Genomic DNA, 56523 nt, shown 5'->3' on the forward strand with positions numbered 1-56523 from the left:
ACGACCGCGACCACCACGATCTGCGCCACGTTTCCACGGAAACGCGCGTCGTTCCAGATGGACGAGGTCGACTGCGGACGGGCCGCCGGGGCCGGGCCATCATGCGTAATCGCCATCACACGCTCCAACTTCACGGCAGGTTCGACGCCCTACCAGACGTGAGCCCCGCCCCGCCCGGGCGAGCCGGGCGAGGCGGAAGCGCGACGCAACCGTCGGCTCAGCGGATCGGCGGGCCGTACTGAAGGCCGCCCTTGCTCCACAGCGCGTTCTTGCCGCGCTCGATCTGGAGGGGCGAGCCCTTCCCGACGCTGCGATCGAAGGCCTCGCCGTAGTTGCCGACCTTGGTCACGATCCGCGCCAGCCAGTCCTTGGTGAGGCCGATCTGCTCGCCGAAATTGCCCTCGGCGCCGAGCATGCGCTTGATGTCGGGGTTCGGCGAATTCAGCATGTCCTTGACGTTCTGGGAGGTGATGCCCGCCTCTTCGGCGTTCAGCATGCCGTAGTGGACCCACTTCACGATGTCGAACCACTGGTCGTCGCCCTGCCGGACGGCGGTGGCGAGCGGCTCCTTGGAGATCAGCTCCGGCAGAATGACGTGCTCGTCCTTGTCGGCGAGCTTCAGGCGCAGGGCGTAGAGCTGGGACTGATCCGAGGTGAAGACCTCGCAGCGGCCGGACTCATAGGCCTTCAGCGTCTCTTCCTGGCCCTGGAAGGCGACGACTTCGTACTGGAGATTGTTGGACCGGAAGAAGTCCGCGACGTTGAGCTCGGTCGTGGTGCCGGACTGGGTGCAGACCGACGCGCCGTTCAGCTCCATGGCCGACTTCACGCCGAGCGACTTGCGCACCAGGAAGCCCTGGCCGTCGTAGTAGTTGGTCGCGGTGAAGTTGAGGCCCTGGGTCGCGTCGCGCGACAGCGTCCAGGTGGAGTTGCGCGACAGGATGTCGACTTCGCCGGATTGAAGCGCGGTGAAGCGGTCCTTGGCGGTCAGCGGCGAAAACCGCACCTTGCTCGGGTCGTCGAAGATCGCGGCGGCGACGGCGCGGCAGAGATCGACGTCGAGGCCGGTCCACTCTCCCTTGGAGTCGGGGTTCGAGAAGCCAGGCAGTCCAGTGCTGACGCCGCACTGGAGAAAGCCCTTCTGCTTGACCTGGTCCAGGGTCGCCGCATCGGCGGCGCCGGACGCGAAGACCGCAGAAGCGCCGAGCGCCAGAGCGGTAAGGATCTTTTTCATTGGGGGGACTCGCCTCTCTCGCAAGGGACGCCGGGCCCGGCCTCGGGCGGCGGCGCGGCTTGCGCCTGCTCCCATGACCGTCAGCTCCGGCCTTCTGGTCGAACGGGTCGCCGGGGGTGCGGCGCCGCTCAGGCGCCATCTTCGCGCGATAATTCAGCCGCCGCGAGATGATTTTCGCGCCACTCGCTAAAAATGACCAAGGCTTGACGGGATCTTAGCAAGCGCCTGACAACCTGCTGGCTTCCACCTGGGATTTCGAGGGCCGACTGCCATGGGACGTGATGGGGAACGCGCGTTCGGGCCGCTGACGGACCTCGTCCTCGGCGGCCGCGCCGTCGTGGAGCAGCATGGCTTCGTCAATCCGCCGATCGTCCGCGGCTCCACCGTGCTGTCGCCGACCGTCGCCGACCTCGAGGGGCGGACCGGCCGCTACGCCTATGGCCGGCGCGGCACGCCGACCTCCGACGCGCTGGTCGACGCCCTGAAAACCCTGGAGGGCGGCGCGCATGTCGCGCTCACGCCGTCGGGGTTGAACGCGGTCGCGACCGCCCTGCTCGCGGTGCTCGGCGCGGGCGACCACCTGCTGATGGTCGACACGGTCTACCAGCCGACCCGCCACCTCTGCGACCTGACGCTGAAGCGGATGGGCATCGAGACGACCTACTACGAGCCGCAGATCGGCGCGCAGATCGCGGACCTCATCCGGCCCGAAACCAAGGCCGTCTTCGTCGAGAGCCCGGGCTCCCTCACCTTCGAGATCCAGGACATCCCGGCCATCACAGGCGCGGCGCATGCGCGCGGCGCCGCGGTGGTGATGGACAATACATGGGCGACGCCGCTGTTTTTTAAGGCGCACGACCAGGGTGTGGACCTCTCCGTCACGGCGGGCACGAAGTACCTCGGCGGCCACGCCGACCTGCTGCTCGGGACGATCTCGGCGAACGAGGCCTACGCGCCCGCGCTGATCGCGACCCACGGCGCGCTGGGCCTCTGCGTCGGGCCGGACGACATGTTTCTCGCGCTGCGCGGCCTGCGGACGCTCGGGGTGCGGCTCGCCCACCAGCAGGACGCGGGCCTGCGGGTCGCGCGCTGGCTCGAATCGCGCTCCGAGGTCGCCCGCGTGCTGCATCCGGCGCTGGAGAACGACCCCGGCCACGCGCTTTGGCGGCGCGACTTCACCGGCGCCTCCAGCCTGTTCGCGATCGAGCTGAAGCCGGGGCCGAAGGCGGCGGTCGCGGCCTTCCTGGACGGGCTTCGCCTGTTCGGCCTCGGCTACTCCTGGGGCGGGTTCGAGAGCCTCGCGATCCCCTACGACGCGCGGCCGATCCGGACGGCGAGCCGCTGGGCGCCAGCCGGGCCGACCGTGCGCATCCATGTCGGGCTGGAGGAGGTCGAGGACCTGATCGCGGACCTCGACGCCGGGCTCGCCCGCTACGCCGCGGCGCTCTGAGCCGGCGTCAGGGCGTCAGCCACCGCATGCCGCCGGCGCGCTCGAACAGCGCGCGGCGGTGGCCACCGCGGCCGAGATGAAGCCATTCCAGCGTCGCGACCGCGAGTTCGACCACCGCGAAATGGCCGAAGCCGCCGTCGCCGCCGGGAGCGGGCGCATAGGCGCCGCCCTCCTCGATCGCGTCGCCCGGCGACGGCTCGACCGCGTAGAGGCTGCGCGCCTCGTCGGGAACGGCGACCCAGGCGATCCGGGCGATGTCGTCGCCGACATGCACGCGGCTGAGGCCCTCGAGCCGGATCTGCGCGCGCTCGTCGCGGTCCCAGGCGCAGAGCGCGGTCCTCGGGTCCGCCGCGATTTCGGCGATCTTGTCGGAGCGGGTGTCGGCGTGAAACCGCACGCGCCAGGCGGTGGAGTCGGCCTTCCGCAGCACCACGGTGCGGGCTCTGGGGCGCGCGTCGAGGCCGACCGTCGCCAGGGTGAGCCGCCGCATGGGCGCGAGCGGATCGGTGGCGGCCTCGCCTAACAGCCGCCAGGCCTCCGCGCGGGAGGCGGCGAGGTCGTCGTAGTAAGAGGGGCGGCCCGGAGTGGTCACGGCCCGTCGAGACTAGACCAGCGTGGCGCGCCGGAAAATATCCCTCGCACGGCGCCGCAGCAAAAAAGTTGCGGTCTGTCTGGCAGCCGTTTTAGAGATCGCCAAAGAAAAACCCCGCGCAGCCAAGCTGCGCGGGGTCGAAACTTTACGAACGGGCCGAAGCCCAGTCGTTTCAGAGCTCAGCCGGGCTGTACGAGGTGACCTCGAGGCCAACCGGGGTCTCGGAAACGATCGGAGCGGTCCAAACAGCCATTGTAGCCTCCTAAAAGCTTGCGCGATGCGCCGCACCGCGCGGCGATCAGAACGCCGTCTGCGTTCGATGGAGCCACTATCGAGCGAACAAGCGCTGATCGCCAGTTAATTTCCTGTCATGTTTCGACAGGGCGTCCGGGGCGGTCAGTTCCGGGTGTTGGTCGCAGGCACCGGCTTCTTGTCGCCGCTCTTGTTCTCCGTCTGCTCCTTCGTTGTCGTCGGCGAGACCGACTGTTGCTTGCGCGTCGTGTCCATCTCGCTGCGCTCCTTGGCGTTCTCGCGGTCGCCGGTGGACTGGGCCGTGCCGCTGGTCTGGGCGAAGGCCGCGACCGGGGCCACAAGCATCGCAGCGGCGAGCGCGCCGGAGGCGAGCGTCTTCATCGAAGATTTCATGACTTTTGCTTTCCTTGGTGCGTTTCGCGACAGAAACGGCGCGTCACGCCCGATAGTTCCGTGCGTCCGTCGTCTTGCGCGCCACTTGGGCGTGTGGACGGATCTGATCGGGGATGATCAGAGCGGCAACGGCGCCGCCGGATGGACGAGCCAGGCCTCCCTCAGCTCCCGCCAGAAATCGGCCGGGATCGTCTCGTTCAGCGCGGCCGTGTCTTCGGCGATGCGTTGCGGCCGGCTGGCGCCTGGGATGACCGCCGCGACCGCCGGGTTGGCCAGCGAGAATTGCAAGCCGGCGGCTTTCATGCTGACGCCGTAGCGGTCGGCGATCGCCTTGATCGCCGCAACCTTCGCCAGGATTTCCGGGGTGGCGGGGGCGTATTCGAAGTTCGGGCCGCCGACGAGCGCGCCCGAGCTGTAGGGGCCGCCGACGACGATGCCGAGGCCGCGCTCGGCGACCTTGGGCATCAGCCGCTCGAGCGCTCGGTCGTGGTCGAGCAGCGTGTAGCGTCCCGCGAGCAAGGAGCCGTCGGGCCGCGGTTCGTCTAGGTCGAGCAGCAGCTCCACCGCCTCGACCCGGTTCACGCCCAGACCCCACGCCTTGATGACGCCCTCGTCGCGCAGCCGGTCGAGCGCTTTGAACGCGCCGGTGCGGGCCTCCTCGAACTTGGCCAGCCATTCGTCGCCATAGAAATCCTGCGCCACGTCGTGGACCCAGACGATGTCGATATGGTCGGTCTGCAGGCGCTTCAGGCTGTCCTCGAGCGAGCGCAGCGTCGCGTCGTGCGAATAGTCGTTGACCACCTTGTTCGGGCGCCCATGGGCGAAGACCTCGCCCTTCTCGCCATTGTCGCGGGGCGTGTGCTCGATCTCGTCGAGCACGATGCGGCCCACCTTGGTGCTGATGACATAGGCGTCGCGCGGCTTGCCCTTGAGCGCTTCGCCCATGCGGATCTCGGCGAGCCCTGCGCCGTAGGAGGGCGCATTGTCGAAGTAGCGGATGCCGTCGTTCCACGCGGCCTCGACGGTCGCCAGCGCTTCCGCCTCCGGGATCGCGCGGAACATGTTGCCGAGCGGCGCGGCGCCGAAGCCGAGCCGAGATGGAAGAATGTCCTTGAGCGCCATGATGTTGGTCCTCGTCTCTGGAAGGGTCTAGGCGACCGCCAGCGGATCGAGCGCGAACGCGCTCCGCTCGGCGAGGTCGTTGACGGACGCCAGATAGGCCTGGAAGTGGGAGCTCGCCCGATGGGCGGCGACGGCCTCGGCGTTTTCGTAGAGTTCGTCGAGCACGTAGCGGCCGGGCTGCGCCTGATCCGCCCAGAGGTCGTAGCGCAGATTGCCGGGCTCGGCGCGCGAGGGCGCGATCATCCCGTCGAGCAGGCTGCGCAGCGCTTCGGCTTTGCCCTGGCGCGCCGTCAGCACCGCGACGATCTTGATGTGGCTGGTCACAATGGTGGTCCCTGCGTGAGCTGAATAGATGTGAAGGGCGGAGCGCCTCCGCAGCGCTCCGCCGTTGCGTCTCGTTCTCATGCAGCCCGACGGGCTTCGAGCGCGTCGATCAAGGCCTTGGCGATGGGATGATCCGAGCGCGGGTTCTGGCCGGTGATCAGCTCCCGGTCGACGACGACGTTCGGCTCGAAATCGACGGAGGTCGTCTCGACCTCGCCGCCCGCCGCGGTCAGGGCGTGGGGCATGTCGAAGTACATCTTCGCATGGAGGATGTGGTCTTCGACCACCTTCTCCTCGGTCGCTGAGAAGATCGTCATCCGGTACCCCGCATAGGGCCAGCTCTTCGCCCATTCGCGCGCCTTGTCGTCTGCGCCGGCGATCAGCGCGGCGCGGAAAGCCCGGGGATCGTCCATCGCAGCGGTCAGCGCGATCGGACCATGGCAGAGCAGCGCGGTCGGCTTGGCCGCCTCGTGGAAGTGACGAAGGATCTCACCGACCTCCGGGTCCTGCATCAGGTCGACCACCGGCGCCTGACCGCCGGGGAAGAAGACGCCGGCATATTGGTCCAGCCCGCCGTCGATCACCGCGCGCAGCGTGCGCGGCGCGTTCATCGCCGGGCTGTTGTCGTAGTAGTCGCGGGCGGCGCGGTAAGCGGCTTCGTCATTCTCGAAATGCGCAGGCGCGTCCGACGCGGCGTCGATGGTCGGCTTGCCCCCTTTTGGGGTAGCGAGCACGACGTCATAGCCAGCCGCTTCGAGCGCCATCGCCGGAACGACCGTCTCGTTCAGATACTGGCCGGTTGCGCCCCACTTGTTGCCCCGCACCTCGATGCGGGTCGCGTTGGAGCCGATCAGCAGAACCTTGCCCTTGCTCATGGAAACTTCCTGTCTCTCGATCTCGTCCGCATTCCGGACGAGCAGACGATGCGGTCTCCCCTGTCATTCTAGAACTTTATTTCTTGGATTTGAGATATACGCATGAGAGCATAACTTATGCGCTATGACCTCAATCTGCTGCCGATCTTCGTCGCCCTCATGGAGGAGCGCAGCGTCACGCGCGCGGCCGAGCGGCTGGGGATGACCCAGCCGGCGCTCTCCAATGCGCTCACGCGATTGCGGCTGATGCTGAAGGATCAGCTGTTCGTCCGCGAGCGCTACGGCATCCAGCCGACTCCGATCGCGCTCGAACTCGCCCCGCACATCGCCGACGCGCTCGCCAGCCTCGACGACGCGGTGCTGGGGCAGCAGGATTTCGATCCCGCCACCGCCGAACGCCTCTTCACGATCGCGCCCAATGGCTACGTGGAGTTCGTCATCGTTCCGGCGCTGGTGGCGCGGCTCGCCCAAGTCGCGCCCGGCGTCAAGCTCAGGTTGACGCCTTACGGCAACGACTTGACTGAGACGGGCGTCGTCTCCGGCACGACTGCGATGGTCCTCGGACGCATCATTGATCCGCCTGACAATCTTGTGGTCCAGCATCTGATGGACGAGGGACTGGATTGCGTCGTGCGCGCCGGCCATCCCGAGATCGGGAAGGCGATCACGCGCGAACAGTTCGAGACCATGCGCCACGTCAACGTGGCGCCGCCGGGCCGGATGCGCGCCGGCCTGTTTCAGGCCCTGGCGCAGCAGAATCTGAAGCGCGAGGTGGCCCTCTCGGTCACCAACTTCTTCGCGGTGGCCGAGATGATCGCGGTCACCGACTATGTGGCGACGCTGCCGCGCCTGATCTGCCGCCGGCTCGCGCAAGACCAGCGGTTGCGCATCCTGCCCGCGCCGGTCGATCTCGGGACCTTTCCGGTCGAGATGGCGTGGCACGTCCGCTACCGTCACGACCCGGCGCACCGCTGGCTGCGTGCGCTCGTCGGGCAAGTGATCGGCGAACTCGAGGCGCCAGCGGCCGTCAGGGCTGCCCCCTGATCACCGTTCCGACCGTGTCGCTTTGAGGTCAGCGCGGAGACCGTCCCGGTTTCCGGCCTTTGCCGACGGTATTCTCACCGCGAAATGAGGACTGACGTCCCCCCCGGTTTGGCCAGGAACCGCTCCCCAGGAGGCGAGCGCCGGCTGCGCCGCCGCCAAATCCGTCCACACCGTCTAGATTAATTTGGAGTCAAGGGATGGCATACAAGCCCAGTAATCAGATTACAATGACGCTTGTTTTTACGAAATCGGATCTGCGGAGACCTTCGAGCATATACAGCCTGTCGCCTACGAGTTCATAAGCGCATCCGCCGATACCTCTCGTCGCTTGGCCAAACAAGCCAATTTCATCGTACGGCGCAATGTAAACAACCAACGTCCCGCCGCGCGTCGGCCGCGTAGAATAGAGGCCACTCGAATGGGCGCCTGACCAGACGTATTTGGCAGCGGCAGCAGAGGCTACCAACGGGGCTTTCGGCTTGAAATCGCCATCGGGCAACTTGGTGTTCGCTGCCGCCGCACACTCATCCGCAATAGCTGGCGTCAATAGTGTTGTCGCCCGCACTGCGGCAAGTTCGATTTGCGCGTGAGCCGCCGTCTTTTCTTCTAGCGAGGCCTCCGGTACGCATCCGCCTACTACAGCTGAGGCCAGCACGAGAACGAGTGTGCGCATCACGGGGTCCCCCAATTGCATCAGTAACGAGACATACAGGGAACTGCAGCGACTCACCATACTCGGCATCACTCGCGCCCAACTTGTATTGAGGCGGCGAGAGAAAGCTTTCCAACATGCGGGGTAAAAGTCAGGTGCGGGGCCACGCTCAAGCTGATTTTTGCGCGTGGAACGCAGTTCGCTTAGACGGGCGCGGCTGCTCAAACACGCGGCGGGCGGCGCCGCGCTCCCCGGGTCCACGGGGCAGGAACGCCCATGCGGGCGTACCGTCCCGCACATCCCCATCGCCTTTCCGCGGCGGCGTCTCACATAGGCTCCATATCCGCCTGGAGATCCTATGGACGCCATCCCCCACCGCCCCGACCGCGCCTCGTTGCAGCAGGTCATCGCCGGCCTGACGGACGGCGTCATCCTGGTCGAGCCCGATCAGTCCATCTCCTGGGCGAACGCGGCGGCGCTCGCCATGCACGGCGTCGACGAGGTCTCCGACCTCGGCGGCGACGTCGACGGCTACCGCGCCCGCTTCAGGCTCCGGTTCCGCAACAACCACCCGCTTCCGGAAGACCGCTACCCGCTTGACCGCGTCATCGCGGGCGAGAGCTTCGACGACGTCACGGTGGAGGTCACCCCAAGCGCCGACCCGGAGCGCGTCTGGGTGCACACGATCCGCAGCCTCGTCGTGATCGACGCGGCCGGAGCGCCGGACATGCTGGTGCTGATCGTCAAGGACGAGACCGAACGGTTCGAGGCCGAGGACCGGTTCGAGAGCGCCTTCAACGCCAATCCGGCGCCCGCCCTGATCTGCCGCCTCTCCGACCAGGTCTATGTGCGTGTGAACCAGGGGTTCATGGACATGACCGGCCACGACCGGGCGGCGGTGATCGGAAAGACGGTCCGCGAGCTCGACGTCTTCTCCGGCGCCGAGAACCACGACCGCGCCTTCGAGCGCCTCGGCGAAGGCCGTGCGGTCATGCAGATGGAGTCGGAGGTCCCGCTGCCGGACGGATCAAGCCGCGCCGCGATCGTGGCCGGCCAGCCGATCGAGGTGGCGGGCGAGCCCTGCATGCTCTTCACCTTCGCCGACCTCGAGCCGCGCCGGAAAGCGGAGATCTCTCTGCGCAAGAGCGAGGAGCGCTTTTCGAAGTCGTTCCGTCTGTCGCCCGTGGCGATGGCGATCACCCGTTTGCCAGACCACGCCTTCATCGACGTCAACCGCGCGTTCGAGGCGATGACGGGAACGCCCGAGATCGAGATCGTCGGCCGCAGCGCGTCCGACCTCAGGCTGTGGACGGACCCGGCGGCGCGGCGCGCGGTCGAGGCCGCGCTCAAGGACGGCCGCGGCGTGCAGGACGCGCCGCTGCGCATGCGCGCCGCCGACGAGGCGGAGATCGACTGTCTGGTCTCGGCGGAGGCGGTGGAGATCAACGAGGCGCCCTGCGTGCTGTGGGTCATCCAGGACGTGACCGAGCGCAAGAAGAGCGAGGACGAGCTGATCTCGGCGATCGAGAGCGTGATGGCCGACACCTCGTGGTTCAGCCGCACGGTGGTCGAGAAGCTCGCGAACCTGCGCCAGACCTCGCGCCGTCCCGGCCCCGGCGTCGGGCTCGACGATCTCACCGAACGCGAGCGGCAGATCCTGGGGTTGATCTCAGAGGGCTGCGACAACGTCGCGATGAGCGACCGTCTTGGGCTCTCCACCAACACGGTCCGCAACCACGTGGCGTCGCTGTTCCGCAAGATCGGCGTCAACCGCCGGGCCGCGGCGGTGGTGTGGGCGCGCGAGCGCGGAATCACCGGCAAGGCCGCGGCCGAACCGCGGCGCGCTCCGAAGAGCTGACGCCCGCCAGGTCTGGTCCCAAAATACCAGCTCGCCTGGTCTTTGCGTCTCTATGGACGGTTGTGCTCCCGGCCCACCTCCCATCCATCGCCGAGGGCGCGGCGCGCCAGCCGCGCTGGATCGGCAAAGGATGGAGACGATCATGGACAAGAACCGCATCGAAGGCGCCGCCAAGGAAGTGAAGGGCTCCGTGAAGGAGGCCATCGGCAAGCTGACCGGCGACACGACGACCGAGGCCGAAGGCAAGGCCACGAAGATCGAAGGCAAGGTCCAGGGGACGGCCGGCAAGGTCGCCGACAAGGTCCGCGACGCCGGCAAGTAACAGCCTTCGCAGGGCGGTCGCGTGGTCGACCGCCCTGCCCGCCGCATGTGCGCGGCCTGACGCACCGACAAATCTGCAGAGCCCCGGGAGGGCCATAATGACCGACACCTCCATCCCCGGCGGCGCACCGCTCGCGCGCGCCGATCTCGACCGCGCGGCCGCGCTTAACAGGTTCTCGCCGAGCCGGATTTCCTGGGGCGCCGTGTTCGCCGGCGTCGCGCTGGCCCTCACGGTCCAGTTCGCCCTCAACCTGCTGGGCGTCGGCGTCGGCGCCGCCGTGATCGACCCGGGCACGAGCGACAACCCCGGCGCCGCGGCGTTCACTATGGCCGGCGGGCTGTGGTACGTGGCGGCCGCGCTGATCGGCGCCTTCGCCGGCGGGTACGTCGCGAGCCGTCTCTCCGGCCGCGCCGCCAAGACGATCGGCGGCCTGCACGGCCTGACCGCCTGGGCCGCGACCACGCTTGTCGTTCTCTATCTCCTCACCACCTCGATCGGCGCGCTCGTCGGCGGCGCCTTCAGCGGGCTCACCAGCGTGATCGGCGGAGTCGGCGGCGCGGCGTCCAGCGCCGTGCAGGCCGCAGCTCCCAGCATCGCCGCCATGAACCCGCTGCAGCAGATCGAGACCGAGGTGCGCCAGGCCGGCGCAGGCCAGGACCCCGAGGCTCTGCGCTCCGGCGCGGCGGCCGCCGTGCAGGCGGTGCTGACCGGCGATCCGGCCAAGGCCGACGAGGCCCGCACGCGGGCGGCGGAGGCTCTCGCCCGGGCCCAGAACATCAGCCCCGAGCAGGCTCGCGCCCAGGTCGGCCAGTATGAGGAGCGCTACCGCGCGACGGTCGCCGAGGCCAAGCGCCAGGCGCAGGCCGCCGCCGCGACGACGGCCAAGGTCGTGTCCCGCGGAGCGCTGCTCGGGTTCATCGCCCTCGCGCTCGCGGCGATCGCCGCCTGGCTCGGCGGCGCCGCCGGCGCGCCCCGGGCGACGCGCGCCGCCCGCCGGGTCTGATCCCGATCGTCCAGGCCTTTCCCGAGGTCTGGACGGCAGGCAGGGGCGCTCCGCCCCCCTTTGCCCCTGCCGGAGGGCGGGACCCCATGGGGTCTCGCCCTTTTCTTCGCCGGAGGCGTAGATCACGGCCGCGTCCGGCGCGGCCATCTGCTAGGGGTCGGTGCCCGCGCCCCCATGGGACCCGATGACCAAGCCGGCCACTCGCTCTTCGCCCGATCCGCGGTCCACCCGATGAACGACGGCGACGAGGCCTTTGGAACGTCCGTTCCCGCCTGGCGCGCGCGACGGCTGCGCGCCCATCTCGGCGCCCTCGCCGCCGCGGGGGCAGCCGCGCGGGCGGCGGGCGAGCCGCGGGCGGCGCCTACGGAGATGGCGCACCGCGCGGAGGTCCGGCGCTGGCTTCAAGGATGGGACCGGGCGGACGCGGCGTCGGCGTCGAGCGGGCCCAAGCCCGCCACCCCGAAGCAACTCGCGAAACTGGCGCGCTGGGAGGCGGGCGTCGGCCGCCTGCGCCCCTCCGAAGGCGCGCTGCGCCGGGAGATACTTGAGGCCGTCGCCGAGGCGCTGCTGTCGGCGCGGCCCCTGCCCTTCGGGGCCATCGCCGCCGCCCACCGCGAAACCGTGCGGCGTTGCCGGGAGGCCGGCGTGCCGGCGCCGAAAGCGTCGCGCTACCGAAGGTGGCTGAAGCTTACGGGACGGGTTGCGGATCCGGCGGCATCGCCCCTTTCGGATTGACGCGCCGGGAGCGCGTGCGTCGACGCGTCAGAGGGGCCGGCTCGCACATGGACGGGGCCATGCGTTGCAATCTTGATTTGCGTGCGACGCCGGGTCAGCCGAGGCCGGACCGGTCGAGGGTCGCGATGAAGTCGCTCAGGCGGTCGCCCTGCACCAGGATGTGGGCGCGCAGCTCGCGCTCGGCGCCGGCCGTGTCGCCCGCGAAGATCGCCTCGACGATGCGCTCGTGCTCGGCGAGCGAGGTCGCGACGCGCGCGCCGGCGCGGAGCTGGAGCCGGCGGTAGGGCTTCAGCCGCATGTGGAGCCGGCGCGCCTCGTCGCCCAGGAAGTCGTTGTGCGCCTCGGCGTAGATCACGTGGTGAAAGCGCTCGTTGGCGAGATAGTAGGTGTCGCTGTCGCCGTCGGCGGCCTCCGCCCGGCAGTCGTCGAGCGCAGCCTGCAGCGCCCGGCGGCCGGGCCCGTCGATGCGGCGCGCGGCGAGGCCGCCGGCCATCGCCTCCAGCGCCGCCATCGCCTCGAACCGCTCGATGATGTCGCGGAAGCCGAGCGAAGCCACGAAGGCGCCGCGCCGCGGCAGCAGCGTGACGAGCCCCGTCGCCGCAAGCTGGCTCAGCGCCTCACGCAGGGGGGTGCGCGACACGCCGAAGCGGTCGGCCAGCGTCTGCTCGTCGAGGCGGTCGCCGGGGCTGAAGACGCCCGTGACGATGTCGGCCTCGAGCGCGAACCTGAGCGCGTCGGCGCGGCGGACGGGAAGCTCGTCCGCCGAAGGCCGCCCGGCCGCATTCCTCTTCGCCTTCAACGCCATACCGTTCGTCTCGCTGCCCGGCCACGACCCTACCGGCGGGCGCAGTCATGCACAATTGCATTTCTTGTATACGAAAATGTTGACACTGCATTTTTTGAGGCGTTTCCTGAGCGCATAAAAATCAACAGCCTGAGGAAACGCCGACGATGACCAGCGCCCCCCGCGATCCGGGAGGCGGCGGGCTCGCGCTCGCCCTCCCGTACGCCCCACCGCTCCTTCCCTCCCGGAGCGCCCGCCATGACGCCTGAGCTCCTCTCCATCGTCGGCCTCGGCGCGATGTTCGTCGTGGCGACGCTGCTGCCGGTGAACATGGGCGTGCTGGCCTTCGCCGGCGCCTTCCTGCTCGGCACGCTGGTGGCCGGCCTCACCACCAAGGCCATCATCGGGTTCTTCCCCTCCGGCCTGTTCCTGACGCTGGTCGGGATCACCTATCTCTTCGCCATCGCCCAGGCGAACGGCACCATCGACTGGCTGGTGCGGCTCGCGGTGAAGGCGGTCCGCGGCCGGGTCGTGATGATCCCCTGGATCATGTTCCTGGTCGCCGCGGCGCTGACGGCGGTCGGCGCGGTCAGCCCCGGCGCGGTCGCGATCATCGCCCCGATCGCGCTCGGCTTCGCCATCAAGTACGGCATCTCGCCTTTGCTGATGGGCCTCATGGTGATCCACGGCGCCCAGGCGGGCGGCTTCTCGCCGATCTCGATCTACGGCGGCATCACCAACGGCGTGGTGGCGAAGGCGGGGCTGCCGATGGATCCGCTCGTGACCTTCGCCGCGAGCTTCGCCGTCAACGCGGCCGTCGCGGCCCTGCTGTTCGCCGTGCTCGGCGGCCGGCGCCTGTTCGGCGCGCGGGTCGAGACCGCGAGCGCCAACGGGGCGCCCGTCGGCGGCTACGGCCGCCCGCCCCGGAACGAGCCGCGCTACGGCGACGCCGAGACCGAAGCCATTTCGGCCGAGCGCCGCATCGCGGCCGGCCAGACGCAGACCGACGCCGACCCCATGGCGGACAACCGCGCCTACCAGATGCTGACGCTGGGCGGCCTTATCCTGCTCGCCGTGCTGACGCTCGCCATCAACATCGACATCGGCTTCTGCGCCATCACGATCGGCCTCGCGCTGTCGCTGGTCGCGCCGACGCTGCAGCGCCGCGCCATCGCGCAGGTGACCTGGCCCGAGATCGTGCTGATCACCGGCGTCAGCACCTATGTCGGCGTGATGGAGAAGATGGGGACGATCTCCTACGTCGCCGACGGCGTCGCGGGCCTCGCCTCGCCGCTTACCGCGGCGCTGCTGCTGTGCCTGATCGGCGCCGTGGTCTCGGCCTTCGCCTCCTCGACCGCGGTGCTCGGGTCGCTGATCCCCCTTGCGGTGCCCTTTCTCCAGGGCGACACCGGCGTCGGCGCGATCGGCTTCATCGCGGCGATGGCGGTGTCCTCCACCATCGTGGACGTGAGCCCGTTCTCCACCAACGGCGCCCTGGTCCTCGCCAACTCGCCCGAAGGCTCCCGCGACGGCTTCTTCCGCCAGCTGCTGCTCTACGGGGCGATCGTCACGCTCGTGGCGCCGTTCGTGGTTTGGTTCCTGTTCGTGGTGCTGTGACAGTGTGCGGCGCCTTCCAGAGGCGCGTCATCCTCCGGCTTGTCCGGAGGATCCAGCCCGGACGCCCTGCGTCGTCGACGCCGAACCCTGGATGCCCCGGACACGCCGGGGCATGACGAGCCAACCTTGGAAGGGCCGACCTCTATGATCGATGCCTCACCCCGCTCCTGGTCGACCCGCCGCGACGACAAGCTGCGCCGTGTGCGGGCGGTCGAAGCGCATGCGGACGGCAAGGTCCTTCTCGCGGCGGAGATGGTCGCGGCGCTGGAGGCGGTCCTCGTCTCCGGCGACCGGGTCGCGCTCGAGGGCGACAATCAGAAGCAGGCAGACTTTCTCTCGCGCTCGCTCGCAAAGGTCAGCCCCGAAAAGGTGCGCGACCTGCACATGCTGATCTCGTCGATCTCGCGGCCCGAGCAGATCGACGTGTTCGAGACCGGCGTGGCCAAGAAGATCGACTTCGCCTACGCCGGCCCCCAGTCCCTGCGCGTCGCGCAGTTGCTGGAGGACGGCGCGCTCGAGGTCGGGGCGATCCACACCTATGTCGAGCTCTACGCCCGCATGTTCGTGGACCTGACGCCGCGCGTCGCGCTGGTGGCGGCCGAAAAGGCCGATCGGCGCGGCAATCTCTACACCGGGGCCAACACCGAGGACACGCCGACCATCGTGGAGGCGACGGCCTTCGGCGGCGGGATCGTGATCGCGCAGGCGAACGAGATCGTCGACGAACTGCCGCGCGTCGACATTCCCGGCGACTGGGTGGATTTCGTCGTGAAGGCGGACCGCCCGGCCGCAATCGAACCGCTGTTCACCCGCGACCCCCGCCTGATCACCGAGCAGCACATCCTTATGGCGATGCTCGCGATCCGCGGGGTCTACGAGCGGCACGGCGTGGTCTCGCTCAACCACGGCATCGGCTTCAACACGGCGGCGATCGAGCTGCTGCTGCCGACCTACGCCGAGCGCCTCGGGCTAAAGGGCAAGATCGCCCGGCACTGGACGCTAAACCCGCACCCGACGCTGATCCCCGCGATCGAGAGCGGCTGGGTCGACAGCGTGCACTGCTTCGGCGGCGAGGTCGGCATGGAGGCCTACATCGCCGCGCGCTCCGACGTGTTCTTCACCGGCCGCGACGGCTCGCTGCGGTCGAACCGGGTGCTGTGCCAGCTCGCGGGCCAATACGCCGTCGACATGTTCATCGGCGCGACGCTGCAGATCGACGGCGACGCCAACTCCTCGACCGTCACCGCCGGCCGGCTGGCCGGCTTCGGCGGCGCGCCCAACATGGGCCACGACCCCGGGGGCCGGCGGCATTCGAGCAGGGCCTGGCTCGACATGAAGACCGACCCCTCCCCGACCGCCCGCGGCAAGAAGCTCGTCGTGCAGATGGCGGAGACCTTTCAGTCGGGCGGCGTGCCGACCTTCGTGGAGGAGCTCGACGCCGTGGGCGTCGGACGGGCTGCGGGGATGCCGATCGCGCCGGTCATGATCTACGGCGACGACGTCAGCCACGTGGTCACCGAGGAAGGCGTCGCCTACCTCTACCTTGCGGCCGACGAGGACGAGCGTCGGGCGGCGCTGGCGGCGGTCGCGGGCGTCAGCCCAATCGGCCTGCGCCACGATCCGCGCCGCACCGACGACCTGCGCGCCAAGGGCCTGGTGGCCTACCCGGAGGACCTCGGCGTGGATCCCACCGAGGCCAGCCGCTCCCTCCTCGCGGCGCGCACCATCGAGGACCTCGTCGAATGGTCCGGCGGGCTGTACGCCCCGCCCGCCAAGTTCAGGAGCTTTTGAGCGATGATGGATGCGTCGACGTCGCCGTTCATATCCATTCGGTCCCGGTTCGGAACCGCGCCGTCATGCCCGCGCGCAGCGCGGGTCTCCACGACTTCCTCCGGCGCGCACGACGCCGAAGTCGTGGAGGCCCGCAAAGGCGTGCACGACGGCGGCGCGCGCGCCGACCGTTTGGCCGACCTCGCCGTCTCGGCGCTGATCGCCGAAGCGGAGCTCAGCCCCAAGCCCGGCCTCGTCGACCGGCGAGGCGCGGGCTCCCACGCCGACATGGAGCTCGACACGCTGCTCGCCTCCGCCGAGGCGCTGCGCCCGACCTTCGCGGCGCTCGCCCACGCCGCGGAAGGCGAGAGGCCCTCACAGGCCTTGCGCGAGACGCTCGCCCGCATCGGCCGCGACGGCGAGGCCGCGATGCTCGCCGCGACCGGCGGCGTCAACACGCACCGCGGCGCGATCTTCGCGCTCGGCCTGATCGTGGCGGCCGCAACGTTCGAAGGCTCCGGCGCTAAGGCCGCCGAGATCTGCGCGACGGCCGGCGCCATCGCGCGCTTTCCCGACGGCGCGGCCCCCGACGTCGAGCTGAACGGCGCCGTCGCCTGCCGCGCCTACGGCGTCGGCGGCGCGCGCGGCGAGGCGGCGGCCGGCTTTCCGCATGCGCTGGCCGCGCTCGACGCCCTGCGCGCAAGCCGCGCACGCGGCGCCTCGGAGACAGCCGCCCGTCTCGACGGGCTGATGGCGGCCATGGCGGGGCTCGACGACACCTGCCTGCTTCACCGCGGCGGAAGGCGGGCGCTGAGAGTGGCGCGTCTCGGGGCGCGCGTCGTGATCGCCGCCGGCGGCGCCGCGACAGTGGACGGCGGCACGGCGCTGCGCGCGCTCGACCGCCGCCTGCTCGCGCTCAACGTCTCGCCCGGCGGAAGCGCCGACATGCTGGCGGCGGCGCTGCTGCTCGGCGCGCTCCACGCCTGCCGTCATCCCGGCCGCAGCGAAGCGAAGAGCCGGGATCGCGCTCCGGAAGAGGCGCCCGCGCCTGCACACGATCCCGGATCGGCGCGGCTTGCGCCGCTTGTCCGCGATGACGCCTGCAGCAGGGAGGCCTGAGCCATGGAACGCTTCGAACTCCGCTTTTCAGGCAACGCGCCGCTCGCCGGACGCGCCCATGTGGGCGTTGTCGCCTCCGGCGATCTTGAGGTGCTGATGGAGCCCTCCAACGAGACGGTGGTCTCCGTCCGCACCAGCGTGGACGGTTTTGAGAAGGTCTGGCGCGCGACGCTGGCGCGCTTTTTCGCCCGCCATCCCGTCGCCGCCCGGATCGAGATCAACGACTCCGGCGCGACGCCGGGCGTCGTCAGCCTTCGTCTCGCCCAGGCGCTGGAAAGGACCAAGGCATGAGCGTTCCCGCCCTGATGAGCCGCACCAGCTTCGTGGAGCTGAACGCCCGCGAGCGCGCCCGCGCGCTGCTTGACGACGGCTCGTTCCGCGAGCTGCTCGGCCCCTTCGACCGCATCGAGAGCCCTTGGCTCGCGCGGCAGAACATCGTGCCGCAGGCGGACGACGGCGTGGTGGTGGCGCGCGGGACGATCGGCGGCGTCGCGGCTGTGGCGATCGCGATCGAGGGCGCGTTCCAAGGCGGCAGCACCGGCGAAGTCTCCGGCGCCAAGATCGCCGGCGCGCTGGAGCTTGCGGCGAAGGACGCCAAGGCGGGAAAGCCGATCCGCCCGGTGCTGGTGTTTGAGACCGGTGGCGTGCGGCTGCAGGAGGCCAACCTCGGCCTCGCGGCCATGGCGGACGTGCACGCCGCCGTGGTGGCGCTGCGCCGACACGCGCCCGTCGTCGGCGTCATCGCGGGGATGATCGGCTGCTTCGGCGGGATGGGGATCACCGCCGGACTGGTGAGCCGGCTCATCGTCACGCGCCAAGCCCGCCTCGGGCTCAACGGCCCGGAGGTGATCGAGCAGAACGCCGGCGTCGAGGAGCTCGACAGCCGGGACCGGCCGCTGATCTGGAGCCTGACCGGCGGCGAGCAGCGCCACGCGGTGGGCCTCGCCGACGATCTCGTCGCGGACGACGCCGACGCGCTGGCGGACGCGGTCCGCGCCGCCTTCGAGCGCGGGCAGCCTGCGGAGCACCAGAGCGAGCGGATCGCGTTCTGGCGCGGACGGCTCGAGCGCCTCCCCGCGACTCCGGAGGGCCCGGCGCTGCGCAAGCTCTGGATGGGAGATCGGCCATGAGCGCGACGATGAGCGCGGCCTTGTCGAGCCGCGGGCGGACCTGGTTCGAGGCGATCGCCGGCGGGGCAGCCCGGCTCGACGGCGGCCCCGCCTCCGTGCTCGCGGCGGACGTCGCGATCGGCGGCGACACGGTGCGGGTGATCTCCGTCGTGACGAATCCCGACAACCGCTTCCCGCGGGCGCGCGAGGGGGAGGTCGGGCTCGACGAGGGCTGGGGCGTCGCCGCACGGGTGCGCGAGGTCTTCGGACCGGAAAAGCGCGCGATCCTCGCGATCGTCGACGTGCCCAGCCAGGCCTATGGCCGCGCCGAAGAGCTCTACGGCATCCACCTCGCCTGCGCCGCGGCGGCAGACGCCTACGCCAGCGCCCGGCTCGCGGGCCATCCCGTGGTGTCGCTGGTGGTGGGGCGCGCGTTGTCCGGGGCGTTCCTGGCCCACGGCTACCAGGCCAACCGCGTGCTGGCCCTCGACGATCCGAAGATTTCGATCCACGCCATGGGCAAACAGGCCGCCGCCCGGGTGACCAAGCGCAGCGTCGAGCAACTTGAGACGCTCGGCGAGGAGATCCTGCCGCTCGCCTACGACGTGCGGTCCTTCGCGAAGCTCGGGCTGGTGCACGAGCTGATCGGCGGCGTTGACGCCGACGCGCCGAGCGCGGAGGACGCGGCCAAGGTCACGGCGCGCATCGCGGACGCCATTGCGGACGCCCGGAGCCGCCCGCGCGACCTCTCCAGCCGGCTGGCGTCGCCGGAGGCGCGCGAGAATCGCGCGGCGTCCATCCGGGTGCGCGAGGCCCTCGCCGCGCAATGGGGGTGAGGCCGCACGACCTGCTGCGCCTGAGGACGCCGGCCGCGCTCGAGGCCGTCGACGCGCCGGACTGGGTGGCGCGCTCGCTGGCCGCCGCGCCGTGGGTCGTGGTCCGCCGCGCGGGGTTCGTGCGAGGCCGGATCGCGGTCGGGGTCCGCGGAAACTCTCGCGCCGAACGCTTCGCGGCCGTCGTCGCGGAAGCCGCGGTCGCCGAGCGCCTCAGCCCGGAGGACCTGCGTGATCGCCCGCCGCCGCGAGCCCATCCCGCCTTCGCGGCGCTGGCGCAGCTCGGGCCCGTCCTCGACGCCGCGGGGCTGCCGGGGGGGCCCGCCGGCGCGGCCGGCTATGAGTTGGCGACCGGGCGCCCGGCGCTCACCGCGGCGAGCGACCTCGACCTCGTGCTGCGCTTCGACGGCGTCCCCGACATGGCCGCCCTCGCCGCCGTGTCCGCGGCCGCGGCCCGCGCTCCGCTGCGGGTCGACCTCGTGGTGGAGACGCCGGCCGGCGCGGTCGCGCTGGACGAACTGCTGGGCGACTCCCCCCAAGTTCTGCTGCGCACCCCGCAGGGGCCGCGCCTCGCCTCCCACGCCGAACTTTGGGTCACGGCGACATGCTGAGGACCGCGCTGCTGTTTCCCGGCCAGGGCTCGCAGCGCGCCGGCATGCTCGCCGCCCTCCCCGACCATCCCGCGGTCCACGCCGCGCGCGACGAGGCGAGCGCGCTCCTCGGCCGCGGCTGGCGGGAGCTCGACGACGTCGACGCGCTGTCGCGCACCGACGGCGCGCAGCTCGCGCTCACGATCGCGGGAGTCGCCGCGGCGCGCGCGCTGATCGCCGAGGGCGCGCCGATCGACCTCGTCGCGGGGCACTCCGTGGGCGCCTTTCCGGCGGCGGTCGTGGCCGGCGCGCTGTCGTTCGAGGACGCGCTGACGCTCGTCGCGCTCCGCGGCCGGCTGATGGCGGAGAGCCACCCGCAAGGCTTCGGCATGACGGCGATCATCGGCCTGCGGGAAGGCGCCGTCGCGCGCCTCGTAGAACAGGCGCAAGCCACCGGTCCAGTCTATGTGGCGAACCGAAACGCCGAGCTTCAGATCGTCGTGTCCGGCGCCGACGCCGCGCTCGCCCGCGTGGCCGAACTTGCGCTCGAGGCCGGGGCGCGGAAGGCGGAGCGGCTGAACGTGCGGACGCCCTCCCACTGCCCGCTGGTCGCGCCGGTCGCGGAGCGCTTGAGGGAGGCCCTGCGCGATGTGCGTCTGAGCGCTCCGGCGATCGCCTATGTCAGCGCCCGCCGCGCCCGCGTGCTGCGGGCGCCTGAGGCGATCGGCGACGATCTCGCGGCCAACGTCGCAGAGCCGGTCCGCTGGCGCGACACGGCGCGGCTGCTGGGAGAGCTCGGGGTCGAACTCGCCTTCGAAACGCCGGCGGGATCCACGCTCGGCGACCTGACGGCGGAGACGTTGCCGGACATTCGGACCTGCGCGCTCGATCAGGTCTCATTGCGGTCCGCCTGCGTCCTGGCCACCGCCCCTCGCGGGTAAGGTGACCCGCGCGGGGCGCGTTCTCATTCCGTGGCGTGAGCCGTCGTGCGAAGACCAGAAGCCCGAGGCCTCAGTCGAGCCCGTGAGGCGCGCGCAGATCGCTGGCCCGTCTACGCGGGACGCCCGACGCCTCGGACGAGGCTTGAGCCGCGACGCGCGGGACATGACAGCCGCCAGCGGAGCCAATCAGCGCCGACCAGCCGCCGCTTGTGAGCCGCCACCCGAACATCGAGAACACGATCATCTTTTCTCGATGAAGCGCGCTCAGCACCTCGCCGTCGAAAACGACCGGAGCATCGGGCGTCGCGATCTGAGCCAGCGTCGCCCGCGCAGCTTGAGCCATTTTCGGCATGTCGTCCCCGATCCGATCATGTCAGTCGGGCTAGAACACCGCAGCGCCGAGATTGTTGCATGACAACTCGCTTGCGCCGACGTTTCCGCGGCGCGGCCGACGCCGCTCACCCGCGGCGCGGCCGACGCCGCTCACCCGCGGTGCGGCCGACAGCGCTGCGGGCGAGCGTTCGACATCTGGCCCGCTGGGCGTCTAGGAGAACCGCGCTATAGTACCGCTGGGCGACTGAAAACACCCGTGAGCATACAGTGATGCGTACCTGCGTGAGACCTAGACTGACGACGCTGACCGGGCTCATGGCGGCGGTAGGCATCGGAGTCGCGGTTCCGCAGGGCGTCGGCGCCTACGAGCTGGAATATCGCTCGCCCTTCGGGCCATGCCAGATGGATTGCGCCGTCACTGGCTTCGTTGGCGCGCTCGTGAAGAGCTCGATGTCGTCGATCTACGTGACGCGGGGCCTGCCGCCGACGAGCTGGCGCTACGGCGATTCCGGCATCGTGGGCGGCGCGTTTTCCCGCGAGGTCGTGACCTACGGCCCGCTCTGGGCGATCGAGACGGAGGTCGGCGCCGCCAAGCGTTTCGGTTCGCTCGACGAGTTTGAGGCCTGGACCGCGCTGTACTTCCGATGGAAGAGCTTCCCCTGGAGCGACGTGGTCCGCACGTCGGTCGCGATCTCGACCGGGTTGAACTGGGCGTCCGACGTCCCGCGCTACGAGGTCCAGAAATCGCCGGGCGGACAGTCGCAACTGCTGCATTACCTCTCGCCGGAGGTCACCTTCGGCTCGGTGAAACACCCCGACGTCGACTTGGTGTTCCGCTTCCACCACCGCTCCGGCGGCGAGCTGGCGGTGTTCGACAACACGAGCGGCGGCGCGCAGTACGGCACGGTAGGCCTGCGCTTCCGCTGGTGAAGAGGGCCGCGGTCAGCGGCGCGGAGGCGAGAGCGTTCGACGCTCAGAGGCGACGCCGCTCGCGGGTCGACGCCCACACGACCGGCGCGACCGAGAGGAGGATCGCGCTGACGAGCGCGCCGACCGCGAGCAGTCCGCCGCTCGAGATCTCGATCTCCGCCTCGCAGGACGCCGGCCCAAGCCGCGCCTTCCACGAGGCGCGATGACGCTGGGGCCTCTGAACGGGGTCGAGGGTCTGAGACATGGACTGAGGTCTCCCGGGACGTTGGCGCGAGCGGGCTTCATCCGACCCCGCCCGAGCGGCGGGAGCGAACGACGGGCGGAACGACCCTATCAGGCCCAGACCCACCCGACCCAAGCCGCGCCTTGGGAAGGCGACAAGCCGGCGCGGATGCAAAGCATTTTTGATGAAATGGCGCGCCCTACGGGAGTCGAACCCGTCTTTTCAGCGTGAAAGGCTGACGTCCTAACCGATAGACGAAGGGCGCGGCGACGGGACGTATAGGGGGGTTCGCCGCGGCGGGCAAGAGCGCGGAACGGGCCGCCGCGCTCAGAAACCGAAGAAGCTGAGAACAGGCTGCGCGAAGGTCTCGATCAGCTTGACGATCGCCGTCGAGAAGGCGGCGAGGATCGCGAAGCTCGCCGCGGTCGCCGCCCAGCCGACGCCGATGGCGACGCCGTCGCGCTCGATGATGCCGAGCGCGAAGGCGGAGATCGCGATCGCCGGGGGCATGTTGCCGAAGGGAATCGGCAGCACCAGGATCAACGCCAGAACGAAGCAGGCGAGCCCCGTGAAGCGGTCCGCGAGGTAGCTCGTCATGACCTCCGCGCGCGGCTTGAGCAGGCGCTCGAGCTTCGCGACCCAGGGCTCGACCTTCGCCGCGAGGGTGCGGAAGTCCTCGCGCTTCAGCGAGCGCTCGGTGATGAAGCGCGGCAGCCAGAGCCGCTGGGACCCGATCATCAGCTGCAGCGCGATGAAGAACAGCGGCGCCCCGAGGATGGCCGAGGTGCCGGGCGGCATCGGCAGCGCGTTCGGGAGCGCGAACAGCAGCAGGAGCGCCCCGAAGGCGCGATCGCCGAAGGCCTCGAGGATCCGCCCGATGCTGATGCGCTCGTGCTCGCTGTCGGCGAGCTCGCGCAGCACCTGCGAGAAGCCGCGATGCGGCCCATGCGGGTCTTTAGCGCGCACGGAGGCGGGCGGCGGGGAGCTGGCGACGTCGGTCACTCAACCTCTGGGGAGCTGGCCGCCGCGCAATCCGGCGACCTTCGGGGCCACTCAACGATGGAAACATGAACATCGCGTGGCGCTTCGCCCTCCGACCCATGCACCTTCGCGTCGAGAGATGGCGCTCGCGTCGCGCCATTCAATGCGGCCCGCTCACCGTCCGCCCGGCGCGGCGTCGATCAGGCGGAGGCTCACCCGCTCCGAACCGCCCCAGCGGTCGACGCCGAGCGCCCCCGCGGCGTGGATCTTCGCCCCTCGGGCCGAGAGCAGCGCCCGGCCGAGGTCGGCGTCCGCCGCGCGGAAGGCGATCGCGCCCACCGAGGCGCCGTCGCCTGCCCTGAGGCGCAGGCGCACATGGCCCTGCCCTACGACCTCGGCCGAAGAGACCGTGTGGTCGGCGAGCGCCAGCACCGGCTCCGGCGCGCCGGAGCCGAACGGCCCGGCGCGCTCGAGCTCGCGGACGAGGTCCGGGGTCGCGGCGGCGGCGGTGAGCGCGGCGTCAACGGCGAGCGAGCGGTCCGCCCGCGCCCGCAGGACGTGGCCCTTCAGGCGGTCCTCGAGAAACCCGCGGAAGACGCCGAGCCGGTCGGCCTTCAGGGTGACGCCCGCCGCCATGGCGTGGCCGCCGCCCTTGACCAGCAGGCCGTCGGCGACCGCCTCGCGCACCACAGCGCCGAGATCGACGCCGAGGATGGAGCGGCCGGAGCCGACGCCGGTCCCGTCCGCGCCGAAGGCGATGGCGAAGGCGGGGCGGCGGAAGCGCTCCTTCAGCCGCGCGGCGACGAGGCCGACGACGCCCGGATGCCAGCCTTCGCCGGAGACGACGACAGTCTGCGCCGCTTCCTCGTCCGGTCCGAGCGCGGCCCAGGCCTCGGCCTCGCCCTCGGCGAGCGTCGCCCGTTCGATCGCCTGCCGCTCGCCGTTCAGCCGGTCGAGCTCGGCGGCGATCGCCGTCGCGCGCTCCTCGTCGTCGCAGAGCATCAGCCGCGCGCCGAGCCCCGCGTCGCCGATGCGGCCGCCGGCGTTGACGCGGGGGCCGAGGAGATAGCCGAGATGGTAGGGCGTCGGCGGGCCGTCGAGCCGGGCGACGTCCATCAACGCGCGCAAGCCTAGCCGGGACCGCGAGCGCAGCGCGATCAGCCCCTTCGCCACGAAGGCGCGGTTGAGGCCCTTGAGCGGAACCACGTCCGCGACGGTGCCGAGCGCGACCAGATCGAGCGCGGCGAGCAGGTCGGGCTCGCCTCCCCGCGCCGCCCAGAACCCGCGGCGACGCAGCTCTCGGGTGACCGCCACAAGCGTCATGAACACGACGCCGCAGGCCGCGAGGTGGCCAAGACCCGACAGGTCGTCCTGGCGATTGGGGTTCACCAGCGCCGTCGCGTCGGGGAGCGCCTCGCCGACCTGGTGATGGTCGAGGACGATCACGTCGAGGCCTCGGGACCGGGCGTGGGCGAGCGCCTCGTGGCTGGTGGAGCCGCAGTCGACGGTGACGAGCAGCGTCGCGCCGCCGTCCGCCAGCATGTCGATCGCGCCGACGTTTGGGCCGTAGCCTTCGAAGATCCGGTCCGGAATGTGCGTCTTCACCGCGGCGCCGGCGGCCTGAAGGAACTCCGCCAGCAACGCCGTCGAGGTCGCGCCGTCGACGTCGTAGTCGCCGAAGATCGCCACCGTCTCGGCGCGCTCGACGGCGTCGGCGAGGCGGCCCGCCGCCGCCGGCATCGCCGTCAGCGTGTCGGGATCGGGCATCAGGCGGCGGAGCGAGGGGTCGAGGTGGCCGACCGCGGTTTCGCTCGTCACGCCGCGACCGGCCAGAACGCGGGCGAGCAGGTCGCCGTAGCCGTGGTCGCGAACGAGCTCGGCGGACAGCGCTCGGCCGCGCGCGTCGAGCCGGTCCCGCCAGGCCCGTCCGCCGAAGGACGCGACGACGCCCAGGAACGCGTCGGACGGATCGCTCCGCAGCGCGGTCGCCGCGGCGGTCGGGGCGATCATGGACGTTGATTCTCCATGGGCCCAACATAGTCCATGGCGTTCGGGATAGCCCGCATCTCAGTCGAGGTGGAACTTCTCCGTGCGGGCGTGCTCGGCCCGGATCCGGCGGCTGGTGCCGGTCGAGGAGCGCATGACGAGCGTCTCGGTCACGATCGCCCGACGGCCGAAGCGCACGCCCGCAAGCAAGCCGCCGTCGGTGACGCCGGTCGCCGCGAAGATGACGTCGCCGCGGGCCATGTCGTTCAGCTCGTACACACGGCTGAAGTCGGAGATGCCCGCGGCGGCGGCCTTGCGGCGCGCGTCCGGCGAGTCGAGCAGAAGCCGGCCCTGCATGTAGCCGCCGGTGCACCGCAGCGCCGCCGCGGCGAGGACGCCCTCAGGCGCGCCGCCGACGCCAAGATAGATGTCGATGCCGGTCTCGTCCGGATCAGTGGTGTGGATCACGCTCGCCACGTCGCCGTCGGTGATCAGCCGGATCGCGGCCCCGGTGGAGCGGATCGCGTCGATCAGGCGCGCGTGGCGCGGCCGGTCCAGCACGCAGGCGGTGATCTCGCGCACCGGCACGCCCTTGGCCCGGGCGAGGCTCTCGACGTTCTCCTGCGGCGAGCGGCCGAGGGCGACCGTGCCGGCGGGGTAGCCCGGCCCGATCGCGATTTTGTCCATGTAGACGTCCGGGGCCTTCAGCAGCGTTCCCGCCTCGGCGATCGCGAGCACCGAGATGGCGTTGGACTGCGCCTTGGCGCAGAGCGTGGTGCCTTCGAGCGGATCGAGCGCGATGTCGACGCGCGGCCCCTGCCCCGAGCCGACCTCTTCGCCGATCCAGAGCACGGGGGCCTCGTCGCGCTCGCCTTCGCCGATCACCACGACGCCGCGGATCAACAGATGGTCGAGTTCGCGCCGCATGGCGTCGACGGCGGCCTGGTCGGCGGCGCGCTCGTCGCCCCGTCCGCGGAAGAACGCGGCGGCCACGGCCGCGCGCTCGGTCACGCGGACGAGCTCGATCGTCAGCGCTCGATCGATCGCGTCGTTCGCGTCGAGCGGGCCGAGGCCCTGCCCTTCCGGTTCCAATTCGGCTCTGAGAGCCGTCGCCTTCTTCGCCACGTTTCGTCCCCTGCGGCTCGCGCCGCTCCGCCCCGGTTCGCCGGGGTCTCGTCGCGACGTGCTCGTTGCGGCGGCGGGAGAGGTCGCGCGGTCCCCGGCCGTCCGCGGCCAGAGCTCCGATCGAATCGCGTCAGCGCTTTTCGATGCGGATCAGCTGGGGCGCGCCATCGATATGCCCGTCCGCCTCGATCGCGTCCAGCGCGATCCGAAGGCTTGCCTCGGTCGTGGCGTATGTGATGAGCACCACCTGCACCGGCTCGCCCGCCGAGGCGTCACTTTCAGGCTCGCGCCCGCGCTGCACGATGCTCTTCAAGGAGATGCCCTGCTCCGCCATACGGGTGGCGATGGCGGCCGCGGCGCCCGGACGATCGATCACCGAAAGACGGATGTAGTACCCACCCTCATGCCGGCCCATCGGGGCCCGGGTCGGTGTCTGGAGCTTGTCCGCCGGGAGGCCGAACATCGGCGGCGTGACGCCGCGGGCGATGTCGACGATATCGGCGATGACCGCCGAGGCGGTCGCGGCTCCGCCGGCGCCGGGGCCCGACAGAACCAGCGCGCCAACCGCGTCGGCGTCGATCTCGACGGCGTTGGTCACGCCGTCCACGCGCGCGATCGCGCTCTCCTTCGGCAACATCGAAGGGTGGACGCGCTGCTCGACGCCGGCGTCGGTCCGGGTCGCGACCCCGAGCAGCTTCACGCGGTAGCCGAGCTCCTCCGCCATCTGCAGATCGAGCGGCGTGATCGAGGCGATGCCCTCGACATAGATGCCGTCGGCGTCCGGCTCGACGCCGAACGCGAGCGACGCCAGCAGCGCCAGCTTGTGCGCCGTGTCGAAGCCGCCGACGTCGAAGGTCGGGTCAGCCTCGGCGTAGCCCAGCCGCTGGGCGTCGGCCAGGCATTCGGCGAAGCCGATCTTGTCCTTCTCCATCCGCGTCAGGATGTAGTTGCAGGTGCCGTTCAGGATGCCGAACACGCGCGAGACGTTGTTGGCCGCGAGCCCTTCGCGCAGCGTCTTCACGATGGGAATGCCGCCGGCCACCGCCGCCTCGAACGCGATCGGGGCGCCCTTTTCCTCCGACGCTCGCGCAAGCGCCACGCCATGCTTCGCGAGCAGAGCCTTGTTCGCGGTGACCACCGGCCGGCCGTGCTCGATCGCGGTCTCGACGCAGGCGCGCGCGGGGCCCTCCGCGCCGCCGATCAGCTCGACCACGAGGTCGACGTCGTTGGCGCGCGCGAGCTGGCTCGCGTCCATGTGCCAGGCGACCCGCGACAGGTCGAGGCCGCGGTCGCGACCCTTCTCGCGGGCGGAGACCGCAGTGACCACGATTGGACGGCCGGCGCGCGCGGCGAGCTCCTCGGCCTTGGCCGACAGGATGCGCACGACGGCGGAGCCCACCGTGCCGAGGCCGGCCACGCCGACTTTGAGAGGTTCGACCATCAGTTATCGCCTCGGCGGGAAGCCGGCCGGAACACGCGTTCTGCGTCCGTCGAGAGGCGCCCTGTAGGGATGCTTCCCAGGATGAGGACCGTGGAGAATGCCAAGCGCCAAGCTCCTCATGCTGAGGAGCCCCGGCTCAGGCCGGGGCGTCTCGAAGCACGCAGCCACGTCGATGCGGCGTTCGCTTCAGGAATGATCAGAACCGCGGTCCGCGGGCAGAAAGCCTAGCGCGCCGCGGCGAGCGGGACGACGTTGTGCAACGTCTCGTCGGCCGATTCAAGGAACCGGCGGATGGAGCGGGCGGCCTGCCGGATGCGGTGCTCGTTCTCGACCAGCGCGATGCGGACGTACTCGTCGCCGTGCTCGCCGAAGCCGATGCCGGGAGCCACCGCCACATGAGCCTTCTCGACCAGCAGCTTCGAGAACTCGAGGCTGCCGAGCGAGCGGAACTTCTCCGGGATCGGAGCCCAGGCGAACATTGAGGCGCGCGGGCTCGGCACCGGGAAGCCGGCGCGGCCGAAGCTGTCCACCATGATGTCGCGGCGCTTCTTGTAGATCTCGCGCATCTCGGCGATGCAGTCGTCCGGACCGTTCAGCGCCGCCGAAGCCGCGACCTGGATCGGCGTGTAGGCGCCGTAGTCGAGATAAGACTTCACCCTGGCGAGCGCCGAGATCAGGCGCTCGTTGCCGACCGCGAAGCCGACGCGCCAGCCCGGCATCGAGTAGGTCTTGGACAGCGAGGTGAACTCGACGGCCACGTCCATCGCGCCCGGGACCTGCAGGATCGAGGGCGGCGGCACGTCGTCGAAGTAGATCTCCGAATAGGCGAGGTCGGAGAGCACGAAGATGTCGTGCTGCTTCGCGAAGCGCACCACGTCCTTGTAGAACTCGAGGTCCGCGACTTCGGCCGTCGGGTTCGACGGGAAGCAGGTGATGAGCGCGATCGGCTTGGGGATCGAGTGAATCACGGCCCGCTCGAGCGCGTGAAAGTACTCTGGCCCCGGCGTCGCCGGCACGTTGCGGATCACGCCGCCCGCCATCAGGAAGCCGAAGGCGTGGATCGGGTAGCTCGGGTTCGGCGTCAGCACCACGTCGCCAGGCGCCGTGATGGCCTGCGCCATGTTGGCGAAGCCTTCCTTGGAACCGAGCGTCGCGACGATCTGCGTGTCAGGATTAAGCGTCACGCCGAAGCGGCGGGCGTAGTACGCCGCCTGCGCCTTGCGGAGGCCGGGGATGCCCTTCGACGTCGAATAGCGATTCGTGCGCGGCTTGGTGACGGCCTCGATCAGCTTATCGTTGATGTGATCGGGCGTCGGCAGGTCCGGATTGCCCATGCCGAGATCGATGATATCGGCGCCTGCCTTCCGGGCGGCGGCCTTCACGCGGTTCACCTGTTCGAACACGTAAGGCGGCAGACGGCGCACGGAATGGAATTCGGTCATGGCACGATTCGCGGAAAGTGGGCTCCGGCGCACCAGCGCGCCGGCCGTCCGGGAATACAGTATGGGCCGTTTGCGGGCAAACCTCGGCGGCGTTCCGGAATCGGCAGAAAGTCTAAGAGGCTGCCGGGCCCGCCCCGCTCAGCGCTTGCCGCGCGCCAGAAGGTCCGCCTCCAGCTTCTTCTGCTCTTCGGGCGTGCGGAGGCGGCCCGGACGTTGCGGCGGCGTCACCCCGACGGCCGGGTACGCGAGGTTCGTAGGCGCCGGGGGCAGACCGCGGGTGCCCTTGTACTTCTCCAGGTCGCACCCGCCGAGCGCGAGCCCGCAGGCGACGAGGAGAACCGCGCGGGCGGCGTTCCGGGATGCGCTCATGGCTGTCTCTCGAACGCGGGCGGATCGCCCGTTTGTCTGGCGGAAGCGCCGGTTGGCGCGTGACGCGCGGCGCGGCTTGCGCCTATTGTCATGGGAACAGGTTACGACGCAACCCGCGGCGCTTGACGCGACCGCGGGGCCGTCGAATGGGGAGGAAGGGCTATGGCCCGGAGCGCCGTCGGACGTTCGGCGACGAAGCCTGCGAGAACGACCGGCCGGCGGGCCGCCGCCAAGTCCCGCCCTTCGGCGCGGCGCGCGAACGCCCGCGACAAGCAACCCGACGCGCCCGACAGCGCCGCCGACGCCCCTGCTCCGTCCGAGCGCGCCGCTCCGCGCTCCGCCACGCCGCAATCCGCGCCGCCTAAACTCACGCTCTCGAAATCCGACGCCGCCTCGTCCGCCGAACAGAAGCCGGCGCAGCCCAAGGCTGCAAAGCCCAAGTCTGCGCCATCCAAGCCCGCTTCGCGCAAGCCAGTACAGCGCCCGGCCGCCAAGGTGAGCGCGCCGCCGGCCTCCACGGAGACGACCGAGGTCAAGCTCAACGCTTTGAAGACAGCAGCGGCGCCAAAGAGCAAAACCGCGAAAGTGCGCGCAGCGGCCAAGACACAGGACGACGCGGGAACCAAACCTTCGCGGAAGCGGAAGGCGGCGGCCCCGACGGACGACCCAGCCAAACCCGCGGCGGCTCGATCGACGAGGCGCGAAGCGGCGGCCGACGCTCCGCCTCGCGCCGAGCGGACCGGCTCGACCGGCTCCGGCGCCGGGGCCGACCCCGGCGAGCGCGTAAAAGGGGACGAGGGAGCGGAGGGCGACGGCGCCGCCAATCCCTTCCTGACGCCGGAGGTCGAAGCCTTCGCGGCCAACATGGCGCGGCTGTTCGAGGAAGGCGGGCGCGCGCTCTCGGCCTATCTGCGCCCGCGCGAAGGCGCCCCGCGCAAAGCGGCCGGCGCGGATGAGATCGTCGACGTCGTCAGGACGCTCGGCCAGGTCGCCGAGCGCTGGATGGCGAACCCCAGCCGCACGCTGGAGGCGCAGCGCGCCTTCACCGGCGGCTTCCTGGAGCTTTGGGCGGGTTCGCTGAAGCGGTTTTCAGGCGAAGACGCCCCTCCGGTCGCCGTGCCGGACCCGCGCGACGCCCGGTTCAAGGATCCGGAATGGACCACGAGCCCGTTCTTCGACTTTGTGAAACAGGCCTATCTGCACGCCAGCCGCTGGGCCGAGCGCATGGTGGACGAGGCGCAGGAGCTTGATCCGCACACGCGGCACAAGGCGTCGTTCTACGTGCGCCAGATCGCGAACGCCGTGGCGCCGTCGAACTTCGTGCCGACCAACCCCGAGCTGATCCGCGAGACGCTGGCCTCCAAAGGCGAGAACCTCGTGCGCGGCATGCGGATGCTCGCCGAGGACATCGCCGCGGGAAACGGCGACCTGCGAATCCGCCAGACGGACGGCTCCAACTTCGTCGTGGGGAAGAACCTCGCCACCACGCCCGGCAAGGTGGTGTTCCGAAACGAGCTGTTCGAACTGCTGCAATACGCGCCGACCACCGAGATGGTCCGCACCCGGCCGGTGCTGATCGTGCCGCCCTGGATCAACAAGTTCTACATTCTCGATCTCACGCCGGAGAAGAGCTTCATCAAGTGGTGCGTGGACCAAGGCCTCACGATCTTCTGCATCTCGTGGGTGAACCCGGACGCCCGCCACGCCCAGCTCAGCTTCGACGACTACATGCGCGACGGAGTGCTGACCGCGCTTAAGATCGTCCAGGAGATTTCTGGCTCGGAGACCGTCGACGCCGTGGGCTACTGCGTTGGGGGCACGCTGCTCGCGATCACCCTCGCCTACCTCGCGGCGAAGGGCGAGGCGCCGTTCGCGAGCGCGACCTTCCTCACCACCCAGGTAGATTTCACCCATGCCGGCGACCTGAAGGTCTTCGTGGACGAGGAGCAGGTGAAGGCCGTCGAGGCGCGGATGGCCGAGTCCGGCTACCTCGAAGGCGCGAGCATGGCCAACGCCTTCAACATGCTGCGGTCGAACGACCTGATCTGGCCCTACGTCGTCAACAACTACCTGAAGGGCAAGGCGCCGTTCCCGTTCGACCTGCTGTACTGGAACTCCGACGCCACGCGGATGCCGGCGGCTAACCACTCGTTTTACCTGCGCGGCTGCTACCTCAACAACGACCTCGCAAAGGGCCGGATGACGGTGGGCGGGGAGCGTCTGGACCTGAAGGCCGTCACGGTTCCGGTCTATGAGCTCGCGACCCGCGAAGACCACATCGCGCCGGCGCGCTCGGCCTTTCTCGGCGCGCAGCTGTTCGGCGGCCCGGTGCGCTTCGTCCTGGCCGGGTCCGGGCATATCGCGGGCGTGGTGAACCCGCCCGCGAAGATGAAGTACCAGCACTGGGTCGGCGACGAGCCCGCGGGCGCCTTCGAGGATTGGTTCGCGGAGGCCGAGGAGAAGCCCGGCTCGTGGTGGCCGGACTGGCGCGGGTGGCTGGCCGCGGCGGACGCGACCGCGACGCCGGCGCGAACGCCCGGCGAGGGACCCTACCCCGCGCTCGACGACGCGCCGGGAACCTACGTCAAGGTCCGAGTCTAACCATCTGCCCGAAAACAAAAAAGCCCCGGATCGCTCCGGGGCTTTTCGTCGTGTCGTGCGCGACGTTCAGGCCGCGACGGCGTTGTGGGCGGCGCGACGCGAGATCGTCTCGATGTCGTTGCGGCCGATGTTGATGTCCCGCAGCGTGCGCTCGTCGAGGGTGGCGAGCTGCTCGAAGGTCTCGCGGTACACGCGCCACATGCGGTAGCGCTTCAGGAGGAAAGCCCAGAAAATCATCTTCTTCAGTCCAAGGGTCAGGCGGCTCGCGGCAGGCGGTCGCGCGAGAGCCTCTAGGCCGTCGCTGTCCGTCGCTGGGTCGTCATGTTTCGATGGAGCCTAGATAATCAGCAGACAGGCGCCCGAATAGACGGCAGACGGCATCGCAGCAATGCGCCGCTCACATGTCGCCTCGCCAAGGGGTTAACGGGCGGCCGTCGGGAGTTAACGCCGCTGCAGACTAAGGGGGTGAGCCGAACCGCGGCGTAGGGCTCGGTCGCGTCCGGACGCCGTGCTGCGACGCGGCGCCACAGCCCGGCTACTCCGCCGCGTCGTCGAGGGCCTGCCGCAGCGGCCGCCGCTCCAGCACCTCGGCGAGGAATCGCCCGGTGTGGCTGCCCTTCGCCCGCGCGACCTGCTCCGGCGTCCCGGTCGCGACCACCCTTCCGCCGCCGTCGCCGCCCTCGGGACCCATGTCGATGATCCAGTCCGCCGTCTTGATGACTTCGAGGTTGTGCTCGATCACCGCGACCGTGTTGCCCTGATCGACCAGCTCGTGCAGCACCTCGAGAAGTTTCGCCACATCGTGGAAATGCAGGCCGGTGGTGGGCTCGTCGAGGATGTAGAGCGTGCGCCCCGTCGCGCGGCGCGACAGCTCCTTCGACAGCTTCACCCGCTGGGCCTCGCCTCCGGACAGCGTCGTGGCCTGCTGGCCGACCTTGACGTAGCCGAGGCCGACGCGGGCGAGCGTCTCCATCTTTTCGCGGATCGAAGGCGTCGCCTTGAAGAACTGCACCGCCTCGTCGACCGTCATGTCCAGCACGTCCGCGATCGACTTGCCCTTGTAGAGCACCTCCAGCGTCTCACGGTCGTAGCGACGCCCCTTGCAGACGTCGCAGGTGACGTAGACGTCTGGCAGGAAGTGCATCTCGATCTTGATGACGCCGTCGCCCTGGCAGGCCTCGCACCGGCCGCCCTTTACGTTGAACGAGAAGCGGCCTGGCATGTAGCCGCGCGCCTTCGCCTCGGGCAGCGCGGCGAACCATTCGCGGATCGGCGTGAAAGCGCCGATGTAGGTCGCCGGGTTGGAGCGCGGCGTGCGGCCGATCGGCGACTGGTCGATGTCGATAACTTTGTCGAGCGCCTCGAAGCCCTCGATCCGCTCATGCGCGCCGGGGTTCTCGTTGGCGCCGTTCAGCTTGCGCGCCGCCGCCTTGAACACGGTGTCGATCAGCAGCGTGGACTTGCCGCCGCCGGAGACGCCGGTGACGCAGGTGAAGGTCGCGAGCGGAATCTCGGCGGTCACGTCCTTCAGATTGTTGGCCTTGGCGCCGAACACCTTCAGCACCTTCTTGGCGTTGAACGGCCGGCGCTTCGGCGGCGTCGGCACCATCAGCGCGCCGGTGAGGTACTTCCCGGTCAGGCTGTCGGGATGGGTCATCACCTCGTCCGGGGTGCCGGCGGCGATGATGCGGCCGCCGTGGACGCCCGCGCCCGGCCCGACGTCGACCACATAGTCCGCAAGCCGGATCGCGTCCTCGTCGTGCTCCACCACGATCACGGTGTTGCCGAGGTCGCGCAGGCGCTCGAGCGTCGTCAGAAGACGGGCGTTGTCGCGCTGGTGCAGGCCGATCGAGGGCTCGTCCAGCACGTAGAGCACGCCGGTGAGACCCGAGCCGATCTGGCTCGCAAGCCGAATGCGCTGGCTCTCGCCGCCCGACAGCGAGCCGGAGTTGCGGGCGAGCGTGAGGTAGTCGAGCCCGACGTCCACAAGAAAGCGCAGCCGGTCGCGGATCTCCTTGAGGATCCGGTAGGCGATCTCGTTCTGCTTCGCGGTGAGGTGGTTCGGCAGGTCGTCGAACCAGGCGTGGGCCGCCTTCACCGAGAGCTCCGACGCCCGGCCGATGTGCCGGTCCGCTACCCGCACCGCGAGCGCCTCCGGCTTCAGGCGATAGCCCTCGCACACCAGGCACGGCACATCCGACATGTAGCGGCCGATCTCCTCGCGGGACCAGTCGCTCTCGGTCTCCTTCCAACGCCGCTCCAGGTTGCGGACCACGCCCTCGAAGGTCTTCGTGGTTTCGTAGGAGCGCAGGCCGTCGTCGTAGACGAAGCGCACCTTGTCGGCGCCCGAACCATAGAGGATGACGTTCTTCGCCTTCTCCGGCAGGTCGGACCAGCGGGTCGTCAGCGCGAAGCCGTAGTGCTTGGCGAGGGCGTCCAGCGTCTGGACGTAATAGGGCGAGGTCGAGCGCGCCCAGGGGGCGATCGCGCCCTTGCGCAGGGTCAGCCCGCCGTCGGGAACCACGAGGTTCGGGTCCACGCTGAGCTCGGTGCCGAGGCCGTCGCAGGCCGGGCAGGCGCCGAAGGGGTTGTTGAAGGAAAACAGTCTAGGCTCGATCTCGGCGATGGTGAAGCCGGAGACCGGGCAGGCGAACTTCTGCGAGAAGGTGAGCCGCTTCGGCTGGCCGTGCTCGTCGGTCTCGCCGGCGAACTCCGCGATGGCGATGCCGTCCGCGAGCGCCAGCGCCGTCTCCAGGCTGTCCGCCAGGCGGCTCGAGATCTCGCCGCGGATCACCACGCGGTCGACCACCACGTCGATGTCGTGCTTCAGCTTCTTGTCGAGCGCCGGCGCGTCGACGATCTCGTAGTAGGTCCCGTCGATCTTGAGGCGCTGGAAGCCCTTCTTCTGGAACTCCGCGATCTCCTTGCGGTACTCGCCCTTGCGGCCGCGGATGACCGGCGCGAGCAGGTAGAGCCGGGACCCCTCCGGCAACGCGACCAGCCGGTCGACCATCTGGCTGACGGTCTGGCTCTCGATCGGCAGGCCGGTGGCCGGCGAATAGGGAATCCCGACGCGCGCCCACAGCAGGCGCATGTAGTCGTAGATCTCGGTGACGGTGCCGACGGTCGAGCGCGGGTTCTTCGAGGTGGTCTTCTGCTCGATCGAGATCGCCGGCGACAGGCCGTCGATCTGGTCGACGTCCGGCTTCTGCATCATCTCGAGGAACTGGCGGGCGTAGGCCGAGAGGCTCTCGACGTAGCGGCGCTGACCTTCGGCGTAGATCGTGTCGAAGGCGAGCGACGACTTGCCGGAGCCCGACAGGCCGGTGAACACCACCAACCGATCGCGCGGAATGTCGAGGTCGATGTTCTTGAGATTGTGCTCGCGCGCCCCGCGCACGGAGATCAGCCGCGCGTCGCGCCGCTCGGGGCCCCGCTCCGCCGCGGCGTCGAAGGCCGCCTCCAGCGCCGCGGCGGAGGTCTTGGCCGTGGGCTTCGGCGCGGTCTCGCCGGCGGACTTGCCCGCCGGTTGGGCGGCGGTCTTGACGCCGAGTTTGGCCGCAGCCTGCTTCGGCGCTCGGGCCTTGCCGGCCGGCGAAGAGGTTTTCGTCATGAGGTCACGTCGTCCCGCAGCGGCTCGATCCCGCCATTCGATCGTCAAGTCGGCCCGCAAGGCGTTCAGGTCAAGCGGAGCGCTTGTCGCGCCGCGCTCCGCATGTTAAGGAACATAGGAAGAACAAACGCCCTTGTCCACCGCTACGCCCTCCGTTCCGAGGCTTGTGGACAAGCCCGACGCGGGGGCGACGGCGGCGGGCGCGGCGATTAGGGTGCGCGCTCAAGCTTTCAGGAGATCGTCATGGCGGGCAGCGTCAACAAGGTCATTCTGGTCGGAAATCTCGGCCGTGATCCGGAAGTCCGCCGCATGAACTCCGGCGAGCCGGTGGTGAACCTGCGGATCGCGACGTCCGAGAACTGGCGCGACAAGCAGTCCGGCGAGCGCCGCGAGAAGACCGAGTGGCACTCGGTGGTGATCTTCAACGAGAACCTCGCCAAGATCGCGGAGAATTATCTGCGCAAGGGCTCGAAGGTCTATGTCGAGGGTCAGCTTCAGACCCGCAAGTGGACCGACCAGTCCGGCGTCGAGAAGTACACGACCGAGATCGTGATCCAGCGCTTCCGGGGCGAGCTCGCCCTGCTCGACGGCCGCGGCGGCGGCGGTTCGGACGACAGCTACGAGGCCGGCTCCAACGAGAGCTTCGGCCGCTCGAGCCCCACCGAGCGGCGTTCGCCCGCTCCGGCGGCTCCCTCGTCGGGCGGCGGGCGCGGCGGCTACTCCGACGCCATGGACGACGACATCCCGTTCTGACGCCGACCCGATCGGGGCGCCCTTCTCGCGAGGCGGTCGATGACGCGCGGCGCGGCCGCCCGGAGGCTGCGCCGAGACGCATTGCTTGCTCCGACAGCTTCCAAGGTCGCGGGATCGCGCCGATGAGCGGCGCCGCGAGCTATGGCGGGCTGTTCGTCGCCGCCTTTCTCGCCGCGACGCTGCTGCCGGCGCAGTCGGAAGCGGCGCTCGTGGGCCTGATCGCGCTGGGCGAACGGTCGCCCTTGGCGCTGGTCACGACAGCGAGCCTCGGCAACACCCTGGGCTCGCTCGTGAACTGGGCGATCGGCCGGCAGGCGGAGCGTTTTCGCGGCCGGCTATGGTTTCCGGCGTCCGATCGCGCGCTCGAACGAGCAAAACGCTGGTACGGCCGCTATGGCCGCTGGTCCCTGCTGTTGAGCTGGGTCCCGATCATTGGCGACCCGCTGACCCTGGTGGCCGGCGTTCTGCGCGAGCCGCTCTGGAGCTTTCTGGCGCTGGTGGCGCTGGCGAAGACCGCCCGGTACGCGGCGCTTGCGGCCGGAACGCTCGCTCTCGGATAGGCGAGCCTCGCCGGAGTTCGGCCTGGCCGAGGGCGGCCGCCCCCGTCAGCCGCGCCGAGCGAGCCCCCCGGACCGTCTCAGGCGGCCCGGACGGTGGCGAGGAAGCGCTCGACCTCGACGCGAAGTTCGGCGGAACGCTCCGACAGGTTCGAGGCCGAGGACAGCACCTCGCCCGCCGCGACGCCGGCTCCCTGCGCGGCGCTCGCCACGGCGCCCATGTTTTCGGTCACCTCGGTGGTGCCGACGGCGGCCTGCGAGACGTTGCGGGCGATCTCCTGCGTCGCCGCGCCCTGCTCCTCGACGGCGGCGGCGATCGCGCTCGACGCCGACGAGATCTCCTCGATCCGGCTGGTGATGCCGCTGATCGCGGCCACCGCGTCGTTGGTGGAGAGCTGGATCTGGGCGATCTGCGACGAGATCTGCTCGGTCGCCTGAGCGGTCTGGTTGGCGAGGTTCTTGACCTCGGAAGCCACCACCGCGAAGCCGCGGCCGGCTTCGCCCGCCCGGGCCGCCTCGATCGTGGCGTTGAGCGCGAGCAGGTTCGTCTGGCTCGCGATCGCCTGGATCATCGCGACGACGTCGCCGATCGTGTTCGCCGCGACGCTGAGGTCGCGCACCAGGGCGGCGGTCGCGCCGGCGTCGGCCACGGCCGTGCGGGCAAGCTCCGCCGACCCCTGAACCTGACGGCCGATCTCCTGGACGGAGGCGCCGAGCTCCTCCGCCGCCGCGGCGACCATCTGCACGTTGGCCGCCGCCTGATCGGCGGCCGCAGCCACTGTGCTGGAGCGCCGGGCGGTGTCGCTCGCGGCCTGGTCCATGCCCGAGGCGGTGCCCTGGAGCTGGGAGGAGGCGGCCGCCACCGCGCCGACCACGCCGCTCACCGCCGCTTCGAAGCGGTCGGCCATGTCGCGCATCGTAGCCTTGCGCTGCGCCTCGGCGCCGGCGCGGGCGAGCGCCGTCTCCTCCTCCAGCGCTCGGGCGCGGATCATGCCGTCTTTGAACACGTCGACCGCCTGCGCCATCCCGCCGACCTCGTCGCCGCGGTCGCGGCCCACCACGTCTACGGAGAGATCTCCGCCGGCGAGGCGCTTCATGTCGTCGGTCATGCGCCGCAGCGGACGCGCGACGTTGAGCGTGAGCAGCGCCGCGGCGCCGATCGCGAAGACGATGGCGAGCGCGACGAAGATCACGGTCGCGACCGTGGCCTCCGCGTAGGCCTTCTGGGCCGCGGCGCCGCTCTGCTGGGCGGCGGCGTCGTTGAGGTCGATCAGCTTCTGAAGTTCGGAGAGCGCGGCGTTGCTCGCAGTCGACATGGTGGTGTTGTACATCCGCTGCGCGCCGACGACGTCGCCTGCCGCGGCGAGCGCGTTCATCTCGTTCTGGAGCCGGCCGTAGGCGGCCCGGCCCTGCTCGAAGGCGACGTAGGCCTCCTTTTCAGCCGACGTCGTGGTCTGCCCAACGTACTGAGCCTGAAGCGCGGCGAGTTCGCTTTCCCGCTTCGCCAGCGTCTCCGCGATCTCGCCCCGGAGCGCAGGCGTATCCGCAGAGATCAAACGGCCGCCGTTGATACGCAGGCGCAGCGTCGCGACCTGCATCTTGCCGAGGATCTGCGTGGTCGGCAGTCGGCTTGCGCGGAGGTCCTCGGCGGCGCCGTTGACTTGGCCAAGCTCATAGAGCGCGAACCCGCCGAGACCTGCGACGAGAACGACGAGGCCGCCGAACGCGAGGTTCAGCTTACGTCGGATGGTGGCGGTCTTCAGCATGGGGAACTCGTCGCGGGGCGGTTAGACACCCTCGAACACTCGCCGACCCGGACTAATTTCTTATTAATCAAAAGTCTAAGACAACGCGCTGATCCGCCAGGGACGATCGTTCGTTTGCAAGCGATCGTCGAAAGCGATCGATAACCTTGCCCGCGCATTTCGGCCTCCGGCGGCCTGCGGAACAACCGCTCCTTTACCGGCGGTCCCTCACGGTCCCCGCCATGTCAGTCGCCCTCGATTATCGCCAAGCGCCCGATCCGTCCGACGGCCCGCTCCGGATCGTCCACCTCGTCCGCTCGCCGGTCGGGGGGATCTTCCGGCACATCGCCGACCTCGCGACGGCGCAGGCCGCGGCCGGCCATCAGGTCGGTTTCGTGTGCGACAGCCTTACGGGCGGCGCCTTCGAGGCCGAGCGCATCGCGGCGCTCGAGCCAAACCTCGCGCTCGGGGCGTTTCGGCTGCCGATCGCGCGTCAGATCGCCCCCTCGGACATGACGGCGCTCGCCCGGGTGCACCGTCGGCTGGCCCCGCTCGCGCCTGACGTGGTTCACTCGCACGGCGCGAAGGGCGGCGTGTTCGGCCGTGTCACGGGGGCCTGGCTCAACCGGGCGAAGCCGGTGGCGCGAATCTACGCGCCCCATGGCGGCAGCCTGCACTTCGACGCCGCCAGCGCCGAAGGCCGCATCTACTTTGCGATCGAGCGCGCGCTGGAGCGCATGAGCGACGTGCTGGTGCATGTGAGCGAGTACGAGCGCCGCGCCTATGTGGAGAAGGTCGGCGCGCCGCGCTGCCGGGCCGTCGTCGTGCGCAACGGCCTGACGCCGCCGGAGTTCGAGGCGGTGGCGCCCGCGCCGGACGCGACCGATTTCCTTTACCTCGGCATGCTGCGCGATCTCAAAGGCCCCGACGTCTTCATCGAGGCTCTGGCGCTGCTCGCACGCGACGGCGCCGCGGCGACCGCGACCATCGTCGGCGACGGCCCGGACGAGGCCCGCTACCGGGCGCTCGTCGCCGAGCGCGGGCTGGCGGCGCAAGTCCGCTTCCTGCCGCCGCGGCCTGCGCGCGAGGCCTTCGCGATGGCGCGCGCGATCGTCGTGCCGTCGCGGGCCGAATCCATGCCTTACGTCGTGCTCGAGGCGATTGCGGCCGGATTGCCGATCCTCGCCACCGACGTCGGCGGCATCCCGGAGATCTTCGGCCCGTTCAGCGGCGATCTGCTTCCGGCCGGTGACGCGCCCGCTCTCGCCGCGGCGATGGGGGGGCTCATGGCCGACGCCGGCCGCGCCCGGGGGATGGCGCGCGACCGTCGGGCGCACATCTCAGGCGAGTTCGCGCTATCGTCGATGGCGTCGCGGATCGAAACCGTTTACCGCGACGCGATCGCGGCACGCGAAACGCGAACTTTCTCCGTTCTGTAAAAGTGTTTGTTTTGAGTTTGTCGCCATCCTGACCCGACATCGCGACGGAGCGGCGACGTGAGCGGGTTCCAAATGGCGCGCCTCGAGATCAGGCAAGATGAACCGAAGCCTCTGACGCCGCGCCAAACGCGGCTGAACGAGCAGGCGCGCGAGATCGCGCAGCAGTTCACGGCCGCCTCCATCTCGCAGACGCTGCTGGTCGGCGCGGTCCGCCTGGCGGACGCCGCGCTCGTGCTCGCTTCCGCCGCCCTCGCCTACGGCCTGACGCTGGGGCCCCTGTCCGGCATGAGCTGGGTCTACCCGCTCGCGGCCGGGATCGGCGTCGTGCTGATGCTCATCTTCGCGCAGGCCGCCGACGCCTACCATGTGGTGGCGTTCCGCTCGGTGGGCGGCCAGCTCGGCCGCATCTTGGGCGCCTGGACGCTGGTCTTCGCGGGCTTCGCGGCGCTCGGCGCCTTCCTCGACTTCGGCGGCGCGATCGACCGGCGCTGGCTCGGCTACTGGTTCGTGTTCGGCGCGGCCGGACTGCTCGTCGCGCACGCGTGGCTCGCGATCCTGGTGAAACGCTGGGCGGCGCAGGGCCGGCTCGGCCGCAAGGCGGTCATCGTCGGCGGCGGCGAACCCGCGGCCGAGCTCATCCGCGCGCTCGAAGCGACTCCCGGCAACGACGTCCACATCTGCGGCGTGTTCGACGACCGCTCGAACGACCGCTCGCCGGCGATCGTCGCGGGCTATCCCAAGCTCGGCAACATCGCCGAACTCGTCGAGTTCGGCCGCCTCGCCCGCATCGACCTGCTGATCGTCACGATACCGGTTACGGCGCGCGGCCGCGTCACCGAGATCCTGAAGACGCTCTGGGTGCTGCCCGTCGACATCCGCCTCTCGGCCCACACCGACAAGCTGCGCTTCCGTCCGCGCTCCTACTCCTACCTCGGCTCGATCCCGATGGTGGAGCTGGCGGAAAAGCCGATCGCGAACTGGGACTACGTCGCGAAGCGCGCCTTCGACCTCGTGGTTGGCTCGCTCTGCATCCTGCTAACGGCGCCGCTGATGATCGCGACGGCGATCGCGATCAAGCTCGACAGCTCCGGCCCGGTGTTCTTCCGGCAGAAGCGCTACGGCTTCAACAACGAGGTCATCGAGATCTTCAAGTTCCGGTCGCTCCGCCATGAGATGGCGGACCCGGACGCGAAGACCGTGGTGACGAAGAACGACAGCCGGGTCACGCGCGTCGGCCGCTTCATCCGCAAGACCTCGATCGACGAGCTGCCGCAGCTGTTCAACGTCATCAAGGGCGAGCTGGCGCTGGTCGGCCCCCGCCCTCACGCCGTCAACGCCCACACCTCCGACACGCTCTGGAACGACGTCGTGGACGGCTACTTCGCCCGCCACCGCGTGAAGCCCGGCGTCACCGGCTGGGCGCAGGTCAACGGCTGGCGGGGCGAGGTCGACACGCCGGAGAAGCTGAAGAAGCGCGTCGACCACGACCTCTACTACATCGAGAACTGGTCGATCCTGTTCGACCTGATCATCCTGCTGAAGACGCCGATCTCGCTCGCCAAGACGGACAACGCCTATTGACCGCCTCGCGCGCCACCTATGGCGGCGGCCGCGCGCTGACCTTCGGCGCGGAGGGCCTGCGAGAAGGCATCGTGTGGCTCGCGGTCGCCTCGAGCTTCTTCGTGATGTTCGAGCCGGCTCCCTACGACCTGCTCTTCATCCTGGCGATCGCTGTGTTCGCGGCGACCGGCCTCAGCCTTCCGCGCACGCTGCTGCCCTTCGTGCTGCTGGTGATCCTGTACCAGCTCGGCGCGGTGCTGACCCTGACGCTGGTCTATGACCGGGCGGACACGCAGAAATGGACCACCGTCGGCATCTTCCTGTCGGGCACCGGGGTGTTCTACTCCCTGCTGCTCGCCGAGAGGACCGAGATCCGAGCGAGGCTGATCGCCAACGCCTGGGTCATCGCCGGCGCCATCGGCGGCGGATTGGCGATCGTGGGCTACTTCCACCTGGCGCCGTTCGCGGACTCGCTGCTGATCTACGGCCGCGCAAAGGCGACCTTCAAGGACCCAAACGTCTACGCGCCCTACCTGATCTTCCCGGCGCTAGTGCTGATCCAGCGGCTCTATTCGGTCGAGCTCAAGAAATCCCTGTTCGTGCTGCTGCCGCTCGGGCTGATCATGAGCGGCGTGTTCCTGAGCTTCTCGCGCGGCTCCTGGGGCCACCTGATCGGCTCCGCCGCGATCATGACCGTGCTGACGATCCTCGCCGCGCCCACGCCGGCGCGCAGGGCGCGCATCCTTCTCATATGCGGCGCGGCGGCCCTCGGCGCCGCCCTGCTGATCGCGGTGCTGCTGACCCTGCCCTCGGTGTCGAGCCTGTTCGCGGAACGCGCGAGCCTGGAGCAGAACTACGACGTCGGCCGCTACGGCCGCTTCGGGCGCCACGCCGCCGGCTTCCAGCTCGCGCTCGAACGGCCGTTCGGCATTGGGATCTTCCAGTTCGCCAAGCTCTTCGGCGCCGATGTCCACAACACCTATCTCAACGCGTTCATGTCCTACGGCTGGCTCGGGGGCCTCGCCCTGCCGACGCTGGTGATCGTCACCTTCGTCTTCGCGGGCCGCACGATTCTCGTTCCGACTCCGTGGCGACCGATCTTCATCTGCGCCTTCTCCACCTGGAGCGTGCTGATGATGGAGGCCTGGGTGATCGACGTCGATCACTGGCGCCACCAGTGGGCGCTGCTCGGCATGACCTGGGGCTTCATCGCCGCGACAATCGCCCACCAGCGCCGAGCCGACGGCGCGGCGTCGGCGCGCATGCCCCGCGCGGCGGGTTGACGGCCCCCGGGGCCGTCGCGCCAAAGTAGTCCGCACTTCCGCAGGCCCGCTCAAAGGCGCGACCCCGCCCCATGCCCGACCGCGACCGACCGCTGAAGATCGTGTTGATCGACGCGAGCCCCGAGCGCGCGGCGATCATGGAGCAGGGTCTGCGCGACGCCGGGCACACCACGATCATGCGGATCACGGACCACGTGAACCTGCTCGCCCGCATCTACGCGATCGACCCGGACGTGATCCTGATCGACCTCGAGAACCCGAGCCGCGACGTGCTGGAGCAGATGTTCCAGGTGAGCCGCGCCGTGCGGCGACCGGTCGGGATGTTCGTCGACCAGAGCGACAGCGCCTCGATCGAGGCCGCGATTGACGCCGGCGTCTCGGCCTATGTGGTGGACGGCCTGAAACGCGAGCGCGTGCAGCCGATCCTCGCGACGACGATCAGCCGCTTTCGGGCCTTCGCCAAGCTCCGCGCCGAACTGGAGCAGGCCAAAAGCCAGCTCGAAGAGCGCAAGACCGTCGACCGCGCGAAGGGCATCCTGATGCGCGCGAAGAAGATCGACGAGGACGAGGCCTATGCGCTGCTGCGCAAAGCGGCCATGAACGAGAAGAAGAAGATCGTCGAGATCGCCCAATCGGTGATCACCGCTGCGGAGCTGCTCGGATGAGCCTCGACCCGGTCAAGATCGGATTCATTCCGCTCGTCGACGCCGCCATTCCGATCATCGCGGCCGACGTCGGGTTCGCGGCGGAAGAGGGCATCGCGCTCGAATTGGTGCGGGAAGTGTCCTGGGCGAACATTCGCGACCGGCTGACGCTCGGCCACTTCGACGGCGCGCACTTGCTCGCGCCGATCGCGATCGCCACGACGCTTGGTCTTGCAACCGTGAAGGTGCCGCTGGCCGCGCCGCTCGCGCTCGGCCTGAACGGCAACGCGGTGACGATGTCGCCGCCGCTGTTCGAGGCCATCCGCCGGCACATGGCGCCGGGCGCGCGCATGGCCGACCCGCGAGCGACCGGGGCGGCGTTCAAGGCGGTCGTGGAGGAGCGACGGCGCAATGGCGACGAGCCGCCGACGCTCGGCATGACCTTCCCGTTCTCCACCCACAACTATCAGCTTCGGCTGTGGCTGGCCGCCGCGGGCGTCGAGCCGGACGAGGACGTGCGGCTCGCGGTCGTGCCCCCGCCGTTCATGGTCGACGCGCTCGAGAACGCCCACGTGGAAGGCTTCTGCGTGGGCGCGCCCTGGAACTCGGTCGCAGTCGAGTACAAGCTCGGCCGCATCCTCCACCTCGGCGTCGAGCTGGTGCGGCGCTGCCCTGAAAAGGTTCTGGCGGTGCGAGCGCATTGGCTGGCGCAGAACCCCGAGCTCGCCGCCCGGCTGGTGCGGGCCTGCGTGCGTGCGGCCGACTGGCTCGACGAGCCCAACAACCGTGAGGAGGCGGCGCGACGGCTCGCCGCTCCGAACCGGCTCGACGTCCACGCGCACATCATCCAGCGCGCGCTGGACGGGCGCCTTGCGACCGGCGACGGCGACGAGGCGCGCATTTCGGACAGCTACATCCTGTTCGGCGGAGACGGCGCCACGCGCCCCGACCATCGACATGCGCGCTGGCTGCACGCGCAGATGGTGCGGTGGCGGCAGGCGGCTGACGACCCGGCGGGCGCCGAGCTCGCCGCGGCGAGCTACCGAGCGGACGTCTACGACGCCGCTCTGGGCCGAGCCGCCCCGCCCGAAGAGGATGATCCGCTGGGCGTCTTCACCGACTGACGCCCGACGCCCGAGCCGCCTAACTTGCGTGCAGTGCACAAAACTGAAGCTGCATCTGCGCGCCCCGGCGGCAACCAAAGGCCTATCGGACGCGGTCGCTCGGTTGCCTAATGCGATTCAAAACCCCTCGAAATTGAACGATCCCAGTCGGCGTCGCCAACTTGGCACGCGACTTGAATAGAAGTGTTCGAGGTTGGCGTCGACGAAGACGCCCGCCTCTCGCCCACTGACGGGCGCCAGCGACGCCGCTGACCTGACGAGCGCCCTTCCGCACGTCACGTCCGCGGCTTTTTTCGTTTCTGGGCCCCCCGTCATGCGGACGGCGGCCCCTTCAAGACCCCGAGCGCCGATGGGCGCGCATGGAGCCGAAGGCCTGATGACCACCGACCCCAAGACGCCTCTGAGCCTTGGCCTCCGCCGCCGCGACGTGCTCCGCGTCGGCGCGGGCGCCGCCGCGACGCTCCTCGCCGCCCGGACGCTCTCGCCCTCCGGCGTGTTCGCGCAGGGCGCGGGGCCGGAAACCACCAAGGCGACGCTCGGCTACATCGCGCTCACGGACTCCGCGCCGCTGATCGTGGCGAAGGAGAAGGGCTTCTTCGCCAAGCACGGCATGACGGACGTCACCGTGACGAAGCAGGCGTCCTGGGGCACCACGCGCGACAACCTGGTGCTCGGCTCCGAGGGCAACGGCATCGACGGCGCGCACATCCTGACCCCGATGCCGTACCTGATCTCGGCGGGCAAGGTGACCCAGCAGAACATCCCGCTGCCGATGTATATCCTGGCCCGGCTGAACTACGACGCCCAGGCGATCTCCGTCGGCGCGGCTTACAAGGGTTTGAAGCCGACCGTCGACGCCAAGCCCCTGAAGGACGAGTTCCTGAAGAAGAAGGCGGCGGGCCAGCAGGCCAAGGTCGCCATGACCTTCCCTGGCGGCACCCACGACCTGTGGATCCGCTACTGGCTGGCGGCCGCCGGCATCGACCCGGACAAGGACGTCGAGACCATCGTGGTGCCGCCGCCGCAGATGGTGGCGAACATGAAGGTCGGCACCATGGACGCCTTCTGCGTCGGCGAGCCCTGGGGCGCCCAGCTCGTCGGCCAAGGCATCGGCTTCTCCGCCTGCAACACCTCAGAGATCTGGAAGGATCATCCCGAGAAGTCGTTCGGCATGCGCGCGGCCTATGTCGACAAGTACCCCAACGCCACCAAGGCGCTGCTGATGGCCGTCATGGAGGCGCAGATGTTCTGCGACGACATGGCGAACAAGGACGAGGTCGCCTCGATCGTCGGCACCCGCGCCTGGTTCAACGTGCCGGTGAAGGACATCGTTGGCCGCCTCAAGGGGCAGTACGACTACGGGGACGGCCGCGTGCTCGAGAACAGCCCCGGCCTGATGAAGTTCTGGGGCGGCGGCCCGGTCTCCTACCCCTACCAGAGCCACGACATGTGGTTCCTGACCGAGGACATTCGCTGGGGCAAGTTCGCCCCGGACACAGACGTCAAGGGCATGATCGCCAAGGTGAACCGCGAGGACCTCTGGAAGGAGGCCGCGAAGGCGGTCGGCGCCAAAACGATCCCGGAGTCGACCTCGCGCGGCGTCGAGACCTTCTTCGACGGCAAGGTCTTCGATCCCGCCCAGCCCATGGCTTACCTCGAGAGCCTCGAGATCAAACGCGTCGCCTAAGGCGCCGCCCCTACGGAGGGCGCCTGCGCGCCCTCCCCGCCCCCGACCATCCGCCCACCTCCTGAGGAGTCGCCATGTCGGCCCCGGTCCTGAAACTCGACGACGCCCGCGCGACCAAGGCGGCGCCCGCCGCCGAAGTCGTCGCGTTCCGGGCGCCCAAGGCGCCCTCCCCGATCGCCAAGCGCGCCAGGCGCGTCTTCGACTGGGCGGCCACCACGCTGATCCCGCCGTTGGTGGTGCTCGCGCTGCTGCTGCTGTTCTGGGAGCTGATCTGCTCGCGGCCCGGATCGGCGCTCCCCCCTCCGAGCCAGGTCGTCACCGACACCTGGGAGCTGATCGTCGACCCGTTCTACGACCGAGGCGGCCTGGACAAGGGCCTGTTCTGGCACCTGCTGGCGAGCCTCCAGCGCGTCGCGGTGGGCTACGCCATCGCGGTGGTGGTCGGCGTGGCGCTCGGGGTGCTGGTCGGCCAGTCCACCTGGGCGATGCGCGGCCTCGACCCGATCTTCCAGATCCTCCGCACCGTGCCGCCGCTCGCCTGGCTGCCGCTGTCGCTGGCCGCCTTCCGTGACGGCCAGCCCTCGGCGATCTTCGTGATCTTCATCACCTCGGTCTGGCCGATCATCATCAACACCGCGGTCGGCATTCGCAACATTCCGACCGACTACTCGAACGTCGCCAAGGTCATCCGGCTTAACGGCTTCGAATACTTCACCAAGATCATGATCCCGGCCGCGGCCCCGTACATCTTCACGGGCCTGCGGATCGGCGTCGGCCTGAGCTGGCTCGCGATCGTCGCGGCCGAGATGCTGATCGGCGGCGTCGGCATCGGCTTCTTCATCTGGGACGCGTGGAACTCGTCCAACATCAGCGACATCATTCTGGCGCTCGTCTACGTCGGAGTGGTCGGGTTCATCCTCGACCGGATCGTCGCGTTCATCGCCAACGCGGTCACCCGCGGCACGGCCACCGCGTGAGGATCCGGACCATGTCAGCCCAAGCCTTTCTCTCCATCCAGCACGTCGACAAAGCCTTCTCGCGCGGCGGCGTCACCAACGAGGTCCTCAAGGACGTCTCGCTCGACGTGCATGAGGGCGAGTACATTTCGATCATCGGCCATTCCGGCTGCGGCAAGTCCACCCTGCTCAACATCGTCGCCGGCCTCACCGGCGTGACGAAGGGCGTGGTCTTCCTCGAAGGCAAGGTGGTGGACGAACCCGGACCGGACCGGGCCGTGGTGTTCCAGAACCACTCGCTGCTGCCCTGGCTCACGGCTTACGAGAACGTGGCGCTCGCCGTCGACAAGGTCTTCGCCAAGACCAAGAGCAAGGCCGAGCGCCACGAGTGGACCATGCGCCAGATCGAGCTGGTGAACATGGCCCACGCCAAGGACCGGCGCCCGTCGGAGATCTCCGGCGGCATGAAGCAGCGCATCGGCATCGCCCGCGCGCTCGCCATGCAGCCGAAGGTGCTGCTGCTCGACGAGCCCTTCGGCGCGCTCGACGCGCTCACCCGCACCCATCTGCAGGACCAGGTCATGCAGATCCAGGCGGAGCTGAAGAACACGGTCCTGATGATCACCCACGACGTGGACGAGGCCGTGCTGCTCTCGGACCGCATCGTGATGATGACCAACGGCCCCTCTGCCCGCATCGGCGAAGTGCTCTCGGTGCCGCTCGAGCGCCCGCGCAAGCGGCTCGAACTGGTCTCCGACCGGACCTACATCGCGGCCCGCGCCGCGGTGCTCAAGTTCCTCTACGAGCGTCACCGCTTCGTAGAGGCGGCCTGAGGAGCCTTGGCCATGGACCGCGAGCGTCTCGTCGTCGTCGGCGCCGGCATGGCGTCCCTCCGGCTCCTCGAGGAGCTGAAGGCCGCCTGCCCCGGCCGCTACGCCGTCACCGTGATCGGCGCGGAGCCGGAGCCGGCCTACAACCGGGTTCTGCTGTCTTCGCTGCTCGCCGGCGAGGCGAACGACGAGGACCTCGCGTTCCGGGACCGCGCCTGGTACGCGGCGAACGGCTACCGCCTGCTGACCGGCGCTCCGGCCCAGGCGATCGATCCGTCGACGCGACGCGTGACGCTGAAAGACGGCCGCGCCTTCGCCTACGACCGGCTGGTGCTCGCCACCGGCTCTGAGGCGATCCGGCTGCCGCTGCCGGGGGCGCATCTCTCGCAGGTGCTGGTGTTCCGCGACCGCTGCGACGCCATGCGCCTTAAGACGCTCGGCGTTCCCGGCGCCCGCGCCGTGGTGATCGGCGGAGGGCTGCTCGGGCTCGAGGCGGCCTACGGCCTCGTCAAGCTCGGCTGCGCCGTCACCGTGGTGCACCTCATGGGCCGGCTGATGGAGCGCCAACTCGACGCCAGGGGCGCCGCCACGCTGCGCCGGACGCTCGAGGCCAAGGGCGTCGCCTTCGCGCTGGGCGCCCAGAGCAAGGCGATCGTAGGCGAGACCAAGGTGGAGGGGCTGGAGCTGGGCTCCGGCGAGGTTCTTCCCGCCGACCTCATCGTCATGGCCTGCGGCGTGCGCCCGAACGCTGCGCTCGGGCGCGGCGCCGGGCTCGCCGCCAACCGCGGCCTGCTGGTCGACGACGCCATGCGCACCTCCGATCCGCGCATCTTCGCGCTGGGCGAATGCGCCGAACACCGCGGCGTCGTCTACGGCCTCGTCGCGCCCGCCTACGAGCAGGCGAAGACGCTGGCGCGCGCCCTCGCCGGCGACGACGCGGCCTACGCCGGCACGCTGCTCTCCACCAACCTGAAGGTCTCAGGGGTCGCGGTGTTCTCCGCCGGCGCGATCGAGGCGGAGGCCGGCGACGAGACCATCGTGCTCTCGGACCCAGGCCACGGCTGCTACCGCAAGCTGATCGTCCGCGACGACCGGCTGAAAGGCGCGATCCTCGTGGGGGAAGCCTCGGACGCCCTTTGGTACCTCGACCTCATCGCGAGCGGCGCGCCGCTCGGGCCCTTGCGCGACGACCTCGCCTTCGGGCGCGGCTTCGCGCTTGCGGCGTGAAGGAGGCGGCGATGACACGGTTCACTTTCGCCGCGGCGGCCGAGTGCGTGCTTCGAAACGCGCTTCCGGCGCTCCTCATGCCGAGGAGCGGACCGCAGGTCCGCGTCCCGAAGCACGCACTCGTTGGTCCATGTGGCCTATTCGATCGGATTGGCGTCAGCTCATGACCCAGGATTTCTCTCCCGACCAGAAGCGGTACCTCGAGGGCTTCGTCTCCGGCGTGCAGGCGATCCGCGGCTCGCGCGGCGCTCCGGGCTTCGGCGGCGGCGTGCCGTTCGGCGGTCCCGGCGCCCCTGCGGTCGTCGAGGCCGAGCCGGCCGGGCCAGACGCGATCCACCTCAAGGCCATGGCCGCGCAGGAAAAGGCGGGCAAGAAGCTCGTCCCGCAGGAGAAGGCGAAGCGGGAGGAGCACCCGTTCGACGCCTATGCGCGGCTGAAGGACCTCGCGGAGAAGAACCAGTTCGCGAAGTCGCTCGACGACTTCCGCATCCGCTTCCACGGCCTGTTCTACGTCGGCCCCACGCAGGACGCTTACATGTGCCGGCTGCGGATCCACAACGGGATCCTGAAGGCCTGGCAGTTCCGCGGCGTCGCCGACCTGTCCGAGCGCTACGCCGGCGGCTTCACCCATGTGACGACCCGCGCCAACCTGCAGGCGCGCGAGATCAGCGCGGCCAACGGCATTCCCTACATCGAGGGCCTGGTCGACATCGGCCTGACCTCCAAGGGCTCCGGCGCCGACAACATCCGCAACGTCACCGGCACCCCGACCGCCGGCATAGACCCGCAGGAGCTGGTCGACACCCGCCCCTACGCCAAGGAGTGGCACCACCACATCCTCAACGACCGCGCTCTCTACGGTCTTCCGCGCAAGTTCAACGTGGCCTTCGACGGCGCCGGCCGGATCGCGGCGCTGGAGGACACCAACGACATCGGCTTCCAGGCCGTCGAGGTGCTGGAGGGCGCCGGCGTCGCGCCTGGCGTCTGGTGGCGGCTCGCGCTCGGCGGCATCACCGGCCACAAGGATTTCGCCCGGGACACCGGCGTGATCGTGCCGCTCGACAAGGCGACCAAGGTGGCGGACGCGATCGTCCGCGTGTTCATCGCCTCCGGCGACCGATCTGACCGCAACAAGGCGCGGCTGAAGTACGTGCTCGACGCCTGGGGTTTTGAGACGTTCCTGGCCGAGGTGGAGAAAGTCCTGGGCTGGAGCCTCACCCGCGTCTCGCCCGACGCCGTGGCGCCGCGTCTCGAGAGCGACCGGCTCGCCCACATCGGCGTGCATCCCCAGAAGCAGCCCGGCCTCAATTGGGTGGGCGTCGTGCTGCCGCTGGGCAAGATGACCTGCGCGCAGATGCGTTCGCTCGCCGACATCTCGGAGCGCTATGGCGACGGCGACGTGCGCCTGACCGTCTGGCAGAACCTGCTGCTTTCGGGCGTCCGCGACGCTGACGTGGCGGCGGTGGAGCAGGCGATCGCCGCCATCGGGCTCGCCACCTCCGCATCGAACGTCCGCGCCGGCCTGGTGGCTTGCACCGGCAACCGCGGCTGCAAGTTCGCGGCCTCCGACACCAAGGGCTTCGCCGACCTGATCGCGAACCACGTCGATGGCGTCGGCCTCGCGGTCGACACTCCCGTCAACATCCATGTCACCGGCTGCCACAACTCGTGCGCGCAGCACTACATCGGCGACATCGGCCTGATCGGCGCCAAGGTGCCGATCAACGACGAGGACACGGTGGAAGGCTTCCACCTCCACGTCGGCGGGGGCTTCGGTTCGGACGCGACGATCGGCCGGGAGCTGCTGCGCGACGTCAAGGGCGAGGACTGCCCGGCCGTCGTGGAGAAAATGCTGCGCGGCTACCTCGCCGCCCGCAGCGGCGCCGAGACCTTCGCCGCCTTCACGCGCCGGCACGAGATCGACGCGCTCAAGACCATCTTCGAGCTGGAGGGCGCTTGAACCCCATGACCGCGCAAGGCCAGATCCTCCCTCCCCTCGTTCCCGAGAACGCGCCCTTCAGCCCTGAGCAACGGGCCTGGCTGAACGGCTTCTTCGCCGGCCTGCTGTCGATGGACGGCGGGATGCAGGCGCTGTCGCGCGACGCCGCGACCGCGCTGCTGGGCTCGCCTCTGCCCGGCGAAGGCGCCTCCGCGCCGAAGGAAGAGGACGACGGCGCGCCGTGGCACGACGCGTCCATTCCGATCGACGAGCGCATGGAGATGGCCGCCGGCAAGCCGGTGAAGCGCCGCATGTACGCGGCCATGGCGCAGCAGGACTGCGGCCAGTGCGGCTATCTCTGCGAGAGCTACTCCGCCGCGATCGCGGCGGGCGAGGAGAAGAAGCTCAATCTCTGCGTGCCGGGCGGCAAGGAAACGACCCGCATGCTGAAGAAGCTGTTCGAGGAGCTCGACGGTGGCGGCGCGGCGCCCGCGAAGCCTGCGCCCATCCCCGCGGCGCCGGCCGCGGCCGAGCCCGGCCGCTCGCGCGAGACGCCGGTCGAGGCCGCCTTCCTGTCGAAGCGCGCGGTCAGCGGCGAAGGCTCCGACAAGGAGACCAACCACGTCGAGATCGACCTCTCCGCCTGCGGCCTGACCTATCAGCCGGGCGACTCGTTCGGCCTGTTCGCGACGAACGCGCCGGAGCTGTGTTTGGCGGTGGCCGCGCGTCTCGGCGTCGCGCCGGAGGCCGAAGTCACGCATGACGGCCACACGCTGCCCCTGGCCGCTTGGTTGTCGGAGCGGATGTCGCTCGGCGCCGCGCCGGACGCGCTGTTCGAGCTGCTCGGCGTCTACGCCGAAAGCGCCGACGAGAAGCAAACGCTCGCCAAGCTCGCCGAAGGCGAGGACCCGGACGGCGACCTCGCGACCCTCGACGTCCTGGCGGCGCTGGAGAAGTTCCCGGCCGTCACCCCGCCGGCGGCGGAGCTCCTCGGCGCGCTCGATCCGCTGCAGCCGCGGCTCTACTCGATCTCGTCGGCGCTCTCCGCCGATCCCGGCAAGGTCAGCCTGACCGTCGCCGCCGTCCGCTACCGCATCGGTGACCGCACTCGGCTCGGCCTCGCCTCGACCTATCTCGCCGACCGCGTCGCGCCGGGCGACAAGCTCAAGGTCTACGTCCAGAAGGCCCACGGCTTCGCGCTTCCGAAGGACGGCGCGGTCCCGATCGTCATGGTCGGCCCCGGCACGGGCATCGCGCCGTTCCGGTCCTTCCTGCGCGATCGCAAGGCGACCAACGCCGCTGGCGGCGCCTGGCTGTTCTACGGGCACCAGCACGAGGCGACGGACTACTACTACCGCGACGAGATCGCCGAGCTGCAGGCCGCGGGCGCGCTGACGAAGCTGTCGCTCGCCTGGTCCCGCGACGGCGCGGAGAAGGTCTACGTGCAGGATCGCATGCGCGAGGCCGGGGCCGAGCTCTGGAGCTGGCTCGAGAAAGGCGCGCACTTCTACGTCTGCGGCGACGCCAAGCGCATGGCGGCCGACGTCGAGAAGGCTCTGGTCGAGGTGGTCGCAACCCATGGAGGCAGAAGCGCCGACGAGGCCAAGGCGTTCGTCGGGGGCCTGAAGAAGGCCGGCCGCTACCAGGCGGACGTCTACTGATGGGCGCGGAAACAGAGTGCGTGCTTCGAGACGCCGGCCGACGGCCGGCTCCTCAGCATGAGAAGGTTGGACGCCGCCGGAGGTCGCCTCATGCTGAGGAGGGCCGTCATCCCGGCCGAAGCGGCGCAGCCGCGCAGACCCGGGACCGTCTTCAGGACAAGGCGCCTCGCTTCGCGAACGATCCCGGCTCTGCGCTGCGCTCCGGCCGGGATGACGCTGGTTTCGCTCGTGGCTCCGTCCGCCCATGAACATGCGCCCCGCCGACCTGCCGAAGGCCCCCACCCGCACCACTTGCCCCTACTGCGGCGTGGGCTGCGGGGTGCTGGCGCAGCCCGATCATCTCGGTGGCGCGACCATCGCGGGCGACACGGAGCACCCGTCCAATTTCGGCCGGCTGTGCTCGAAGGGCTCGGCGCTCGGCGAAACCCTGTCGCTCAACGGGCGGCTGCTGCATCCCGAGATCGGGGCCAAGCGCGCGAGCTGGGACGAAGCGCTCGACGCAACGGCGGAGGGCTTCCGCCGCACGCTTGAGACGCACGGGCCGGAAGCCATCGCGATCTATCTGTCGGGCCAACTTCTGACGGAGGACTATTACGCCGCGAACAAGCTGTTCAAAGGCTTCCTCGGCTCGGCCAACGTCGACACAAATTCGCGCCTTTGCATGTCGTCCTCAGTCGCGGGGCACAAGCGCGCCTTCGGCGCCGACACGGTGCCCGGGACCTACCGCGACCTCGAGATCGCCGACCTCCTGGTCTTCGTCGGCTCCAACGCCGCCTGGTGCCACCCCGTGCTCTACCAGCGGATGCTGGCCGCGAAGGCGGCGCGGGGCGCCAAGATCGTGGTGATCGACCCGCGCGGCACCGCGACGGCGGAGGAGGCCGACCTCCATCTGCCGCTCGCCGGGGGCTCGGACGCGGCGTTGTTCTGCGGGCTGCTGGTCCATCTCGCCGACAAGGGCCGCCTCGACCAGGCTTATGTCGCGGGCCACACGCAGGGGTTCGACGCGGCCCTCGCCCGAGCCCGCGAGATCGCGCCGACGGTCTCGGCCACTTCGGCCGCCTGTGGGCTGCCGCCCGCCGACGTCGCAGCCTTCTTCGAGCTGTTCGCGGCCACCGAACGCGTGGTCACGCTGTACAGCCAGGGGGTGAACCAAGCGGCGCAGGGAACCGACAAGGTCGGGGCGATCATCAACTGCCATCTCGCCACGGGTCGCATCGGCCGCGAAGGCATGGGGCCGTTCTCGCTCACCGGCCAGCCCAACGCCATGGGCGGGCGCGAGGTCGGGGGGCTCGCCAACCAGCTCGCCGCCCACATGGGTTTCGAGCCGGCCTCGATCGACAGGGTCCGCCGGTTCTGGGACGCGCCGCGCATGGCGCAGGCGGACGGGCTGAAGGCCGTCGACATGTTCGACGCCATCGGCCGCGGCCAGATCAAGGCGCTGTGGGTGATGGGCACCAACCCCGCCGTCTCCGTGCCGCGCGCCGACGCCGTGCGCGCCGCGCTGAAGCGGCTCGACCATTTCGTCGTCTCCGAAAACGTCGCCTCCAACGACACACTGGGCGCCGGCGCGCACATCCGCCTTCCCGCCGCGGCCTGGGGGGAGAAGGACGGCACGGTCACGAACTCCGAGCGCCGCATCTCGCGCCAGCGGCCGTTCCTCGCGCCCCCCGGCCAGACGCGGCCGGACTGGTGGGCGGTGGCGCAGGTGGCGAAGCGCCTCGGCTTCGGCGAGGCCTTCGGCTGGCGCACGCCGGGCGAGGTGTTCCGCGAGCACGCCGCGCTTTCCGCGTTCGAGAACGACGGAACGCGCGACTTCGACATCGGCGCGTTGGCCGACCTCGACACCCACGACTACGACCAGCTCAAGCCGATCCAGTGGCCGGCCCGCCGCGGCATGGCGCGCACGGAGACCCGCTTCTTCGCCAAGGGCGGCTTCTACACCGCGAACGGCCGGGCGAACTTCGTGGAGGTCGCGCCGCTCGCGCCGTCGGCCTCGACCGACGATCGCTTCCCTTTCCGGCTCAACACCGGCCGCATCCGCGACCAGTGGCACACCATGACGCGCACCGGCAAAAGCCAGCGGCTCTCCAGCCATCTGGTCGAGCCGTTCGTGGAGATCCATCCGGACGACGCGACCGCCGAGGGCCTGAAGGACGGCGGCTTCGCACGGGTGACAACCACCCATGGCGACGTCGTCCTGCGCGTGCGCGCGGAGCCCGGCCAGCGCCGGGGAGCGCTGTTCGCGCCGATCCACTGGAACGATGAAACCTCGTCCAACGGCCGCGTGGGCGCGCTGGTTCACGCCGCCGTCGATCCGTTCTCCGGACAGCCCGACGCCAAGGCGACGCCGGCGGCGGTCGCGCCGGCGCGCTTCGCGCGCCAGGGCTTCGCGTTGACCCGAGGGGCCCTCGGCGCGCTCGATCCCGCCACGTGGTGGGCAAGGGCGACCGTGCCGCACGGGTTCGGCCTGCTGTTCGCCACCGATCACGAGGTGACGCTCTCCGAGATCTTTCCGGACCTCGAGCCGGGCGACGAGATCGTGGACTACGTCGACGCCGGCCGCGGGGTGGCGCGCTCCGCCGTCTTCCGCGACGGGGCGTTGGCGGCCTGCCTGTTCGTCGCGCCCGATCGACAGGAGAGCGCCTGGACCTTCCTCCGCGCGAAGCTCGGCGAGGGGCTTACGGAAGGCCAGGTCCGCAGCCTCCTGCTCGCCGGCCGCGCCAGCGACGGCGCCGCCTGCGGCCCGCTGGTCTGCGCCTGCCACGGCGTGCCGAAAGGCGTCATCGAAACCGCGATCCGCGGCGGCGCGGCGGACGCCGCGGCGGTGGGCGCCACGACCAAGGCCGGAACGAACTGCGGCTCCTGCCTGCCGGAGATCCGGCGCATGCTGGTGGCGGCGCGGGCGCTCGCGACCGCGTAACACCGCTGCGATGGCTACTGGCTGAGACGACGAGGTTCCTGGGGACCTGCGTCAGGCGCCCTCTGATCCACCCCGCCCGAACCTTCGCGCGAGCCAGAACCCCGGCCCGGCGAGGGCGGCGTAGGCCGCGAACCCCGCAAGGCCGATCAGCGCCGCGGGCGCGAGGTCCGGCATCTGCGGGATCAATCCCTTCACGGCGCCGGCGGGCGCCAGCGCGAACCAGATGGCGGCGGCGCTGGCGGCGGTCGCGAGCGCTAGCGCGCCGAGGTTCAACGCGAGGCGGCGATCCAGCGCGAAGCGGCCGCGATTTCTGAGCAGCAGCACCAGCAGGCCGAGGTTGACCCAGGCGCCGACCGAAGTGGCGAAGGCGAGCCCGGCGTGGGCGTAAGGCCCGATCAGCACCAGCTTCAGCCCGAGGTTCGCGAGCGTGGCGACAGCGAGCGCCTTCACAGGCGTCGCGGTGTCGCCGGAGGCGTGGAAGGCCGGCGTGACGCAGCGGAGCGCGACGATGGCTGGCAGGCCGACCGCGTAGGCC

Annotated in this window: 52 protein-coding genes and 1 tRNA gene (2 of these 53 running past the window's edge); 30 read left to right on the top strand and 23 right to left on the bottom strand. The window is 70.1% G+C overall.

From position 1 onward, the window contains the following. Both METY_RS02710 and METY_RS02715 read right to left on the bottom strand, forming a co-directional pair. A protein-coding gene (locus tag METY_RS02710) for an amino acid ABC transporter permease (RefSeq protein ID WP_103119866.1) crosses the window boundary here: on the bottom strand, positions 1-116 show its 5' portion. Its footprint begins 1087 nt before the window's first position; the window shows 116 of its 1203 coding nt (coding positions 1-116); its start codon is at positions 114-116; its stop codon lies beyond the left edge, outside the window. 101 nt (positions 117-217) lie between these two features. Then, positions 218-1234, bottom strand: a complete 1017-nt coding sequence (locus tag METY_RS02715; protein ID WP_103119867.1) for an amino acid ABC transporter substrate-binding protein — start codon at positions 1232-1234, stop codon at positions 218-220. A gap of 271 nt (positions 1235-1505) precedes the next feature. On the opposite strand from METY_RS02715, the gene metC reads away from it, so the two are divergent. After that, positions 1506-2684, top strand: a complete 1179-nt coding sequence (gene metC, locus METY_RS02720) for a cystathionine beta-lyase (protein WP_103119868.1) — start codon at positions 1506-1508, stop codon at positions 2682-2684. 7 nt (positions 2685-2691) lie between these two features. Here metC and METY_RS02725 read toward each other — a convergent pair whose 3' ends face one another. From METY_RS02725 to METY_RS02750, 6 genes are all read right to left on the bottom strand, one after another. Further along, complete coding sequence (locus tag METY_RS02725) at positions 2692-3276, bottom strand: pyridoxamine 5'-phosphate oxidase family protein (RefSeq protein ID WP_103119869.1); 585 nt, start codon at positions 3274-3276, stop codon at positions 2692-2694. Positions 3277-3448: 172 nt separating this feature from the next. After that, a complete protein-coding gene (gene pqqA / locus METY_RS21735) occupies positions 3449-3529 on the bottom strand; it encodes a pyrroloquinoline quinone precursor peptide PqqA (RefSeq protein ID WP_103119870.1) in 81 nt (26 codons plus the stop codon). A 143-nt stretch (positions 3530-3672) separates the two neighbouring features. Then, positions 3673-3921, bottom strand: coding sequence for a hypothetical protein (locus tag METY_RS02735; RefSeq protein WP_103119871.1), 249 nt, complete (start codon positions 3919-3921; stop codon positions 3673-3675). Positions 3922-4038: 117 nt separating this feature from the next. Further along, positions 4039-5043, bottom strand: a complete 1005-nt coding sequence (locus METY_RS02740) for an aldo/keto reductase (RefSeq protein ID WP_103119872.1) — start codon at positions 5041-5043, stop codon at positions 4039-4041. A gap of 27 nt (positions 5044-5070) precedes the next feature. Beyond that, the gene (locus tag METY_RS02745) at positions 5071-5367 is read right to left on the bottom strand and encodes a putative quinol monooxygenase (protein WP_103119873.1); all 297 of its coding nucleotides are present in this window, start codon (positions 5365-5367) and stop codon (positions 5071-5073) included. A gap of 77 nt (positions 5368-5444) precedes the next feature. Beyond that, positions 5445-6242 (bottom strand): type 1 glutamine amidotransferase domain-containing protein, encoded by a 798-nt coding sequence (locus METY_RS02750; RefSeq protein WP_103119874.1) that lies wholly within the window; start codon positions 6240-6242, stop codon positions 5445-5447. Positions 6243-6359: 117 nt separating this feature from the next. Here METY_RS02750 and METY_RS02755 point away from each other — a divergent pair, with 117 nt between their 5' ends. Beyond that, on the top strand, positions 6360-7286 hold the full coding sequence (locus METY_RS02755) for a LysR substrate-binding domain-containing protein (RefSeq protein WP_103119875.1): 927 nt from the start codon (positions 6360-6362) through the stop codon (positions 7284-7286). A 217-nt stretch (positions 7287-7503) separates the two neighbouring features. Here METY_RS02755 and METY_RS20765 read toward each other — a convergent pair whose 3' ends face one another. Next, complete coding sequence (locus METY_RS20765; protein WP_146035647.1) at positions 7504-7959, bottom strand: hypothetical protein; 456 nt, start codon at positions 7957-7959, stop codon at positions 7504-7506. A gap of 337 nt (positions 7960-8296) precedes the next feature. On the opposite strand from METY_RS20765, the gene METY_RS02760 reads away from it, so the two are divergent. The 4 genes from METY_RS02760 to METY_RS02775 all read left to right on the top strand — a co-directional run bounded on the left by METY_RS02760 (position 8297) and on the right by METY_RS02775 (position 11856). Continuing rightward, positions 8297-9796 carry a helix-turn-helix transcriptional regulator gene (locus tag METY_RS02760; protein WP_103119876.1) on the top strand — a complete coding sequence of 500 codons (1500 nt, stop codon included), beginning with the start codon at positions 8297-8299 and terminating at the stop codon, positions 9794-9796. Positions 9797-9938: 142 nt separating this feature from the next. Further along, on the top strand, positions 9939-10118 hold the full coding sequence (locus METY_RS02765; RefSeq protein WP_103120122.1) for a CsbD family protein: 180 nt from the start codon (positions 9939-9941) through the stop codon (positions 10116-10118). Positions 10119-10215: 97 nt separating this feature from the next. Next, positions 10216-11121 carry a PhnA-like protein gene (locus METY_RS02770; RefSeq protein ID WP_103119877.1) on the top strand — a complete coding sequence of 302 codons (906 nt, stop codon included), beginning with the start codon at positions 10216-10218 and terminating at the stop codon, positions 11119-11121. Positions 11122-11352: 231 nt separating this feature from the next. Next, the gene (locus tag METY_RS02775) at positions 11353-11856 is read left to right on the top strand and encodes a hypothetical protein (protein ID WP_244593494.1); all 504 of its coding nucleotides are present in this window, start codon (positions 11353-11355) and stop codon (positions 11854-11856) included. A gap of 94 nt (positions 11857-11950) precedes the next feature. On the opposite strand, the gene METY_RS02780 is transcribed toward METY_RS02775, so the two are convergent. Continuing rightward, positions 11951-12661: a GntR family transcriptional regulator gene (locus METY_RS02780; protein ID WP_200819579.1), complete on the bottom strand. Its 711-nt coding sequence runs from the start codon at positions 12659-12661 to the stop codon at positions 11951-11953. Between the two features lie 237 nt (positions 12662-12898). On the opposite strand from METY_RS02780, the gene METY_RS02785 reads away from it, so the two are divergent. The 8 genes from METY_RS02785 (at position 12899) to mdcH (ending at position 20619) form a co-directional block, all read left to right on the top strand. Next, complete coding sequence (locus METY_RS02785; protein ID WP_103119879.1) at positions 12899-14257, top strand: SLC13 family permease; 1359 nt, start codon at positions 12899-12901, stop codon at positions 14255-14257. A 144-nt stretch (positions 14258-14401) separates the two neighbouring features. Then, complete coding sequence (gene mdcA, locus METY_RS02790) at positions 14402-16048, top strand: malonate decarboxylase subunit alpha (protein WP_103119880.1); 1647 nt, start codon at positions 14402-14404, stop codon at positions 16046-16048. A 123-nt stretch (positions 16049-16171) separates the two neighbouring features. Continuing rightward, positions 16172-17146 carry a triphosphoribosyl-dephospho-CoA synthase gene (locus tag METY_RS02795; RefSeq protein WP_200819580.1) on the top strand — a complete coding sequence of 325 codons (975 nt, stop codon included), beginning with the start codon at positions 16172-16174 and terminating at the stop codon, positions 17144-17146. A 3-nt stretch (positions 17147-17149) separates the two neighbouring features. Beyond that, positions 17150-17437 (top strand): malonate decarboxylase subunit delta, encoded by a 288-nt coding sequence (locus METY_RS02800; RefSeq protein WP_103119881.1) that lies wholly within the window; start codon positions 17150-17152, stop codon positions 17435-17437. Beyond that, positions 17434-18276: a biotin-independent malonate decarboxylase subunit beta gene (locus METY_RS02805; RefSeq protein WP_103119882.1), complete on the top strand. Its 843-nt coding sequence runs from the start codon at positions 17434-17436 to the stop codon at positions 18274-18276. The genes METY_RS02800 and METY_RS02805 overlap by 4 nt, the downstream gene beginning before the upstream one ends. Continuing rightward, complete coding sequence (mdcE, locus tag METY_RS02810) at positions 18273-19091, top strand: biotin-independent malonate decarboxylase subunit gamma (protein WP_244593495.1); 819 nt, start codon at positions 18273-18275, stop codon at positions 19089-19091. The genes METY_RS02805 and mdcE overlap by 4 nt, the downstream gene beginning before the upstream one ends. Next, positions 19082-19699, top strand: coding sequence for a malonate decarboxylase holo-ACP synthase (locus tag METY_RS02815; RefSeq protein ID WP_103119883.1), 618 nt, complete (start codon positions 19082-19084; stop codon positions 19697-19699). The genes mdcE and METY_RS02815 overlap by 10 nt, the downstream gene beginning before the upstream one ends. Next, the gene (mdcH, locus tag METY_RS02820) at positions 19693-20619 is read left to right on the top strand and encodes a malonate decarboxylase subunit epsilon (RefSeq protein ID WP_103119884.1); all 927 of its coding nucleotides are present in this window, start codon (positions 19693-19695) and stop codon (positions 20617-20619) included. The genes METY_RS02815 and mdcH overlap by 7 nt, the downstream gene beginning before the upstream one ends. A gap of 70 nt (positions 20620-20689) precedes the next feature. Here mdcH and METY_RS02825 read toward each other — a convergent pair whose 3' ends face one another. Further along, positions 20690-20962, bottom strand: a complete 273-nt coding sequence (locus METY_RS02825) for a hypothetical protein (RefSeq protein WP_103119885.1) — start codon at positions 20960-20962, stop codon at positions 20690-20692. Between the two features lie 260 nt (positions 20963-21222). Here METY_RS02825 and METY_RS02830 point away from each other — a divergent pair, with 260 nt between their 5' ends. Continuing rightward, the gene (locus METY_RS02830; RefSeq protein ID WP_244593496.1) at positions 21223-21882 is read left to right on the top strand and encodes a hypothetical protein; all 660 of its coding nucleotides are present in this window, start codon (positions 21223-21225) and stop codon (positions 21880-21882) included. 43 nt (positions 21883-21925) lie between these two features. On the opposite strand, the gene METY_RS02835 is transcribed toward METY_RS02830, so the two are convergent. The 8 genes from METY_RS02835 to METY_RS02870 all read right to left on the bottom strand — a co-directional run bounded on the left by METY_RS02835 (position 21926) and on the right by METY_RS02870 (position 29449). Further along, positions 21926-22126 (bottom strand): hypothetical protein, encoded by a 201-nt coding sequence (locus METY_RS02835; RefSeq protein ID WP_103119887.1) that lies wholly within the window; start codon positions 22124-22126, stop codon positions 21926-21928. 169 nt (positions 22127-22295) lie between these two features. After that, a tRNA-Glu gene (locus METY_RS02840) sits at positions 22296-22370 on the bottom strand. 62 nt (positions 22371-22432) lie between these two features. Beyond that, positions 22433-23107, bottom strand: coding sequence for an exopolysaccharide biosynthesis protein (locus METY_RS02845; protein ID WP_103119888.1), 675 nt, complete (start codon positions 23105-23107; stop codon positions 22433-22435). Positions 23108-23260: 153 nt separating this feature from the next. Next, complete coding sequence (recJ, locus tag METY_RS02850) at positions 23261-25096, bottom strand: single-stranded-DNA-specific exonuclease RecJ (protein ID WP_103119889.1); 1836 nt, start codon at positions 25094-25096, stop codon at positions 23261-23263. A gap of 57 nt (positions 25097-25153) precedes the next feature. Further along, positions 25154-26164, bottom strand: a complete 1011-nt coding sequence (gene glpX / locus METY_RS02855) for a class II fructose-bisphosphatase (protein ID WP_103119890.1) — start codon at positions 26162-26164, stop codon at positions 25154-25156. A 163-nt stretch (positions 26165-26327) separates the two neighbouring features. Beyond that, complete coding sequence (locus METY_RS02860) at positions 26328-27638, bottom strand: homoserine dehydrogenase (protein ID WP_103119891.1); 1311 nt, start codon at positions 27636-27638, stop codon at positions 26328-26330. Positions 27639-27862: 224 nt separating this feature from the next. Then, positions 27863-29080: an LL-diaminopimelate aminotransferase gene (locus tag METY_RS02865; protein ID WP_103119892.1), complete on the bottom strand. Its 1218-nt coding sequence runs from the start codon at positions 29078-29080 to the stop codon at positions 27863-27865. Positions 29081-29218: 138 nt separating this feature from the next. Then, positions 29219-29449, bottom strand: a complete 231-nt coding sequence (locus METY_RS02870) for a hypothetical protein (RefSeq protein ID WP_103119893.1) — start codon at positions 29447-29449, stop codon at positions 29219-29221. 864 nt (positions 29450-30313) lie between these two features. Between METY_RS02870 and phaC the strand changes: the two genes are divergently transcribed. Next, positions 30314-32050 carry a class I poly(R)-hydroxyalkanoic acid synthase gene (gene phaC, locus METY_RS02875; RefSeq protein ID WP_244593513.1) on the top strand — a complete coding sequence of 579 codons (1737 nt, stop codon included), beginning with the start codon at positions 30314-30316 and terminating at the stop codon, positions 32048-32050. 66 nt (positions 32051-32116) lie between these two features. On the opposite strand, the gene METY_RS02880 is transcribed toward phaC, so the two are convergent. Both METY_RS02880 and uvrA read right to left on the bottom strand, forming a co-directional pair. After that, positions 32117-32287: a DUF1127 domain-containing protein gene (locus METY_RS02880; protein ID WP_020185620.1), complete on the bottom strand. Its 171-nt coding sequence runs from the start codon at positions 32285-32287 to the stop codon at positions 32117-32119. Positions 32288-32585: 298 nt separating this feature from the next. Beyond that, positions 32586-35663 carry an excinuclease ABC subunit UvrA gene (gene uvrA / locus METY_RS02885; protein WP_244593497.1) on the bottom strand — a complete coding sequence of 1026 codons (3078 nt, stop codon included), beginning with the start codon at positions 35661-35663 and terminating at the stop codon, positions 32586-32588. Between the two features lie 243 nt (positions 35664-35906). Between uvrA and ssb the strand changes: the two genes are divergently transcribed. Then, the gene (gene ssb / locus METY_RS02890) at positions 35907-36416 is read left to right on the top strand and encodes a single-stranded DNA-binding protein (RefSeq protein ID WP_103119895.1); all 510 of its coding nucleotides are present in this window, start codon (positions 35907-35909) and stop codon (positions 36414-36416) included. A gap of 122 nt (positions 36417-36538) precedes the next feature. Then, positions 36539-36976 carry a YqaA family protein gene (locus METY_RS02895; protein ID WP_103119896.1) on the top strand — a complete coding sequence of 146 codons (438 nt, stop codon included), beginning with the start codon at positions 36539-36541 and terminating at the stop codon, positions 36974-36976. A gap of 77 nt (positions 36977-37053) precedes the next feature. Here METY_RS02895 and METY_RS02900 read toward each other — a convergent pair whose 3' ends face one another. After that, positions 37054-38739, bottom strand: coding sequence for a methyl-accepting chemotaxis protein (locus tag METY_RS02900; RefSeq protein ID WP_103119897.1), 1686 nt, complete (start codon positions 38737-38739; stop codon positions 37054-37056). Between the two features lie 221 nt (positions 38740-38960). Between METY_RS02900 and METY_RS02905 the strand changes: the two genes are divergently transcribed. From METY_RS02905 to METY_RS02960, 12 genes are all read left to right on the top strand, one after another. Further along, positions 38961-40157 carry a glycosyltransferase family 4 protein gene (locus METY_RS02905; protein ID WP_244593498.1) on the top strand — a complete coding sequence of 399 codons (1197 nt, stop codon included), beginning with the start codon at positions 38961-38963 and terminating at the stop codon, positions 40155-40157. Between the two features lie 72 nt (positions 40158-40229). After that, on the top strand, positions 40230-41738 hold the full coding sequence (locus METY_RS02910) for an undecaprenyl-phosphate glucose phosphotransferase (RefSeq protein ID WP_103119899.1): 1509 nt from the start codon (positions 40230-40232) through the stop codon (positions 41736-41738). Next, entirely contained in the window at positions 41735-43000 is a 1266-nt protein-coding gene (locus METY_RS02915) for an O-antigen ligase family protein (protein WP_103119900.1), read from the top strand. Before METY_RS02910 ends, METY_RS02915 begins: the two co-directional genes overlap by 4 nt. A 71-nt stretch (positions 43001-43071) precedes the next feature. Beyond that, positions 43072-43665 carry an ANTAR domain-containing response regulator gene (locus tag METY_RS02920; RefSeq protein WP_103119901.1) on the top strand — a complete coding sequence of 198 codons (594 nt, stop codon included), beginning with the start codon at positions 43072-43074 and terminating at the stop codon, positions 43663-43665. Further along, on the top strand, positions 43662-44768 hold the full coding sequence (locus METY_RS02925; RefSeq protein WP_103119902.1) for a CmpA/NrtA family ABC transporter substrate-binding protein: 1107 nt from the start codon (positions 43662-43664) through the stop codon (positions 44766-44768). The genes METY_RS02920 and METY_RS02925 overlap by 4 nt, the downstream gene beginning before the upstream one ends. A gap of 376 nt (positions 44769-45144) precedes the next feature. Continuing rightward, positions 45145-46455 carry a CmpA/NrtA family ABC transporter substrate-binding protein gene (locus METY_RS02930; protein ID WP_103120127.1) on the top strand — a complete coding sequence of 437 codons (1311 nt, stop codon included), beginning with the start codon at positions 45145-45147 and terminating at the stop codon, positions 46453-46455. A 74-nt stretch (positions 46456-46529) separates the two neighbouring features. Beyond that, the gene (ntrB, locus tag METY_RS02935; RefSeq protein ID WP_103119903.1) at positions 46530-47432 is read left to right on the top strand and encodes a nitrate ABC transporter permease; all 903 of its coding nucleotides are present in this window, start codon (positions 46530-46532) and stop codon (positions 47430-47432) included. An 11-nt stretch (positions 47433-47443) separates the two neighbouring features. Continuing rightward, positions 47444-48244, top strand: coding sequence for an ABC transporter ATP-binding protein (locus METY_RS02940; RefSeq protein ID WP_103119904.1), 801 nt, complete (start codon positions 47444-47446; stop codon positions 48242-48244). Between the two features lie 12 nt (positions 48245-48256). Further along, positions 48257-49468 (top strand): NAD(P)/FAD-dependent oxidoreductase, encoded by a 1212-nt coding sequence (locus METY_RS02945; protein ID WP_103119905.1) that lies wholly within the window; start codon positions 48257-48259, stop codon positions 49466-49468. A 163-nt stretch (positions 49469-49631) separates the two neighbouring features. Further along, positions 49632-51428: a NirA family protein gene (locus tag METY_RS02950; protein WP_103119906.1), complete on the top strand. Its 1797-nt coding sequence runs from the start codon at positions 49632-49634 to the stop codon at positions 51426-51428. A gap of 5 nt (positions 51429-51433) precedes the next feature. Beyond that, the gene (locus METY_RS02955; protein ID WP_103119907.1) at positions 51434-53068 is read left to right on the top strand and encodes a sulfite reductase subunit alpha; all 1635 of its coding nucleotides are present in this window, start codon (positions 51434-51436) and stop codon (positions 53066-53068) included. A 244-nt stretch (positions 53069-53312) separates the two neighbouring features. Beyond that, entirely contained in the window at positions 53313-55988 is a 2676-nt protein-coding gene (locus METY_RS02960) for a nitrate reductase (protein WP_103119908.1), read from the top strand. 51 nt (positions 55989-56039) lie between these two features. Here METY_RS02960 and murJ read toward each other — a convergent pair whose 3' ends face one another. After that, positions 56040-56523 carry the 3' end of a murein biosynthesis integral membrane protein MurJ gene (gene murJ, locus METY_RS02965; protein ID WP_103119909.1) on the bottom strand. It continues 1055 nt past the right edge of the window, so only the last 484 of its 1539 coding nucleotides appear in the window; the start codon falls outside the window, past its right edge; the stop codon is at positions 56040-56042.

Origin of the sequence: Methylopila sp. Yamaguchi (assembly GCF_002897035.1) — a bacterium.
In the GTDB taxonomy this organism is placed as follows: domain Bacteria; phylum Pseudomonadota; class Alphaproteobacteria; order Rhizobiales; family Methylopilaceae; genus Methylopila.

Coding starts and splice junctions, on each gene's coding strand:
- METY_RS02715 (WP_103119867.1), bottom strand. CDS start 1,234: ATGAAAAAGATCCTTACCGCTCTGGCGCTCGGCGCTTCTGCGGTCTTC.
- metC (WP_103119868.1), top strand. CDS start 1,506: ATGGGACGTGATGGGGAACGCGCGTTCGGGCCGCTGACGGACCTCGTC.
- pqqA (WP_103119870.1), bottom strand. CDS start 3,529: ATGGCTGTTTGGACCGCTCCGATCGTTTCCGAGACCCCGGTTGGCCTC.
- METY_RS02735 (WP_103119871.1), bottom strand. CDS start 3,921: ATGAAATCTTCGATGAAGACGCTCGCCTCCGGCGCGCTCGCCGCTGCG.
- METY_RS02740 (WP_103119872.1), bottom strand. CDS start 5,043: ATGGCGCTCAAGGACATTCTTCCATCTCGGCTCGGCTTCGGCGCCGCG.
- METY_RS02750 (WP_103119874.1), bottom strand. CDS start 6,242: ATGAGCAAGGGCAAGGTTCTGCTGATCGGCTCCAACGCGACCCGCATC.
- METY_RS02755 (WP_103119875.1), top strand. CDS start 6,360: ATGCGCTATGACCTCAATCTGCTGCCGATCTTCGTCGCCCTCATGGAG.
- METY_RS20765 (WP_146035647.1), bottom strand. CDS start 7,959: ATGCGCACACTCGTTCTCGTGCTGGCCTCAGCTGTAGTAGGCGGATGC.
- METY_RS02760 (WP_103119876.1), top strand. CDS start 8,297: ATGGACGCCATCCCCCACCGCCCCGACCGCGCCTCGTTGCAGCAGGTC.
- METY_RS02765 (WP_103120122.1), top strand. CDS start 9,939: ATGGACAAGAACCGCATCGAAGGCGCCGCCAAGGAAGTGAAGGGCTCC.
- METY_RS02770 (WP_103119877.1), top strand. CDS start 10,216: ATGACCGACACCTCCATCCCCGGCGGCGCACCGCTCGCGCGCGCCGAT.
- METY_RS02775 (WP_244593494.1), top strand. CDS start 11,353: ATGAACGACGGCGACGAGGCCTTTGGAACGTCCGTTCCCGCCTGGCGC.
- METY_RS02780 (WP_200819579.1), bottom strand. CDS start 12,661: ATGGCGTTGAAGGCGAAGAGGAATGCGGCCGGGCGGCCTTCGGCGGAC.
- METY_RS02785 (WP_103119879.1), top strand. CDS start 12,899: ATGACGCCTGAGCTCCTCTCCATCGTCGGCCTCGGCGCGATGTTCGTC.
- mdcA (WP_103119880.1), top strand. CDS start 14,402: ATGATCGATGCCTCACCCCGCTCCTGGTCGACCCGCCGCGACGACAAG.
- METY_RS02800 (WP_103119881.1), top strand. CDS start 17,150: ATGGAACGCTTCGAACTCCGCTTTTCAGGCAACGCGCCGCTCGCCGGA.
- METY_RS02805 (WP_103119882.1), top strand. CDS start 17,434: ATGAGCGTTCCCGCCCTGATGAGCCGCACCAGCTTCGTGGAGCTGAAC.
- mdcE (WP_244593495.1), top strand. CDS start 18,273: ATGAGCGCGACGATGAGCGCGGCCTTGTCGAGCCGCGGGCGGACCTGG.
- METY_RS02815 (WP_103119883.1), top strand. CDS start 19,082: ATGGGGGTGAGGCCGCACGACCTGCTGCGCCTGAGGACGCCGGCCGCG.
- mdcH (WP_103119884.1), top strand. CDS start 19,693: ATGCTGAGGACCGCGCTGCTGTTTCCCGGCCAGGGCTCGCAGCGCGCC.
- METY_RS02825 (WP_103119885.1), bottom strand. CDS start 20,962: ATGGCTCAAGCTGCGCGGGCGACGCTGGCTCAGATCGCGACGCCCGAT.
- METY_RS02830 (WP_244593496.1), top strand. CDS start 21,223: ATGCGTACCTGCGTGAGACCTAGACTGACGACGCTGACCGGGCTCATG.
- METY_RS02835 (WP_103119887.1), bottom strand. CDS start 22,126: ATGTCTCAGACCCTCGACCCCGTTCAGAGGCCCCAGCGTCATCGCGCC.
- recJ (WP_103119889.1), bottom strand. CDS start 25,096: ATGATCGCCCCGACCGCCGCGGCGACCGCGCTGCGGAGCGATCCGTCC.
- METY_RS02860 (WP_103119891.1), bottom strand. CDS start 27,638: ATGGTCGAACCTCTCAAAGTCGGCGTGGCCGGCCTCGGCACGGTGGGC.
- METY_RS02865 (WP_103119892.1), bottom strand. CDS start 29,080: ATGACCGAATTCCATTCCGTGCGCCGTCTGCCGCCTTACGTGTTCGAA.
- METY_RS02870 (WP_103119893.1), bottom strand. CDS start 29,449: ATGAGCGCATCCCGGAACGCCGCCCGCGCGGTTCTCCTCGTCGCCTGC.
- phaC (WP_244593513.1), top strand. CDS start 30,314: ATGGCGCGGCTGTTCGAGGAAGGCGGGCGCGCGCTCTCGGCCTATCTG.
- METY_RS02880 (WP_020185620.1), bottom strand. CDS start 32,287: ATGATTTTCTGGGCTTTCCTCCTGAAGCGCTACCGCATGTGGCGCGTG.
- uvrA (WP_244593497.1), bottom strand. CDS start 35,663: ATGACGAAAACCTCTTCGCCGGCCGGCAAGGCCCGAGCGCCGAAGCAG.
- ssb (WP_103119895.1), top strand. CDS start 35,907: ATGGCGGGCAGCGTCAACAAGGTCATTCTGGTCGGAAATCTCGGCCGT.
- METY_RS02895 (WP_103119896.1), top strand. CDS start 36,539: ATGAGCGGCGCCGCGAGCTATGGCGGGCTGTTCGTCGCCGCCTTTCTC.
- METY_RS02900 (WP_103119897.1), bottom strand. CDS start 38,739: ATGCTGAAGACCGCCACCATCCGACGTAAGCTGAACCTCGCGTTCGGC.
- METY_RS02905 (WP_244593498.1), top strand. CDS start 38,961: ATGTCAGTCGCCCTCGATTATCGCCAAGCGCCCGATCCGTCCGACGGC.
- METY_RS02910 (WP_103119899.1), top strand. CDS start 40,230: ATGGCGCGCCTCGAGATCAGGCAAGATGAACCGAAGCCTCTGACGCCG.
- METY_RS02920 (WP_103119901.1), top strand. CDS start 43,072: ATGCCCGACCGCGACCGACCGCTGAAGATCGTGTTGATCGACGCGAGC.
- METY_RS02925 (WP_103119902.1), top strand. CDS start 43,662: ATGAGCCTCGACCCGGTCAAGATCGGATTCATTCCGCTCGTCGACGCC.
- METY_RS02930 (WP_103120127.1), top strand. CDS start 45,145: ATGACCACCGACCCCAAGACGCCTCTGAGCCTTGGCCTCCGCCGCCGC.
- ntrB (WP_103119903.1), top strand. CDS start 46,530: ATGTCGGCCCCGGTCCTGAAACTCGACGACGCCCGCGCGACCAAGGCG.
- METY_RS02940 (WP_103119904.1), top strand. CDS start 47,444: ATGTCAGCCCAAGCCTTTCTCTCCATCCAGCACGTCGACAAAGCCTTC.
- METY_RS02945 (WP_103119905.1), top strand. CDS start 48,257: ATGGACCGCGAGCGTCTCGTCGTCGTCGGCGCCGGCATGGCGTCCCTC.
- METY_RS02950 (WP_103119906.1), top strand. CDS start 49,632: ATGACCCAGGATTTCTCTCCCGACCAGAAGCGGTACCTCGAGGGCTTC.
- METY_RS02955 (WP_103119907.1), top strand. CDS start 51,434: ATGACCGCGCAAGGCCAGATCCTCCCTCCCCTCGTTCCCGAGAACGCG.
- METY_RS02960 (WP_103119908.1), top strand. CDS start 53,313: ATGAACATGCGCCCCGCCGACCTGCCGAAGGCCCCCACCCGCACCACT.